This is a genomic window from Streptomyces sp. NPDC085866 (assembly GCF_044541035.1).
GTDB lineage: Bacteria > Actinomycetota > Actinomycetes > Streptomycetales > Streptomycetaceae > Streptomyces.
The window spans coordinates 284,158-341,677 of record NZ_JBITSQ010000003.1; the positions used below are offsets into that span (position 1 = coordinate 284,158).

A 57,520-nucleotide genomic window follows, 5' to 3' on the forward strand; every position below is an offset into this window, starting at 1 on the left:
GTGCGGTGCGGGCCACACGCATCACGTGGCACTCGAACGCCGTCAGGCGAGCCTCGACGGCGGAGGCGATGGAGCCGTAGCCGAGCAGCAGAACCGTCCGGTCGGCCAGGGCGGGCCGGAAGCCGGTTGTCCAGCGCTGCGCGTCCTGGGAGCGGACGAAGTCGGGGATGCCCCGCAGTGCGGCGAGCGTCAGCGCCACCGCGTGTTCGGCCGTGCTGGTCGAGTGGACGTCTCTGGCGTTGCAGAGCGTGACTCCCGCGGGCAGGTGGGGCAGCACGTCGTCGACGCCCGCACTCAGGGACTGCAGCACGCGCAGGGCCGGCAGTGCCGGCAGCAGGGGCAGCGCCGCGCTGGTGAAGGTGTAAGGGACGACGAAGAACTCGACGGCGCCCAGGGCCTGGCCGTCGGGGGCCCGACCGGTGCCGTCCCAGACGAGCGCATGCCATCCCGGAGGAAGACCGCCGAGGTCGGCCGGCGTGAACGGCAGCAGAAGTCGCTCCTTGTCCGAGGTCTTGGCGGAGGTCATCGGGCGGGCTCCTGGCGCGACAGCCGGCTGCGGTCGGGGGACAGCGGGTGGCTCGTGCAGCACGTCATGGAATGACGGGTGATAGTGGATGTGCACCAGTGTTCCACCGTCACCTCAGGGAGGCTCGTTGACCAGCCCGGTCGGCGGTTCACGCGTGGTGATCGTGATGGGCGTGTCGTCCTCCGGCAAGTCCACTGTGGGATCACGGCTCGCGCAACGGCTAGGTGTGCCCTTCCTTGAGGGGGACAACCTGCACTCTGCGGCCAACCGCGCCAAGATGGCGTCCGGACACCCCCTCGACGACGCCGATCGCGAGCCTTGGCTGGCAGCTCTCACGGAGTGGATTCGCACGACCGCGGCAGGCGGACACGGGGGTGTCGCCACGTGTTCCGCGCTCAAACGCGCGTACCGGGACCAGTTCCGGCGCACCGGAGCGGACCTGTGGTTCGTTCATCTCGCTCTGGCCCGTGACGTGGCCGCGGAGCGGATCGCCCGTCGCAAGGGGCACTTCATGCCCCCGGAGCTGCTCGATTCCCAGTACGAGATTCTGGATCCGCTGGAGGCCGACGAGCCGGGCGTCACCATCGACGCGTCCGGCGACCGGGAGCAGGTGCTGGCGGACGCACTGCGCGCCGTTGCCGAGCCGCACCGGTAGTTCGCGCCCCACAGGAGGCTCGGATGGACTTGATCCACTTCCGCATGATCATGCCGCCCGCGCTCACCCAACGGGCCGTCGACCTGCTGGCCTCGCACGACCGCGTCCTCAACCTGGTGGTCGTGAAGTCGGCCCACGTTCCGGACGGTGACGTGCTGGAGTGCGACGTGGTGAAGGGTGCCGCGAACGGCGTGCTGGACGCCCTGCGCAAGCTGGGGATCGACCGTGCGGGGGCCATCGTCGTCGACGACGTCGACCTGATGTTCTCGCACCGTGCACAGCAGATCGAGGACGACCAGCCGAGCGCGCTCGTCCACGCGCCGCTGTGGGCCGCGGTCGAGGCCCACATCCGGGCCGGGGGGACGTACCCGCCGTCCTTCTACCTGTTCCTGGTCATCGCCGGGCTCATCGGCTCGGTGGGCATCATGACCAACTCGCAGATCCTCATCGTGGCGGCCATGGTGGTCGGCCCCGAGTACAACGCGATCACCAGCATCGCGCTCGGGCTCGACCGTCGTAACCGTCGCAGGGTCTGGGAGGGGAGCCGCGCGCTGACGACCGGTTTCCTGCTGGCCATCGCGATCACGCTGCTCTTCGCCCTGCTGGCGCGGGCTGCCCACCTGCAGTCCACGGCCTTCGAGCTGGGCCTGCGCCCCGTCTCCCATCTCATCGACACACCGGACGTCTTCTCGGTCGTCGTCGCCGTCCTCGCCGGTGTGGTCGGTGTCGTCTCGCTCACCGAGGCACGCACCAGTGCACTGCTCGGTGTCTTCATCTCCGTGACCACGATCCCCGCCGCCTCGGACATCGCCGTCTCGCTCGCCTTCTCCGAGTGGCACGAGGCGCGGGGCTCACTGTTCCAGCTCCTGCTCAACGTGGTCGTTCTGGTGGCCATGGGCGTCATCACCCTGCGCGTGCAGCGGCATCTGTGGCGCCGCGCGGCTCGTCGTGCCGCCAAGCGGCCGCAGCAGTAGCGATCCGGGCCTGTGTCGGCCCGATCGCCAGGGCCCCCACACACGCACACGAGGTCACCCCTCGTCGCCCGCTCCGCCGCGCTGCAGCTCGGCGTCCGTGAGACCCTCCAGCTCGCCATGGGTGTCCAGCCAGTACAGCAGGGCGACCGCGGGAAAGACCAGCACGAAAGCGACGAGGGTGACGAGCCCCAGCCAGCGCAGTGTGGTGTGCGCACCCGCCCCCTCGGCCACGGTGAGTGAGGTCGGGATCAGGTAGGGGCGCTGGGCCATGCCCCAGGCGATGACGGCCGAGGCCACCACCCCGACCGCCGTGACCCGGGACCAGTCCGCGGAGGGGCGGGTGAGCAGCCATGCGGTCGCGAGGGTGGCCAGTACTGCCACGATCACGAAGACCAGTCCCACGCCGTGCGTGAGCCCGTGCCACACATAAGGGGCGTCCCCGTGCGTGACGACCAGGGTGATCACGGCGAGTACGGCGACGACCGCCAGAGCCGCCAGTGCCCGCCGCCGGAAGTAGCCGTCGAGGTCCGGCGCGGAGAAGCGCCGGGCGTCGGCGGCCAGGAACACGGCCCCGAGCAGCGCCGTGACCGCGATGGCGAGCAGGCCGAACAGCAGCGAGGTGGGGTTGGCCCAGGCGTCCGTCGACGCCGTCGCGGCCGCGGTCACCCGGCCCGAGGCCACTCCCCCGACCGCGGCGCCCAGAAAGAACGGCGTCAGCAGCGAGGCGATGGCGAACATCGCACCGTACAGGCGTCGGCCGGCCAGCCTCGTCAGGGGCTTGCGCAGGGCGAAGCCGGCCCCGCGGAGCACGGTGCCGACGGCGGCCAGCGCCAGCGGCAGCCACATCGCCGTGAACACCCGTTGGAAGAACACGGGAAAGCCCGTCCACATGATGACCAGGACGAAGATCAGCCAGACGTTGTTGACCTCCCACACCGGAGCCATCGCGTGGTCGATCAGCCATCGGGGGCGCTTGCCGCGTTCCGCTCCGCCGGCGGTCAGATCCCAGAAGCCGGCTCCGTAGTCGGTGCCGCCACCGCAGGCGTACGCGGCGACCGCGAGCAGCAGGACGACGGCGATGACTCCGGCGATCACGTCCGGCCCCCCTTGGACGAGGTGGTCGCGTCGCCTCCGGGTCCGGGCGTGCCCGCGGACCCGACCGCCGAGCGCGGCCCGTACGGCGTGTCCGTCTCCGGCGCCTCCGGCGGAGTCTGCGGTCCGCCTCGTTCGTCGGCGAGCCGCCAGCGTGCACGCATCTTCAGCAGCACCACCAGGAACGACCCGAAGACGAGGACATACACCAGGACGACCAGCCCGAACATGATCCACAAGCTGGTGGAACGGGTCGACGTCACCGCTTCCGCGACGCGCATGTTCTGGTACACGATCCACGGCTGGCGTCCCACCTCGGTGGTGATCCAGCCGCATTCGACGGCGACGACGGAGGCCACGCCCGCGCACGCGGCACTGCGGTAGAACCACTTGGAGGCCGGCAGCCGACGGTGGCGCAGCCACACGAGGGCGTACCAGAGCGCGAGCAGGAGCAGCAGCGAGCCGAGGCCGACCATGGTGTCGAACGCGAAGTGGGTGATGGTGGCTTCGGCGGCCGTCGGCCGGTCGCCGGCCGGTACCGATGTCAGACCGGTGACCTTGGTGTCCGGGCGGAAACCGGCGAGGATCGAGTCGAGTTGGGGGATCTTGATGCCGCCCGAGATGGTCCCGTTCGGATGCAGCCGGCCGTACAGGTACTCGGGGACATGGGTGTCGGTGTTCCAGACGATCTCCATGGCCGCGAACTTCACCGGCTGCTTGTGGAAGACCTGCCGGGCGATGGAGTCACCGAGCATGAACTGCACCGGTGTGCACACCGCGGCCAGTGTGAAGGGGATCGCGAAACCGAGCCGGTGGTACCGGTCCCGACGCCCGCGCAACCAGCCGACGGCGTAGACGCCGGCCACGACGTAGCCCGCCGTCACGAACATCGCCATGACGAAGTGCCAGTACTCCGGACCGAACATGGGCGTGAAGATCGCCTTCCAGATCTTCACGTCGACGGGGTTGCCGGCGGCGTCCAGGGTGAAGCCCCGCGGGGTGTTCATCCACGAGTTGGCGGCCAGGATGCCGAAGGCGCCGAGCAGGGCCGCGAAGGGCAGGGGCAGTCCGAGCAGGAAGTGGGTGCGGGCGGGAAGCCTTCGCCAGCCGTACAGGTAGATGGCGATGAGGACGGCCTCCAGGAAGAAGGCCCACGCCTCGACCCCGAAGCCGATGCCGAAGACATCGCCCCACCTGCCCATCATGCCCGGCCACAGCAGCCCGAACTCGAAGGACAGCACGGTGCCGGTGACCACGCCGATGGCGAACTGGACCGCCATCACCGCCGACCAGCGGCGCGCCAGCAGCAGGGCGGTCTCGTCGTCGCGGCGCAGACCGTAGCCGTGCATGATCAGTGTGATCAGCGGCAGGGCCACGCCCAGCGGCACCAGGATGATGTGGGAGGCGAGGGTGAAGGCCATCTGGGATCTGGCCGGGAGCATCTGCGCCGGCGTGTCCGCCAGCAGGGTGACCGTGAAGTGCATGGGCGTCTCTCGGTGGGCCGACGGGAACGGGGCTGGTCAGCCGCCGGTGGCGAAGCCGGGGAAGAGGGTCATCCCGCCGTCCACGAAGAGGGTGGCGCCCACGACGTAGTCCATGAGGTCGGAGGCGATGCCGACGACCGCGTGGGCGATGTCCTCGGGATCGCCGATACGGTCGTAGGGGATCAGCCGCAGGAGGTCCTTCTGGGCCTCCGGGGTCTCCCAGGCACTGCGGTTGATGGGGGTCTTGATGGCGCCGGGGGCGACCGCGTTCACCCGGATCTTCTTCGGGGCGAGTTCCTGGGCGAGGGTCTCCATCATCATCTGGACACCGCCCTTGGAGGAGGCGTAGTTCACGTGCCCCGCCCACGGGATGATCTGGTGCACCGAACTCATGCAGATGATCTTCCCGGCGGCACGCGAGACCTCGGGCACGACGCCGCGCCGGAGGAACTCCTTCGTCGCCTCGCGCGCGCACAGGAACTGCCCGGTGAGGTTGACGTCCAGCACCTTCTGCCACTGGGCGACGGTCATCTCGGTGAACGGGGCGTCGCGTTGCAGTCCGGCGTTGGCGACCAGGATGTCGATCGTGCCGAACTCCTGGACCATCCGGTCCATCATCGCCACGACCTGGCCCTCGTCGGACACGTCCGCCTCGTAGGCCGCCGCCCGCACGCCGAGGGCTGTGATCTCCTCGACCACCTGCTCGGCGTCCTCGCGCCCGGCCACGTAGTTCACGGCCACGTCGGCGCCGGCCCGGCCCAGGGCGACGGCCGTGGCCCGGCCGATCCCGGAGTTGGCGCCGGTGACCAGCGCTTTCTGCCCTTTGAGCAGATGGGCGGGGATCACGTTCTGCGGTGCGCCCTCGGTGGCACTCACGATGGCTGTCTCCTCCACTGCTTGGCCCGGATCAGCCGGGCCGTGGCCCGGAGGTTCAGGCGCCACACAAACACCGTGGACGGGGAGCCGCAGCGGGAGTGAGCCCGCGTTGGGCTGACCGACTGAGGATCTTCGCCCGATCGGAGGCGGGCTCGTCGGCCGCGGGTACCCGACCGCGCCATGGGGTGCTGGACCACGCGAAGGGTGTGCGCGGGTCGGGGTTCAGTCGGGGATCCGCCAGAGCCGGTCGAGCGCCTCGTTGAGCGTAGTGGCGGCCATGATGAGGGACAGATGGGTGAAAGCCTGCGGGAAATTGCCGAGTTGTTCTCCGCTCGGGCCTATCTCCTCGGCGAACAGGCCGACGTGGTTCGCGTAGGTCTGCATCTTCTCGAAGGCATAGCGGGCCTCGGCGAGGCGCCCCGCGCGGACGAGGGCGTCGACGTACAGGAACGTGCAGAGACTGAACGTTCCCTCGCTGCCGCGCAGTCCGTCGGGAGACGCCTGGGGGTCGTAGCGGTAGACCAGGCTGTCGGAGACGAGCACCCGGTCCATGGCGTCCAGGGTGGTGAGCCAGCCGGGGCTTCGGGGGGAGATGAATCCGACCCGGGGGGCGAGCAGGAGGGACGCGTCCAGGACGTCGCCTCCGTAGTACTGGACGAGAGCCTGCTCCTTCTCGTTCCAGCCGCGTTCCATGACCTGTTCCAGGATCTCGTCCCGGGCGCGGGTCCAGCGCGCGGTGTCGGCCGGCCTGCTGAACTCGGCCGCCAGCTTCAGACCACGGTCGAAGGCGGTCCAGCACATCACCCGGCTGTAGGTGAAGTCCTTGCGTCCGCCCCGGGTCTCCCAGATCCCTTCGTCGGGCCGGTCCCAGGAGTCGGCGAGCCAGTCCAGGGTGGCCGCCAGGCCCTTCCACCCGTGATAGCCCGCGTGCTCGCCGACCTCACGGCCCTCGGCCAGGCCGTACAGGGCCTCGCCGTAGATGTCGAGCTGCAGCTGGTCGGAGGCGGCGTTGCCGGCCCGGACCGGGTAGGAGCCGCGGTACCCCTCGAAGTGCTCCAGGATCTCCTCCGTCAGATGAGGGTCACCGTCTACCCGGTACATGATCTGCAGAGGTTCGTCGTCCGGTCCCTCATGGGCGTGGAGGCGGTCGCCGAGCCAGCGGATGAAGTGGGTCGCCTCCTCCACGAAGCCGAGATCGAGCAGGGCCCGGATCGACAGGGACCCGTCGCGCACCCACGTGTACCGGTAGTCCCAGTTGCGCTCACCCCCGACCTGCTCGGGCAGCCCCATGGTGGCGGCGGCGACCGGAGCGCCCGTGGGGGCGTAGGTCAGGAGCTTGAGTGTGATGGCGGAGCGGTACACCGTGTCCGTCCAGCGGCCGCGATAGCGCGAGGTGCGCACCCACAGCTGCCAGAAGTCGATGTTCTCGAAGATGGCCTCGGTGACCCCTTCGATGGTGGTTGGTGGTGGCGCCTCTCCGCCCGGCGGGCACATGGTGAACACCATGGCGGCCGCCTCTCCGGCGTTGAGCGTGCGGGCGCCCCGGACGTCGTTCCCGTCCTGTTCGAGCGGGATGTCGCTCTGCAGGTGGGCGGTCGCGCCCGGGGCGTGGAACGTCGCCCGTTCGGGCGTGAGGTCGAGCCGGTGGTCGGCCCGCGCGTAGTCGAACCGCGGCCGGCACGCGAGCTCGAATCGCACGGTGCCGCGCACCGTGCGGGCGACCCTTACCAGTTGGTGCCGGTCGGTCGCTTGCGTTCCCGGCTGGACCGGCATGTAGTCGATGATCTCGCCGACTCCGTCGGGAGACATGAAGCGGGTCACCAGGACGGCGGTGTCCGGGTAGTAGAGCTGTTTCCAGGTCCCCTCGGGGTGGTCCGGCGCGAGCAGGAAGTAGCCGCCGCCGTCGTGGTCGAGCAGCGCGGCGAAGACGCTGGGCGAGTCGAAACGCGGCGCCGCGAACCAGTCGATCACGCCGTGCGACGACACCAGAGCCGCGGTCTGCAGGTCCCCGATGAGTCCGTGGTCGGCGATGGGCGGGTAGCGATCCATGGCGGTCTCCTTGCTGGTCCCCTGCTCAGGCCGCTGCCGCCGTGACCCGTCCCGTACGGACGGCGTCGACGAGTGCCTGGTGGTCCCTCTCGTTCTGGTCGGCGTAGAGCTCGGCGAACGTCACGAGCGCCCGGTCGAAGACGTCGCCGCTGCCCAGATACGAGGCGATGGCGATCCGGTCACCCGACCTCGCGTGCGAGCGAGCCAGCGAGGCACCGCACATCTCACCGAAGGCCTGCAGTCCGGGAGGCAGCATGCTCTCGGGCTCGGCGATGCCCTTCCAGTCGCGCAGCTGCCTGACGTAGAAGTCCCGTCGGCGGCCGTCGATGCCGTCGGCTCGCTCCCAGCCCAGGAAGATGTCGCTCGTGGCCTGCATGAGCCGCTGGCCGGAGACCACGCGCTCGCCCTGCGACCGGAAGCGGCCGGCGCCGACGAAGGGTGCCAGCACCGATTCGTCGGCCTCCTTGGCCTGCAGGAACAGCGGGTCCTCGCCGTCCCTGCCGAGCAGCAGCGCGATCCAGCAACGGGTGCCCACGCTGCCGACGCCGACCACCTTGCGGGCCATGTCGACGATCCGGTACTGCTCCAGCAGAAACCGCCGGTCCGCCTGCAGGGTCTTCGAGTACCGTTCGAGCAGCCGGCGGATCTGCTTCTCCAGCGCGCCGCGCTCGGCGTCCGGAAGCAGGTCCTGGAACGGGGTGATCAGCGGCGGATCCGGCGCGATGCGGACCTCACCGTCGACGACGTGGGTGAGCTTGCGGTAAGCCTGGAGGCTGTCCCGGGTGCGTGCCTTCACCACCGCATCCGACCAGACGCCGCGGGCCCGCGCGCTCATGTCCTGGACGAACCGGGACTGCACCCCCTGCTCCTCGAACTGGGCGTACCACACGGGAAGATTGCCCATCGTGGCGAACTCTCGCATCCACTCGCGGTAGGACCGCACCGTCGCCCGTACGACGCCGGCGCGCTCCTTCGCGCTGAAGCCGTTGCCCCTGCCCGCGATGACGAGACTGGCGGACAGCCGCTTGACGTCCCACTCCCACGGACCGGGCAGGGTCTCGTCGAAGTCGTTGATGTCGAACATCAGGCGGCGCTCGGGCGAGGCCAGCAGCCGGAAGTTCAGCAGGTGCGCGTCACCGCACAGCTGCGCCGTGATCCCGGACCGCGGGGTCCCGGCCAGGTCCCCGGCCATGATGGCGGCGGCCCCCCGGTAGAAACGGAAGGGTGACTCGGTCATCCTCCCGTAGCGGATCGGTACCAGCTCGGGCACCCGCCTCGCCGACTGCGCCTCGATGACGTCCACCGGATCGGGCCGCTTCTCCGTGGGGGCGAACTCGGCCTGGCTGGAGCGGGGTACGGAACTCCGGGCCGCCTTGCCGAGTGCGGCTCTCTCCTGCGGCGTACGGTGCCAAATGCTGCCGTCGGCCGGGGGGCGGGAGGTCATTGCAGCCGCTCCGCGATGTGGTCGCCGACCCGCAGGGCGTTGGCTATGGCGGTCAGCGAGGGATTGACCGCTCCGATGCTCGGGAAGAAGCTCGTGTCGACGACGTAGAGGTTGTCGAGGTCGTGGGCCTTGCAGTTGACGTCCAGGGCAGAAGTCGCGGGGTCCCTGCCGAAGCGGACCGTGCCCGCCTGGTGCGCCGTGGCGCCGATGGGCATCCCCTTGTGCAGGTAGATGCTGCGCGACAGGAGATGGTGTTCGTGCATGCCCAAGTGGCTGAGCAGACCCTGCAGTTTGTGCCGCAGGCGCTCCAGCCCGGCGATGTTGTTCTTCTCGTCGAGGGCGAGATGGATCCCGTCGTCCCGGTCCAGGGTGACGCGGTTCTCGGCGGCCGGCAGGTCCTCCCCGCACAGCCAGAAGTCGACCGCGTGGTGGGCCAGCACCTCGAACGGCATGTCCGGGGCTACCGCCCCGGCCCAGCGGGGCGCTTCGCCGTGGATCTGCTCGGCGTCGGACTTGCCGAGCATCTGGATCCCGCCCAGGGGGTAGTCCCAGTCGTCGGATCCCAGGTACCAGTCGTGCAGCGCCAGAGTCTTCTGGAACTTGGTGTCGTTCGGTTCCCGGGACACGGCCATGAGGGCCATGTTGTTGTGCCGCATGTAGTGCCGGCCCACCACGTCCGAGCTGTTGGCCAGACCCTGCGGATGCCGGTCGTCGGCCGAACGCAGGAGCAGGACGGCGGAGTTGACGGCGCCGCAGGCCACCACCACGATGTCGGCGCTGAACTCCACGGTGGCGGGGTCTCCGTCCCCCACGGTGGCGACGACCTTGGTGACGCTCCGGCCCGTCGCGTCCGTCTCGAGGCGCCGTACGTCCGCCTGGGTGACCATCTCGACGTTGGCCTGCTCCAGAGCGGGGTCGACACAGATGACCTGGGCGTCGGACTTCGCCCCGACCAGACAGGGGAAGCCGTCGACCCGGTCGCAGCGGATGCAGGCGCTGGTGTGGACGGCCCGGCCCCGGTCGTCCTGGGTGAGATTCACGCCGATCGGGAGGTGGAAGGGGTGCAACCCCTGCTTCTCCAGGTCGTGGCTGAGCTGCTCGATACGCGGCTCGTGCTGGACCGGCGGGTAGGCGTACTGAGCGCTGGTGGGACCCGCGGTGGGGTCCTCGCCGTGCCGGCCGTGCACGAGGTAGAGGTGTTCGGCCTGCGTGTAGTAGGGCTCGAAGTCCTCGTAGCGCAGCGGCCAGGCGGGCGAGATGCCGTCGTGGTGGCGGATCTCGCCGAAATCCTCCGGGCGCATCCGGAAGAGCGCGGCGCCGTAGAACTTGGTGTTGCCGCCCACGTAGTAGTTGACCTCGGGCGGGAATTTGTCGCCGTTCTTGTCGAACCAGAACTCCGGAGCGCGGTACTTGCCCTTGACGAAGACCGCGGTCGAGTCCCAGTTGTCGCGTTCGCGGGGCAGATAGCCGCCGCGCTCGAGAAGGAGGATCCGTTTCCCCGTGCCCGCCAGCCGGTGGGCGATGGTGCCACCGCCCGCACCGGTGCCGATGACAATGACGTCGTAGTGCCGCGCTTCGGTCATGCAGGCCACCGCCCTCGGAGCCTCGTCCGGTCCTGCCCGGGGTGAAGGAGACGTCACCCCGGCCGCCATCCCACCCCGCTCACCAACGTAGCTCCGGGTGATCTACCCGGCGAGTTGGGCTGTACGGGTGAGTCGGGGCGCGGTGGGCTTCTCCGTCCGGGTCGGGCCGCCCGTCACAGGATCGCGAGCGGATTGACCGGGGAGCCGGTGGCCGAGGGCAGCCGGAGCGGGGCGATCACGCAGAGGAAGGACCAGCGGCCCTCCTGGGCGCAGACCGGCGCGAGGTCCTCGAACCGCAGATAGTCGAGCAGATGCAGTCCCATCGCGTGGACGGCGAGCACATGCACCGGGTACGCGACCCCCTGCACGGCGCTGGGGCCCGTGTCGTTGTTGCCGTCGCTCCCGAGTACGGACACCTCCCGCTCCGCCAGGAACTCCATGGCGGCCGGATGGAGCCCGGCGCGAGCGCCGGACACGTCCCAGGGGCCGAGTTCCTCGCGCCGCAGCCGGTGCCCGACCCGCACGAGAAGAATGTCGCCCCTGCCCACTCGGAGCCCCTGCTCGGCCTCGGCGGCAGCGAGGTCGTCGGCGGTCACGTCCGTCCCGGGTTCGAGCCAGGGCACGCCGTGCAGCCGGGGGATGTCCAGGAGAACCCCACGGCCGACGATGCCGTCGCGGGCCAGATCGACGGACAGGGCGCCGGCGCCGTCCGGCGAGAGCACGTCCGCCGCCGGCAGACCGCCGTGCAGCGTGCCGTCGTAGATGACGTGGCACAGTGCGTCGAGGTGGCAGTTCACGTCACCGTGAACGTTCATGGCAAAGCGGTCGCGCGCGAAATCCAGGCCGCTCGCACGAGGGCGGCCGCCTTCCGGAGCGGTGAGCCGGTGCTCCGCCGGTTCGGCGTCGTCCGGTGCGACACGCGTGTTCACGGGGGCCGCGAGCGACACCGCGCGTCCGGACCGCACCTCGCGGACGGCCGCCAGCACCTGTGCCTCGGTGATCGTCTCCAGGGCGCCCCGGCCCGCGCCGGCGCCGGGTGCCGCGTCCCTCAGCCGTCGGTACAGCGACCCGAAGTCGGCCTCGCTCATCACCTGGGACGTCCGCATCCCCCCACCATCCGGCAGCAGCCGGATTCCCGCACACCGAGTCGCCCGCACCCGGCCCAGGGGTGTCGATCTTCATCGCGGCGGCCGCGCTGGTGGTGGCCGGGGGCTTCCGGGACACCTCGGCTCCGCGTTTCCGTGGCCTGGGCCGACCACCTCTGTTTCGCTCTGTCGGTCATGCCGATGTTCCCCCCGCGGCGCGAAGGGGCACGTATTCGGGTCCTTCGGTACGTCGGGGGTCCAGCCGCTTCACGACCCGTACCCGGTCGCGTTGTAGGCCGCGAGCCGGCCGGCGGCCAGGTGGTCGCCGCGGGTGAAGACCGCCGCGCCGCGGCGGCCCGCCGAGGGGTCGTCGGGAGCGGCGGGCGGGTGGTTCAGCCGGGCCGGGGTGCCGTCCGACGCGTAGCGGAGCGTCGTCGCGCCGTCCCAGAGGCGGATCACCCTCCCTCGGCGCGGGGAGCAGGGGGATCCGCCAGGTCAGCCGGGTGGGCCGCCAGGCGGTACGGATCAGCCGGGCGCCCCAGCCAGTCGGCGACCTCGTCGCCGTTGGCCACGGTCGCCGACAGTCCGACGATGCGCGTCCGGGCGCTGTCCTCGCGCACCCGGGTGAGCACGGCCTCCAGCACGGCGCCGCGCGCCGGATCGGCGAGCAGGTGGATCTCGTCGACGACCGGACAACCGACCTCGGCGTGGGCGCCGCCCCAGCGAGCCGTTCCGGCAGATCGCCTCGAACTTCTCGGTGGGGGCAACCCAGACGTCGGCTTCGCGGATGAGGTCGATGTCGACGGCGTACTCCCCCGTGAGCCGGACGACCGTGAGTCCGTGCCGCCGCCAGATCTCCAGTTCGCGGTCGAGTTCGTCGGTCAGCGACCGCTGGGGCACCAGCCAGGCCGCCTTGCGGCCATCGGCGTGGGCGCGCAGCGCGGCGACCATGCCGATGGGCGTCTTGCCCGCGCCGGTCGGGGCGACGACGATCAGATGGTCGTCGCCCTCCATGACCGCGGGGACGGCGTCGGCCTGGGCCGGGTTGAAGGTGGGGTGCGGCAGCAGGCGGGTCCAGTCCTCGGGGACGAGGTCGCTCACCGGCACGTACGGGACGCAGTCGGCGTCCGGTACGTCCTCCAGGGCGTCCCACCCTGGCCGCCGGGACCGTGCAGCCGGCGGGCCGCGGCGCGCGGGCCGTCGCCGTCGCCGTCGCGCCACGCGGCCAGCTCCGCCCGCTCCCGGTCGCGGCCGGTGAAGTCGAGTGCCTGGAAGCGGGCGTTGAGCAGACGGCTGGGCTGGGCGGTGAGCCAGGCGGTGTCCTGGTCCCCGGGGGCACCGGCCGGACTGTGCTCGCAGAGCAGGTAGACCGGGCCCCGGTCGGGGAAGACGTGCAGATCGGCACCGATGACGCCGTACCCGAACCCGCCCTCGACACGGACCACCTGCGTGGGCTCCGGGACCGCATGGGTCACTTGGCTTCTCCGCCGCCGCCTCCCTGCCCCGGAGGAGCCTGGTGCACGATGACGTTGCCGCCCTGGACCGCGAAGACCTGACCGCCGTCCTTCGCGACGTTGTTCTGCACCCATGCGCGCTGGGTCTCGGGCAGAAGTTGCCGGATCTCGCCGATCAGTTCCCGCAGTTCGTCGGCGGCGTCCGGGTGTTCGCCGAGCAGTGATTCCAACTCCAGCTGCCACACGGGGAGCAGGCTCTGCCGTACCCGCTCGGCGTCGTCCGCCCGCAGGTCCAGGGCCGCATTGTTGTCCAACTGCGCCTCGATGGCCGCCTGCTGCCCTTCCCCGCGGCGGCCGAACAGCTTGGCGATCCCGCCTCGCGCGACCGTCCAGGAGTCGGTGGCCATGGCCCCGACCACCGTGGTGCCTCCGGCCAGAATCAGTTCCTCCAGCATCATTCCACCGTCATGTGCTCTCAAGAGCACTGCTCCGTACGCCTATTGTCCATCCTGGTGATCAAGTCCGGCACCGGGGCAGGGCTGTCAGTGGTGGCGGGCATGCTGGTGGGTGAGTCGAGGCACAGGGGGGCGGCACATGGGCGGAGTCGACACGGCACGGGGCATGGGGTTCCAGACGGCGTGCGCCATTCTGCAGCTGATCCGGACCCCGGAGGAGCACCCGGAGGCCGGCACCTTCCGGGTGGAGGGCGCCGACGAGGCAATCGACTTCGAGGTGCGTGACGCGGAGGGCCGGCCGCTGCTGCTCGCCCAGGCGAAGACCCGCGTCGAGCCGGGATCGTGGTCCGGTCCGGAGCTGGTGCGGCTGGCCCGCCGCTGGGGAGCCGCGGATCCCGGCGGTACGGCGGTGCTGCGGTTCCTCTCGGACGCCCCCGTGCACCCGTCGGGGCAGACCCTGCGGGACGCGGTGGCGCGGGCCCGGGCCGTGCCGGACCCCGGCCGGTGGCTGGCGGAGTGTGAGGGCCTGGTTCCGGCCTCACTCGGTCTCACCACCGAGGACCACGCGCTGCTGCGCCGGCTGGAGATCGAGACCCGGATCGGCCCCTGGGAGCAGATCCTCGACCAGGCCCGGCTGGAGCTGCTGCGGCTCTCCCCCGTCGCGATGGCGGCGGCCGAGGTCGACAGCACCGTGGACGCCCTGTTCGTGAAGATGTTCCAGTGGTCCGGGGACCGCCGCCTGGCCCGGCGCACGGTCCGGCTGGACGAGCTTCCCGGTCTCCTGCGCGGACGCCGGCCCGCGTCCGGGGCCGTGGCCGTGGCCGGCGAGGCGCCCGGGCCCGTCCGGGCCCCGTTCCGCGACGTCCCCTCGGCCGCGGGCGTGCGCGGCCGCGGCCTGGAACTGACGGCGCTCAGGGAGCGGTTCCTGCGGGAACCCGATGCGGGCACCGTCCGCGTGGTGGTGTCCGGACTCGGCGGGATCGGCAAGTCGAGCATCGCCCGGCTGTACGCCCACCGGCACCGGGACGCGTACGAGTTCGTCTGGTGGATCCCCTCCGACACCCGGGAGGACGTCCTCGCCGCCTACCGGCGGATGCTCGCCGAGGAGCGGCAGGAGACGGAGGCGGCCACCGAGGAGGAGATCCTCGCCCAGGTCGGCCGCCGCCTGGCCCACCTCGGCCCCCGGCTGCTGCTGGTCTACGACAACGTGGCCGGCCGCGAGCAGCTGGCCGGGCTGCTGCCCTCCTGCGACGGAGCGCACCTGCTGGTCACCACCCGCGACTCGGCGTGGGCCGCGGCGGACGGCGGGCTGGTCGTGGAGCGGATGGCGGCCGACGAGGCCACCGAGTGGGCCGGGGAGCGGCTGCCGGGTGCCTCGAGCGCCGAGGTGTCCGCGCTGGTCGACGCCGTGGAGGGCATCCCGCTCGCCATCGCCCAGGCCACCGGTTACATCGCGGCGACCCAGTGCCCGGTCGACATGTATCTGGCCGAACTGGCCGACTGCCGGGCCCGGTTGCTCGACGACCCCGGCTTCGTGCCGCTCGACTACCGGCAGGGCGCGACACTGACCGCCGCGGTGACTCTGAGCGTACGGAAGGTGCTGGAGCAGGCGTTCTGCTCGCCCGAGGCCTCGGGGCACCGGCTCGCGGCCGAACTGCTCGCCCGATGCGCCTTGTTGGCGCCTGACTTCATTCCGCTGCATCTCGCCACGCTCGACCTGCCGACCGGATCGGCCGTCTACGGCGCCGTGGCCCAGCTGCGCAGGTTCTCTCTGGTCGATCCCCGGGACGGCGTGCTCGCGATCCACCGCATCGTGCAGGAGATCACGCGGGGGATGCTGGACGGCGCCGCGGTGGACGGGATGCAGGGCCGCTTCGAGTACGAGCTGGCCATGCGCCTGGTGGAGAGCCAGAAGCAGCACACGTGGGCCGAGGCGGCCGCCCTGATCGAGCACGCGGTCCACGTGGCACGCAACGTCCGCGGCAGCGGCCGGGCGAGCGGCAGCACCGTCGCCCTCCTGGCCAACGTCGCCGGCGCGATCTCGACCGTGAACGGGGATCCGGCGCGCAGCGAGGGGCTGTTGCGCGAGGCGCTGGAGATCGTGGACGAGGCCGACGGGGCGGCCGTGGACGACCCGGTCTACCGGCGGGCCGCGACGACGACCACCTTGGCCCAGATCCTGATGAACCTCTCGCGGTTCGAGGAGACTGCGGAGGCGGCGCGGACCGCCTGGAAGCTGCTGGAGGACATGAACACCCTCGACGCGGAGGGAGTGGAGCACCTCCTGCTGGCCCACGTCTACGACATGCGCGCGGCAGTGGCGCTGGACCGGCTCTCCGACGGCGCCCGCGCCCAGGCTCGGCTCAACAGGGTCCTGCAGCGCGAGGATGTGCCTCCCGCGCTCGCCTTCCGGACCCGGCTGGAGCAGGCGCAGATGCTCATGTGGATCCAGGACTGGGACGGGGCAGCACTGGTCATCGAGCAGGCCGCGGCCCAAGCCCCGGACGAGGCGGAGACGAGCACGGAGCTGCGCTTCCTGGACGCGGTGGTCAAGGCTTCCACAGGCCGGCTGGAGGAGGCGCTCACCGTCACCGCCGGAATCTCGGAGCCCGCCGAACGGACAGCCGTGATCGTCATCCGCCACCACGTGGACCTCCTCGTGGAGGCGGCACATGCGCTGATGGTCGGCACCCTCGGCAGGCACGCAGAGGGCCTCAGCACGGAAGCCTGGATCCTGCAGGCCGCCGAGTCGATGATCGACAGGGGCGAGGCCCTGCTGAGAGCGCACACCGGAGCCGGTCCGGATGCACTCGCTCCGGTCGTGCAGCGTCGCGCGGTTCTGGCCTGGACCCGGCACCAGCTGGGACATCCGGACGGGGACGTGGAGCTGGCCCGCACCCTCATGCGCGATAGCCTCCGGCTGTTCGAGGAGGCGGGGCAGAGCCACGTACCGCTCGCGGCCAATGCTCGGAGCATCCTGAAAGCCTACGAGCTGGGCGCCCAGGCCGAACCCTCCGAAACGACGGACGGACACGCCCCCGATGCGTTTCCACTCCCGCCGTCGGGCGGCAGCGGTGCGCACCTGATGCCCGAATACCCCTGGCGCCACGCCGTGGCGCTTGCCCAGGCGGCTCCGCCGGACGCGCGCCCGCTGTACAGCCTGATCGGCGCCACCTCCTACCACTTGGGCGGGCAGGAGGCGCCCTCCCCCGTCTTCCTGTCCCTGGCGTTCGCCGTGGCACTGCGCGCCATTGGGCTGGACAGCCGACTGGTCCCTGCTGCGGTGCAGGTGATCCGAGCGGACGGAGAGCACCTTGACCTGCCCGAGTTGCGGCTCCCGCCGATGATCACGGAGAAGGGAGAGGTCTTGGGGCACGTGGCTGTCTGGTGCGAAGGCGCCGAGCGACTCGTGGACCCCGCTCTGCTGCTCGGCCAGAGCAAGTTCGGGCCCGGCACCGCAGAGCGTGAGATCTTCCGGGCTCCCACAGTCTTCCCGGCGCCCGGGCTGGATGCTCTGCTCGGCCAGCGAATGGGCACCCACCGGGAGGGTCATCTACTCGGGTACGAGTTGTATCCCCAATGGGAGGAGCACCTCAGCGGGGTGATCGCGCGCCTGGACAAGACCGCGGTCGCCGCCTTCGCGCACGCACTGGCGACATCCGCGGCCCTGGCCGCAGACGCCGGAGGGCATACCTGACGAACGGCCCGGCTCAGGGCGACCGCGGCGGTCTCACCCACCCCAGAGACCGCTCCACGGCCCGCTGCCAGTTCTCGTACTCCCACTGCCGCACCTCGGGGTCCATGGCGGGCAGCCACTGGCCGGCCCGGTGCCAGTTGCGGCGCAGCACTGCCAGGTCCGACCAGTAGCCGGCGGCGAGGCCGGCCGCGTAGGCGGCACCGAGGGAGACGGTCTCGGCGACCATGGGCCGCACCACGGGGACGTCGAGCACGTCGGCCACGAACTGCATGAGCAGGTTGTCGGCCGTCATACCGCCGTCCACCTTGAGCTGCTTGAGGGCGAGCGAGGAGTCGGCGTTCATGGCGTCGACGACCTCCCGTGTCTGCCATCCGGTGGCCTCGAGGACGGCTCGGGCCAGGTGTCCCTTGGTGATGTACGAGGTGAGGCCGACGATGACCCCGCGCGCGTCGCTGCGCCAGTGGGGCGCGAACAGGCCCGAGAAGGCGGGGACGATGTAGCAGCCGCCGTTGTCCTCGACCGACCGCGCGAGGGTCTCGATCTCCGGGGCGCTGCTGATCAGGCCCAGGCGGTCGCGGAACCACTGGACCAGTGCGCCGGTGACGGCGATCGAACCTTCCAGGGCGTAGGCGGGCGGCGCGTCCCCGATCTTGTAGGCGACGGTGGTGAGGAGCCCGTTCCGGGACCGCACGAGGTCGTTGCCGGTGTTGAGCAGCAGAAAGCTGCCCGTCCCGTAGGTGCACTTCGCCTCGCCCGGGGAGAAGCAGGTCTGGCCGAACAGGGCGGCCTGCTGGTCGCCGAGGGCGGCCGTGATGGACACGCCCGGGAGCAGCGCGCGGGCGTCGTCGTACGTCTCGGCGGAGGACCTGATCTCCGGCAGCATCGAGCGGGGCACGCCGAAGAAGGCCAGGAGTTCCTCGTCCCAGGTGAGGCTGCGGATGTTCATCAGCATCGTGCGGCTGGCGTTGGTGGGGTCGGTGATGTGCAGGCCGCCGTCGGTGCCGCCGGTGAGGTTCCAGATCAGCCAGCTCTCGATGGTTCCGAACAGCACCTCGCCGTCCTTCGCGCGCTGCTCCAGGCCCTTGACGTGGTCGAACAGCCAGCGGATCCGCAGCGCCGAGAAGTAGGTGGAGGGCGGCAGACCGCACCGCTCCAGGAAGAACTCCTCGCCGGGTTGTCGTCCGAGGGACTCGACGAGCGGCGCCGTGCGGGTGTCCTGCCAGACGATCGCCCGGCCCAGTGGGGCGCCGGTGCGCCGGTCCCAGAGCACGGTGGTCTCCCGCTGGTTGGCCAGGCCGATGGCGGCGACCTGTCCCGAGTCGAGGCCGGCGCCGGACAGGGCCTCGGGCACGACGCGCCGCAGGTTGTGCCAGATCTCGACGGCGTCGTGCTCGACCCAGCCGGGCCGGGGGAAGTGCTGCTGGTGCTCCCTCTGCGCGACCGACACCAGCCGTCCACGGTGGTCGAACAGAATGCATCGGGTGGAGTTGGTCCCCTGATCGATGGACATTACGTACCGTTCAGCCATGATCGGGTCTGCCTTCCGACGGGTCGGGGAGCGGCGGGTCCGGGTCTACCAGCGAGCGGCCCCCAGGTCTCTGGAGATCGCCCGCGCGGCCTCGCGGATCAGCGTGATCTGGCTCGGGCGGGGGTGGCCCTGGCTGTCGCAGATCCGCTCGACGGGCCCGGACAGCCCGATGGCGCCGACGACCAGGCCGCCCTGGCCCCGGATCGGCGCGGCGAGCCCGGCCTCGCCCATGCTCATCTCCTGGATCTCGGCGGCCCAGCCGAGTTCCCGGACCTCGGCGAGCCCTCGGGTCAGCTGCTCGGGAGTGACCAGGGTGTGCCGCGTGTACGACTCCAGCTGCAGTTCCTGGCCCGGCTCCAGGGACGCCGCCCCGTAGGCCAGCAGTACCTTGCCGAGCGAGGAGGCGTGCAGGGGCAGCAGCGAGCCCACCTCCAGGGTCTGGAAGGTGTCGTCCGGCCGGAACACGTGGTGGACCACGAGAACCCGGCCCTCCAGCGGGGTCCCGAGGCGCACCGCTTCCCCGCTGCGGGCGGCGAGGGCGTCGGCCCAGTTGAGGGAGCGCGACCGCAGCTCGTTGACGTCCAGGTAGCTGGTGCCGAGGTGCAGCAGGGCGGCCCCGAGCTGGTACTTTCCGGTCGCCGCGTCCTGTTCCACGAAGTCCACGTGCTGGAGTGTGCGCAGGATGCCGTGGGCGGTGCCCTTGGCCAGGCCGAGCGAGGCCGCCACCTCGCCTAGCCCGAGTCGGCGGGGCCCGGCGGCCAGGAGCCGCAGGATCGCCGCCGCCCGTTCGATCGACTGGACTGGGCCGGCCATGAAGCGAGCGTATTACCGCCACGGGCGCTTCGCTTCACGGGCGGGTGGGGCGCCCCGGCTTCGGGCCGGACGCGGGGCGTTCGGTAATGCCGACCGCCGTTCATTGACCCGCCCGGTTTGTCTCCATAACGTGCTTCAAGGCCCGGAAAAGCGACCGCGGAACGGCGCACGACCGGCAGGGACACCCGAGGAGTGAACATGGCGGCCCAGCTCAACACGCTGCTGCGTGAGGCGTGCGAACACGTGTGTCCGCTGCCTCCGGTCACCGGCGCCGTCCCGGCCGTACGCCGCCGTGTGCGCGCCGTCCTCGCCGACTGGGACGTTTCCCCGGAGATCGTCGACGACGCTCTGCTGATGGTGTCCGAGCTGGTCACCAACGCGATCGTGCACGCCCTGCCCCCGGCCAGGCTCCGGCTGTCGTGGGTTCAGTCCGACGATCGCCGCACTCTGCGCGTCGAGGTCACCGACACCGGTCCCGCGCTTCTGGGCGGACGGTCCCGGGTCGGGATCGACCCGGACGAGCACGGCCGGGGCGAGGCGATCGTGCACGCCCTCGCGACGCGTCACGGCATACGCGTCGACGCCGGCGGGGTCACCCGCTGGGCCGACCTCGCCGCTGCCTGAGGCCCGTCCTCCGACCGGGACTGCGCGGGGACGGGTTCGGTCATGGTCCGCTTGCGCAGCAGCAGCAGCGCGGCGTCGTCGTGCAGCCGCCCACCCACGTGGGCCAGCAGTTCGTCATGGAGCGCGGTGAGCGTCCGCGCCGGCTCGTCGCACGCATGCCGGGCCACCCCTTCGGCCAGCGGGTAGAACTCGCGAGCGTGATCCCGGGCCTCGGTCACCCCGTCGGTGTAGAGCAGCAGCTGGTCTCCGTCGGCGAAGGGCAGGACCTGGAGGCGCGGGGCCTGACCCGACAGGGCGCGCAGCCCGAGCGGCGGAGCGGGATCGCCGGCCTCCACCGCCTCGACCTCTCCGGACGCGGAGATCATCAGCGGGGGCGCGTGTCCGCAGTTGACGACCTCCAGCCACCCCGTCCCCGGGTATCCGACGACCACGGCGGTCACGAAGTCGTCGGGGCCGAGATTGCGCGCCAGGCTCCGCTCGATCCGGCCGACGACTGCGAGCAGGTCGGGCTCGTCGTAGGCGGCCTCACGGAAGACACCGAGCACCAGTGCTGCGGTGCCCACCGCCGGCAGCCCCTTGCCGCGCACGTCGCCGACGATCAGCCTGATCCCGTGCGGGGTGGCCACCAGGGCGTAGAGATCCCCGCCTATCCGGGCCTCCGCCGCGGCTGCGCTGTAGCGGACGGCCACCTGGAACGGGCCGACGCTCTCCGGGACGGGCTGGAGGACAGCGTGCTGGGCGGCCTCCGCGACCGTGCGGACGGCCGCGAGGACTCGTTCCCGGCGGCCGCGCAGCGCGCTGGCCAGGGCACTCGCCGCGGTGACGGCCAGCAGGGCGGACAGGGCGGCCGCCAGTTCATGCTCGGGAACCCCGCCCCTGGTGCCCAGCACCGCGCCCAGCACCACGGCCAGGAGGCCGACGCAGAGCACCCCACACGGCCCGTTGGTGGTGGCGGCCAGCGCGGGTCCGGCCACCAGCAGCGGCAGACAGATCATCCCCGCGCCACCGGCCAGGTCGGCGACCACGATGACGGCGACGATCAGCACCGGCAGCACGTGCAGAACGGCGGCGAGCGGTCCGGTGGCACGCCGGTTGGCGTCCGCCCAGGGCAGGCCGGCTCGCTCGCTCGACAGCCGCATCGGCCAGTGGTGTCGCGCCTGGCTCATGTCAGTCCGAAGTCCTCGCCTTTACGGGGTACACATCCTGGAATATCCGGTCAATCCAGGAAACGGGCTGAACGTGGGCAGCCACAAGGCGTGGATTTTCAGATAGTGAGCGAGAGGCTCCTGGTCACACGGCTCGCGATCTGGAGCAGCCGGGACCGGATCTCCTGGAGCTGCGCATGCCGCTCCACCGGCATGGAGACGCCGAGCGAGCCGAGCGTGTCCCCGCAGTAGACGGGCACGGCGACGCACACCGTACCGAGTGCGTACTCCTCGAGGTCCGTGACGGCCGGTGCGAGGGGGGAGGTGTCGAGCCTGCGCAGCAGTTCCGGACGGCTGGTGACGGTCCGCGGCGTGAGATCGGGGAGGCGGTGCCGGGACAGGTATTCCCGGCGGCCGTCCTCGTCCAGTTCCCGCAGCACGGACTTGCCCAGCGCGGTGGCGTGTGCGGCGTCCTCGAACCCCACCCAGAGCTCCGCCCTGGGCGCGCGGGGGCCGTCGACGATCTCGGCGACCCTGATCTCTCCGTCCTCGTAGAAGGTGAGGTAGGCGGCGGTGACCAGCTCGTCCCGCAGCGCGGTGAGCGTCGGGCGGACGCGGGTGAGCAGCGCCTGCGTGTTGCCCGCCGAGTGCAGCGACGTCAGCTTCTCGCCCAGGACGAAGACACCGTCGTCGAGTTTGCGCAGGTATCCGTCGTGGACCAGGGTGCGCAGCAGGTGGTAGGTCGTGGCCAGGGGCAGCCCGGTCTCACGTGCCAGCTGTTTCGCCGGCGCGCCGTTCTCGTGCGCGCTCACCGCCTCCAGCAGCCGGAAGGCTCGCTGTACGGACGTGATGAGCGTCGGGCCGTCCTGAGCGCCCATACGAACAGACTGCGTCGGGCGCCCGGCACAGGCAAGCAGGGATCAGACTCCGGGCACGGCCAGGACCGTGCGGCAGTCGAGCCAGGCGTCGGCGCTGAGCAGGTCCTGGAGCCGGGTGAAGAGGGCGAGGAGGTCGGGGCCCCACCGGTCGCGGAAGGCGGGGTCGATGCGGGCGAGGTCGAGTTCGTTCGCGGCCGACAGTTCGGCGAAGTCCCGGCGCAGCTGCGGCTCCGGAACCCGGGAGAGGCCGGTGAAGCGGTCGTGGAAGGGGGCGTCGGGCCGGGCGAGGTCCGGGTAGGTGGCCTTCCGGTCGCAGGAGGCGTACGCGTAGACGATCTCCTCGGCCTCGGCGCCGATCACCGCCGCGAGGTCCGTACGGCGGTCCACGGGCAGCAGCCCGGTGGGAAAGCCGTCGGTGCCGTAGAACGCGTGGCAGAGCCCGGCGATCTGGAGGGCGGGGCGGGCCTGCCAGAGGGCGAGCCGGTCCTGGACGCGCCCCAGGTGCGCGAGGAGGGTGCCGCCGGGGTGCGGCATGCCTTCCGCCCCCAGCTCGCGCAGCAGGGCCACGGCCCGGTCGGCGGCAGGGAAGGAGGGCTCGGTGTTCGTGTCCATGCGTTCTTTCTCCGTCGGGCCGTCGAGGTCATGTCGTCGAGGTCATGTCGTCGCATGCATGTCGTCGCGTTCATGTCGTCGGGGTCAGCTCGTCGCGTTCATGTCGTCGGGTGTGCCGGACGGACGCCGGAGCGGAACTTCGGGACGCGTACGGTGATCTTCGTACCGGCCCCGACGCCGGTCTCGATCACCAGGCCGTGCGCGTCGCCGTACACCTGGCGCAGTCGCATGTCCACGTTGCTCAGGCCGATGCCGGCGGACGGGCCGCCCCTGCCGCGCAGGATCTCGCGCAGGCGCTGCGGGTCCATGCCGACGCCGTTGTCCTCGATGACGACCCGGGCCTCGGTGCCCTCGTCCTCCGCGATGATCGTGATGCGGCTGCGGTCGACGGACTCCTCCAGACCGTGTTTGAGCGCGTTCTCGACGAGGGGTTGCAGGCAGAGGAAGGGCAGGGTGACCGGCAGCACCTCGGGGGCGATCCGCAGGGTCACCTCCAGGCGCCTGCCGAAGCGGGCGCGGGCGAGTTCGAGGTACTGCTCGATGGAGCGCAGCTCCTCCGCGAGGGTGGTGAAGTCGCCGCCCCGGCGGAAGGAGTAGCGGGTGAAGTCGGCGAACTCCAGGAGGAGTTCGCGGGCCCGCTCGGGGTCGGTACGGACGAACGAGGCGATGCTCGCCAGGGAGTTGTAGATGAAGTGCGGGGAGATCTGGGCGCGCAGGGCCCGGATCTCCGCCTCGATCACGCCCGAGCGGGCCCGGTCCAGGTCGACGAGTTCGAGCTGGACGGATACCCAGCGGGCCACTTCCTCGGCGGCCCGGGCGATCACGGCGGACTGCTGGTCGCCGAACGCGGCGAGCGCGCCGGAGGTCCGGCCGTCGACGGTGAGCGGTGCCACGACCCCCCGCCGGACAGGGCAGGAGTCGTCGTCGCAGGACAGTGCGAAGGTCTGGGTACGGCCGGTGCGCAGGGCGTGGGCGAGGTGCGCCTCGGCCTCGTCGCGGTGGTGGTCGCCGACGCCGTCCCAGGCCAGCACGGACTCCTCGTCGGTGAGGGCGAGGGCGACCGTGCCGAGCAGGGGGCGCAGCCGCCGGGCCGCCTTGCGGGCGGTGTCCGGGGTGAGGCCCGCGCGCAGGGGCGGTGCGGCGAGCGATGCGGTGTGCAGGGTGTGGAAGGTGGCCCGTTCGACGGGGGTGCCGGGACCGGCCGGGTTCTCCTGCTGCCGACGGGCGCCGGCATGACCGAGGGCGGCGCCGAGCGCGAACAGGGCGAGCGCGGCGAGGGCCAGGGCGACGGTGCCGAGTGCGCTCACGGGCGCCCCTGGGTGTCGAGCAGGGCGGGCCTCCCGGTGAGTGTCTCGGGCAGATGGAGCCGGGCCATCGTGGCGGCGGCGCTCGCCGGGACACGGTCACGGGTGGCCAGGGAGATCAGCACCATCGCGGCGAACCCCACCGGCACCGACCAGACGGCGGGCCAGGCCAGCAGGGTGTGCAGCCGGCCGGATCGGGCGCCGCCCGCGATGGTCACCGTCACCGCGGTGAGCGCCGAGCCGCCGCCGAGGAGCAGTCCGGCGACGGCTCCGGGCGGGGTGAGGCCGCGCCACCAGATGCCGAGGAGCAGCAGCGGGCAGAACGCGGAAGCGGACACGGCGAAGGCCAGGCCGACCGCGTCGGCCACGGGCAGGTCGCTGACGACGGTGTTGGCGGCGGTGGGTACGGCGATCGCCGGCAGTGTCGCCAGCCGGAAGTGCCGGATGCCGAGGGTCGGCAGCACGTCCTGGGCGAGGACGCCGGCGACGGACATGGTGAGGCCGGAGACGGTGGACAGGAACGCCGCGCAGGCGCCGCCCGCGACGAGGGCGCCGAGCAGGTCGCCGCCGACCCCGCCGATCAGCCGTTGCGGCAGCACGAGGACGGCCGCGTCGGTGTCGCCGGTGAGCAGCAGGTCGGGCGCGTAGAGGCGGCCGAGCACCCCGTAGAGCGGGATCAGCAGGTAGAAGGCGCCGAGCAGGCCGAGTACGACGACGGTGGTGCGGCGGGCGGCGCGGCCGTCGGGGTTGGTGTAGAAGCGCACGACGACGTGCGGCAGGCCCATGGTGCCGAGGAACGTGGCGAGGATCAGCCCGTAGGTGGCGTACAGGCCCCGCTGTTCACGGCCGGCCGAGGGCGGGTTCGCCCAGCTCGACGGGGCCGCCGGGGCAACGTCTGCGTCGGGCAGGGGCACACGGGCGCCGGGCGGGAAGCGCAGGGTGGTGTCGGCGCCGATCCGGTGGGGGCCCGCGTCGAGGGTGAGCCGGTCGCCGTCCAGGGGCCGTCCGTCGACGGTTCCGGTCACGGTGATCCGTACCGGCTCGTGGACGGTGAGGGTCAGCGCACTGTCGAAGCGCACCGGGGTGGAGCGCTGGAAGACGGGCCGTTCGTCCCAGGACGGGGCCGGGGTGTGGTCCGCGCGCCAGGCGAGCAGCAGGAACACGGCGGGCACCAGCAGGGCGGTGAGTTTCAGCCAGTACTGGAACGCCTGGACGAAGGTGATGCTGCGCATGCCTCCGGCGGCCACCGCCACGGTGACCACGGCGGCGACGACCAGGCCCCCGAACCAGCTGGGCGCGCCGGTGAGCAGCCGCAGGGTCAGTCCGGCGCCGCGCAGCTGGGGCAGCAGATAGAGCCAGCCGACGCCGACGACGAGCACGCTCGCGATCCGCCGGACGGCCCGGGACTCCAGCCGTGCCTCGGCGAAGTCGGGCAGGGTGTAGGCACCGGAGCGACGCAGCGGGGCGGCGACGAAGGCCAGCAGGACCAGGAATCCGGCCGTGTAGCCGATCGGGAACCACAGCATGTCGACGCCCTGGGCGAGGACCAGTCCGGCGACCCCGAGGAAGGAGGCGGCGGACAGGTACTCGCCGCTGACGGCGAACGCGTTGAGCCGGGGCGGCACGCTGCGCGAGGCGACGTAGAAGTCCGAGGTGGTCCGGGAGATCCGCAGACCCAGCGCGCCGACGAGCACCGTGGCCAGGACCACGGCCGTCACGCCGGCGATGGAGTACGTCTGGTTCAACGCGCGGTCACGTCATCTTCGTTGCGCTCGGCACGGCGGACGTACCAGGCGCCCGTGCACAGCAGGGCGGGATACGGCGCCACGCCCAGGACGAGCCAGACGCCCGGCCAGGTGTCGGCGGGCGGAAGCAGCCGCAGCAGTACGGGGAGCAGGCCCAGCGAGGCCGCGAGCAGAAGGGTGGCGGTGAGCGCCGCCCTGATCTGACGGCGTATCAATGACCTTACTTCCGAGTCGTCGTCGGCCCGGGCCGCTGCGGGGCGGGGCCGGGGCAGGCCGGCGTGGTCGGAGCTGGGCCGTCCGGTGACCACTTCCCTGCGCGGGACGGATTCCGCACCCATGACGCACTCCCCGACGCCGCGGTGATCACCTTGTTGCGGCGAGTGTACGCAGCGCGCCATCGGTGAGGTAGACGCCGGACGAGGTTCGCACACGCTCGCCACGGCCGGCCGCGGTCACCGCGGTCTGCCCACCGCGCCCTGGGCCTGCCGCGCCAGCAGGTCCCGCAGTTCCCGGGCGTTGCGGCGGCTCACGGCGAGGATCCGGTCGCCGACGCGGACGGTCAGGTTGCCGCCGTCCAGGCGCAGTTCCTCGATGCGGCCCAGGGCGACCAGGCGGCTGCGGTGGATGCGGACGAATCCGCGGGAGCGCCACTGCTCCTCCAGCGTGGTCAGCGGGATCCGCACCAGGTGACTGCCGTGCGGGGTGTGCAGGCGTGCGTAGTCGCCCTGCGCCTCGACGTAGGTGATGTCGGCGATGGAGACGAAGCGTGTCACCCCGCCCAGTTCCACGGGCACCTGGTCGCCGAGCGCGCCCGCCGGGCCCTGCACCGCCCGGGTCAGCTCGGCGACGCGCCGTACGGCCTCCGCGAAGCGCTCCTTGCGCAGGGGCTTGAGGAGATAGTCCACGGCCTTGAGGTCGAACGCCCTGAGCGCGAAGTCCTCGTGGGCGGTGACGAAGACGATCAGCGGCGGCGCGGCGAAGCCGCCGAGCAGGTCCGCCAGGTCGAGGCCGCTGAGGCCGGGCATGTTGATGTCGAGGAAGACGACGTCGACGGCCTCGGCGCCGTCCGGCCCGGCCTCCCTGGCCCGTTCGAGCAGGCGCAGGGCCTCGGTGGCGTCCAGCGCGGGCAGGACGGTGCCGATCCGTGGGTCACCGCCCAGCAGGTACAGCAGCTCCTCCAGGGCGGGTTCCTCGTCGTCCACCGCAAGTGCCCGAAGCATCTCCCGCATCTCCTCGTCTCCGCTTCCCTGCGAACACCCGGAGTGTCACTCCGGCAGCCGCATGCGTACCCTCTCCCCCGGACCGACGCGCACCACACGGTCCGGGAGCCGGATGTCGATGGGTGTGGGCCCCGAGGCCTTCGGCATGGCGGCCTCCAGCTGGCCGGAGCGCAGCCGCAGCCGTACGCCCCAGTGGCCCTGGTAGCGCAACGAGAAGCCGTAGGAGGAGAGTTCCGGGAGCGGGACCGGGTCGAGCCAGAGTTCGCTGTCGCGGGTCTCCAGGCCGGTGAGGCAGCGCTGGACGAGGTCGAGGGTGCCGGCCATGGCACCGAGGTGGATGCCCTCGCCGGTGGTGCCGCCCTGGACGTCGGCGATGTCGCCGCGCAGCGCCTCCTGGACGAAGGACCAGGCGTCCGCGCGGCGGGCGCGGGCCAGGATCCAGCCGTGGACCAGGCCGCTGAGGGTGGAGCCGTGCGTGGTGCGGTGCAGGTAGTGATCGACCGTCGCGGCCCAGGTGTCCTCGTCGAGGCGGTGGCCCAACCGGGCGAAGAGGGAGCGGAGTTCGGCCGGTGAGAACAGGTAGCCGAGCATCAGGACGTCGGCCTGTTTGGACGCCTTGTAGCGGTTGACGGTGTCGCCCTCCGCCTCCAGGATCCGGTCCAGGCGCCGGATGTCGCCGTACCGCTCGCGGTAGCCGTGCCAGTCCAGTTCGGCGAGGTCGCCGTATCCCTCGAACTGGCTGATCACGCCGTCGTGGAAGGGCACGTGGAGGGTGCGGGAGACCTCCTCCCAGCGGGCGAGTTCGCCCTCCTCCAGGCCGGTGCGCTCGACGAGTTCGCGGCGGCGCGGCTCGGGCAGGGTGCGCAGCAGGTCCAGGGTGCGGGTGAGGACCCAGGCGGCGGTGACGTTGGTGTACGCGTTGTCGTCCAGGCCGGGTTCGGGTGCGCCGGGGTAGGCGTCGTGGTACTCGTCGGGGCCGACCACGCCCCGGATGCGGTGCCGGCCGAGGTGTTCGTCGTAGGTGGCCGAGTCGGCCCAGAAGCGGGCGATCTCCAGGAGCGTCTCGGCGCCCTCGGTGTGCAGGAAGTCCAGGTCGCCGCTGGCCTCGCAGTACTGCCACACGTTGTACGCCACGGCCGAGCCGACGTGCCGCTGCAGCCGGGAGTGGTCGGGCAGCCAGCGCCCGGAGCGGGGGTTGAGGTGCAGCTCCTGGGTCTCCTCGCGGCCGTCGCTGCCGCTCTGCCACGGGTACAGCGCACCGCGCAGGCCGGCCTCGCGTGCCAAGTGCCGGGCCGCGTCCAGACGGCGGTGGCGGTAGTGGAGCAGGGCGCGGGAGACCTCGGGCAGATGCAGGTTGAGGTAGGGCAGGACGAACAGCTCGTCCCAGAAGACGTGCCCCCGGTACGCCTCGCCGTGCAGTCCGCGTGCGGGCACGCCGACGTCGAGGTCGGCCGTGTGCGGCGAGAGGGTCTGCAGCACGTGGAAGAGGTGCAGGCGCAGGATGCGGCCGGGATCTCCCGGTACGTCGAGTTCGGCCCGCCGCCACAGCTGCTCCCAGGCCGTGAGGTGCGAGGTGAGCAGCTCGTCGAAGCCGGGCGCGTCCGCGACCCGGTCGAGGGCCGCGCACAGCGGGTCGCTGATGGCGGGGTCGTGTGAGGTGTGCAGGGCGACGGTCTTGTCCACGGTGACCGTACGTCCGGGCTCCAGGGACAGCCGCAGGCGCTGTACGGCCCGCTCCGTCTCGTGGGCGTCCGACACCGGCACGTCGGCGACCAGCCGGGAGGCGAGCCCGATGGCGGTGTCCGAGGTACGGGTGTGGCAGCGCAGCCACATCGTGCCGGGCGCGGCCGCGCTGCCCGTCTCGACGCGGGTGAGGTGGCGCCCGTCCAGGTCCCGGTAGCGGGCCACCCCGCAGTTGGTGACGCTCCCGTCGAGCGCAACCTCGACGTCCAGCTCGGCGGTGCGGCCCTCGGCGGTGAGGTCGGTGCGCAGGGCGGCGAGGTGCGGGTCGGCCATGTGGACGAGGCGGAGCTGCCGGACGAGGAGCGTGCCGTCGGCGCCGAGCCGGTAGCGGGTACGGCGCTCCAGTACGCCCGGGTCCAGATGCAGGACCTGCTGGTGTGCGGCGACCGGGGCGGTGTCGGGGGTGAGCCAGTCGCCCCCGGCGGGGCGGAAGCGGAGCGGCAGCCAGTTGGGCAGGTTGACCATGTCCTCGTTCTGGACCCGGCGCCCGGCGATCTCGGAGGTGAGCCGGTTGTAGCAGCCGGCCGCGTAGGTGCCCGGGTAGTGCACGGCGTCCGCGGCGCACTCGGGCAGCGCACCGCGGGTGGCGAAGTAGCCGTTGCCCAGGGTGCACAGGGACTCCCGCAGGCGTTCCTCCGCGGGGTCGTAGCCGTCGTACTCCCACAGCAGACCCGTCACCGAAGCGGTCCTTCCGTCCTCCTCGGTCCAGTCTGCCTCGGTGTCGGGAGATCGGCCTGCGGAGGGGGTGCGACGGGCGAGGTCCCCCGGTCCTCGCCCGTCGCACCGGTCAGGGGTAGCTGACGAGGTCGGCCACGTTGGTGGTGGAGTTGGAGGGTCCTCCCGTGTTGTTGACGACGTGGCTGATGGTGCCGGTGCCGCCGAGGGAGACGGTCACCATGCTGGTGAAGCGGACGCCGGAGGTGTTCGGTGCCTCGATGGCGTGCGCGGCGGTGACGGAGGGGTTGACGTTGAAGTAGCAGTAGCTGCCGAGGCCGTAGGCCTGGTGGCTGGTGACGGAGTCGGCGACCTTGTAGGCGGCGTAGCCCTGGGTGGAGCCGTTCATCCAGGCCGCCTGGTTCGGCGGGTCGTACGGCATCTCGTTCTGGAAGAAGTAGGTGCGGCCGCCGTTGCCGTTCCAGAGCACCTGGTACTTCTGGAAGTGCTCGACGAACAGCCCGTACATGGTCACGTCGTCGCCGTTGACCACGAGCCCGGTGTCGGCGGTGTTGCTGGTCCAGCCGACGCCGCTGCCGTGGTCGGCGCGCCAGATCCACATGTGGTCGCCGATGACGTTGTCGCTGTTGACGACGATGCTGGTGGCAGCCTTGCCGACGCCCGCGCCGCCGACGCGGACGTAGACGTCGTGCAGGGAGGTCGGGTCGGCCGCGTGGGAGGCGGTGGAGCCGGTCGGCCCGACCTCGAGCAGGGTCTTCGAGCTGGTGGTGCCGGCGTCGAAGAGCAGGCCCGCGATCTTCACGCCGTCGACGTCGGCGACGGTCATCGCGGTGATGCCGTTGTCCGGGACGAAGGTGGCGAGACCCAGGCCGAGGACCACGGTGTCGGGGCGGGTCACCTTCAGGGTCTGGTCCAGGTGGTAGACGCCCGGGGTGACCAGGAGGTTCTTGCCCGCGGCGAGCGCGGAGTTGATCTGGGAGGCGGTCGCGCCCGGCTTGACCACGTAGAAGGTGTCCAGGGACAGCGAGCTGCCCGAGGGGTTGCCGCCGGCCCAGCTGGTGGCCGTCGAGTTGGACCGCACCGACGGTACGAACACCTGGTAGGTGCCGTTGCCGTCGACGTACAGGAACGGCTTCTCCCGGGTGACCGGGCTCTGCGCGACCGTCGTGTACGGAGGACGGGGGAAGCTGGTGGACGGTACGCCCTGGCTGCCGACGAAGACCATGTTCCAGTTGGCGCCGGTCCAGCTGCCCAGCTGGGAGTTTCGGGTCAGCCACTGCTGCTGGGTGCCGGAGTTGACCTGTCCGTCGACCTTGCTGTCGGCGAGGTAGCCGCCGCTGGACCAGCCGCCGTCGTCCAGGGCCAGGTTGCCCCGCAGGTGCATCCGCCGGTACGGCGCCGCCTGCGAGACCGCCCAACGGTCGCTGCCGCCGCCGGGGTTGACCGACAGGTTCTCGGCGCCGCGCCAGAAGTTCTGTGTGGCGTTGCCCTGGAACCAGTCCGCCTCCGCGTGCACCGCGCCGTTGATGGAGACGGCGTCGGGGGTGAGGCCGAGGCCCAGCACCTGGGTGTAGAAGCCGACGTTGACGTCCGCGCTGTAGGCGCCGGGCTTGAACAGCACGGCGTAGCGCTGGGAGCCGAACTGGTTGGTCTCCTGCTGCTTGAAGATGGTGTCCAGCTTGCTCTGGATGGCCGAGGACGACATCGACGGGTCGAAGACGACGACGTTCGGGCCGAGGTCCGGGTTGCTGGTGGACTGGGTCACCGGGACCACCTGGAAGCGCTGGGCGGCGGTGCCGTTGCACGTGTACTGCACGAACTGCACGCTGTCCGCGAGTGAGGCGCCCGGGTCGTCCAGGCACTTGCCGCTGCCCCGGTTGACGAAGTGGAAGGCACCGCCGCCGTCGTCCACCGGCAGCCACTGCTGGTTGGCGCCGCCGCCGTAACTCCACAGGTGCACCTGGGCGTTGTCGGCGGTGGAGAGATCGGCGACGTCCACGACCTGGCCCGTGTTGTTGCCGTTGCCGATACGGACGTAGCCGTCGCTGGTCGCGGTGAAGCTCCACTGCTGTGCGGTGGTGCTGTTGCAGGTGTACTGCTGCACGACGGTGCCGTTGGCGGTGCCGGCCGCCTTGGCGTCCAGGCACTTGCCGCTCGCGGCATTGACGACGGTGGCGAGACCGGCGGGCAGGGCGGCGGCGGAGGTCACGGCGCGCGCCGGTGCGACGGTGAGCAGGGACGCGGCGGCCACGGCGACCAGCGCGCCGGCCGTCGATCTGCGACGGCGGGTGAGGGGAAGCACGGGTTCTCCTAGCGGACGGGGATCAGCCGGTGTAGCCGGCGAAGACGCGGGTGTAGTCCCAGGCGGACTGGGAGACGCCGGAGCAGCTGTCGGCGGGGCCGCCGGTGCACGGACGGTCGCGGTTGGCGGACCATAAGGTGAGCCGGGCCAGGTGGTGCTGCTGGGCGTAGGCCAGGATGGTCCGGAAGTCGCTCACCGTGACGGTCTCGTTGTTGTCGGTGATACCGTTCATGGACGAGATGCCCATGTCCCGGTAGGCCTGGTCGTCGCTGTAGTGGTAGGCGTTCTTCAACGCGCTCTTCAGGCCCTCGGCGGCCTGCGTGGTGAGGTTGCCCATGCTCTGTCCCGCACCGCCGAAGTCGAACGGCATGATCGCCCAGGCGTCCACGGTCAGCCCCGAGGAGGCGGCCCGGTTGATGAGGCTGGTGTCGGGCCCGCTCTGCCCGGTGCCGATGGTGATGTACACCTTCAGGCCCGGGTTGTTGGCCTTCACGGTCTTGAGCGCGTCGACGGTGCGCTGCTGCACGGCGGGGTTGCTGTAGGCGTCGGCCTCGATGTCGATGTCGATCGCCTTCAGGCCGTAGGCGTTGATCACCTTCTGGTAGGCGGCGGCGAGTTCGCCCGCGCTGGAGCAGGAGCTCTCCAGCTTGTTGCCGCTGTAGCCGCCGAACGACGGGATCACGTCACCGCCGTTCGCCCGCACGGTGGTGACGGTCTGCTGGTCGACTCCGCCGGTCAGCGGGCGGCTGCCGTCCCACTGGGGGGTGCAGTAGCCGTTGCTGAGGACGAAGGCGAGCGTGAACCACTTCACGCCGGTGGCCTGGGTGATCGTGCTCGGGTTCGGTGGGCTGCCCCAGCCGTTGTAGAGGTACGGCGCCACGGCCATCGGCGCGGACGGGACGGTGCCGCCGTCCGCCGCGGGCGCGTTCCACTTCTGGTTGGCGCCGCCGCTGCAGCTCCATATCTGGGCGCGGGTGCCGTTGGCCGAGGAGTTGCCGGTGGCGTCCAGGCACTTGTCGGCCTGCGGGTTGACGATGTCGTGGGCGGCGCTGACGGTCCACTTCTGGTTGGCGCCGCCGGTACAGGACCACAGCTGGACCTTGGCGCCGTCGGCGGTGGAGTTCCCGGTGACGTCGAGGCACTTGCCGAGGGCGCGGACGGTGCCGTCGCTGCCGACCGTCCACTGCTGGGCGGCGGTGCCGTTGCAGTCGTAGAGCTGGACGGCCGTGCCGTCGGCGGGACTTGCGCCGGCGACGTCGAGGCACTTGCCGCCGAGGCCGGTGATGGTGCCGGTGGCGGCCTGGGCCGGGGCCGCGGTGAAGAGGCCGGTGGCGAGGGACAGGGCGGCGAGCGAGACGGCTGCGGGGAGTGGTCTGGCCATGTGCGGGGGCGGCCTTTCGCGTGGGGGGGGTGCCCGGGCGCACGCCCAACACAGGTGTGGCATCTGGGTGTTGAGTGCATCCGGAGTCTTTGTTTAAGGCGTGAAGTTAAAGGTCCGGACCACTGGAGTCAAGGGGGTGGACAGCAAGGGGTGGGCGGCGGCCGGGCAGCGGCCCGGGCAGCAGCCCACCCCCCGCCTCCGGCTCAGACCGCGGTCACCTCGTCGTCCTTCTGGGCGAACTGCGTGCGGTGCAGCTCCGCGTACCGGCCGCCCGCCGCGAGGAGTTCGTCGTGCGTGCCCCGCTCCACGATCCGGCCGGCCTCGACGACCAGGATCTGGTCGGCGGCCCGGACGGTGGACAGGCGGTGGGCGATCACCACGGCGGTGCGGCCCTCCAGGGCCTCGGTGAGCGCCTCCTGGACGGCCGCCTCGGAGGTGTTGTCCAGGTGGGCGGTGGCCTCGTCGAGGATGACCACGCGCTGGCGGGCCAGCAGCAGCCGGGCGATGGTCATGCGCTGGCGCTCACCGCCGGAGAGCCGGTAGCCGCGTTCGCCGACGACCGTGTCCAGACCGTCGGGCAGGGACCGTACGACGTCGGCCAGACGGGCGCGGCCGAGGGCGTCCCACAGCTCCTCGTCCGTGGCGGCGGGGCCGGCGAGCAGCAGGTTGGCGCGGACGGTGTCGTGGAAGAGGTGGCCGTCCTGGGTGACCATGCCGAGGGTGGCCCGCAGGGAGGCCGCGGTCAGGTCCCGGACGTCGGTCCCGCCGATGCGGACGGCGCCGGCGTCGACGTCGTACAGGCGCGGCAGCAGCTGGGCGATGGTGGACTTGCCGGCACCGGAGGAGCCGACGAGGGCGACGGTCTGGCCGGGTTCGGCGCGGAACGAGACGCCGTGCAGGACCTCGGCGCCGCCGCGGGTGTCGAGCGCGGCGACCTCCTCCAGGGAGGCGAGGGAGACCTGGTCGGCGGACGGGTAGGAGAAGGTGACGTCCTCGAACTCGACCGCGACCGGGCCCTCGGGCACCTCGACGGCGTCCGGCTTCTCCTCGATGAGCGGCTTCAGGTCGAGCACCTCGAAGACCCGCTCGAAGCTGACCAACGCGCTCATCACCTCCACGCGGGCTCCGGCGAGCGCGGTGAGCGGGGCGTAGAGCCGGGTCAGCAGCAGGGCGAGCGAGACGACCGCGCCCGCCTCCAGGGTGCCGCGCAGCGCGAACCAGCCGCCGAGGCCGTAGACGAGGGCCAGGGCGAGGGCGGAGACGAGGGTGAGGGCGGTGATGAACACCGACTGGGCGGTCGCCGTGCGCACCCCGATGTCGCGCACCTGGCGGGCGCGGTCCGCGAACTCGGCCGACTCCTCCTCCGGGCGGCCGAACAGCTTGACCAGGGTGGCGCCGGGCGCGGAGAAGCGCTCGGTCATCCGGGTGCCCATGGCCGCGTTCAGCGCCGCCGCCTCCCGCTGCATCCGGGCCATCCGGCTGCCCATGCGGCGGGCCGGCAGTACGAACACCGGCAGCAGCACCAGCGCGAGCAGGGTGATCTGCCAGGACAGGGTGAGCATGACGGCGAGGGTGAGCACCAGGGTCACCAGATTGGTCACCACGCCCGACAGGGTGTTGGCGAACGCCCGCTGGGCGCCGATCACGTCGTTGTTGAGACGGCTGACCAGCGCGCCCGTACGGGTACGTGTGAAGAACGCGACGGGCATGCGCTGCACATGATCGAACACGGCCGTGCGCAGGTCGAGGATGAGTCCCTCCCCGAGCGTCGCCGACAGGCGCCGGCCGAGGATGCCGAGCCCCGCCTCCGCGAGGGCGACGAGCGCGATGAGCAGCGAGAGCCGGACCACCTTCCCGGAGTCGTGACCCGCCACGATCGTGTCGACGACGCTGCCGGCGAGCACGGGCGTGGCGACGGCGAGCAGTGCGGTCACCACCCCGAGCACCACGAAGCGGACGATGCCCGCGCGGTGCGGGCGGGCGAAGGCGGCGATACGGCGCAGCGTGGCGCGGGCGAAGGGACGGCGTTCCTGCTGCGCGGTCATCACGCTGTGCAGCTGCGTCCAGGCTGTGGTCTCCATGCTCATGGGAGAGAACGTAGGACCTCAAGCTTCGTTGAGGTCAATGTCCGCGCCATTTCATCCCCATCCACGTCCTCGCACCCGAAGGCCCCCATGCCCCTCCCCTCTCATCCGCTGCCCGTCCGTAAGCCGCCGTCCCCGCTTCGGCCACCCGCCGTTGGCACGGCACGGAAAACCTCTCCCGATGTGACAGCGGTACGACTCCCCGACCTCCGTGAGGGACGCCTCCCCCGGCTCGCCCGGCGCGTCCCCGTGCGGCAGATCCTGTGTCTGCTTCCGCTCCTGCTCGTCGCCGTCGTCGCGGTGCGGCACCGGTCGGTGCTCGCCGAGGGCTTCGGACAGCTGCGGACCGCCTCGTGGCCCTGGCTGCTGGCGGCGGCCGGCGCCACCTGTCTGACCTGGGTGGCCGCGGCCGTCACCCGGCAGGGCGCCGTGGTCCAGCAGCTGCCCCGATGGCGGCTGCTGGCGACGCAGTTCGCGGCGGGCTCGGCCAACCACCTGCTGCCGACGGGTCTGGGCGCGGGCGCGGTCAACCTGCGGTTCATGAGCGTGTGCGGGGTGCCGCTGGCCCGCTCCTCCGCGGCTCTCGCGCTGTACCTGCTCGCCGAGTCGGTCGGCCGGCTGAGCCTGCTGGCCGCCCTGCTGCTCGCCTTCCCCGACGCGCTGCGACTCGGCACCCTGCTGCCCGACGGGGCCGTCGGACCGGTGCTGGCCATCGCGGGCGCGGTGCTCCTCGTGGCGGTGGCCGCGCTGACCCTCGTACGACGCCTGCGCACGCCCGTGCTCGGCTTCGTCCGCACCGCCCTGGGCGAGGCCCGCTCGGTGCACACGCGTCCGGCCCGGGCGCTCGCGCTGTGGGGCGGCTCGCTCGCCTTCCCCGCGCTCCAGGCGGCCGGCCTGGTGGCGGTGGGGCAGGCGCTGGGGCTGCCGGTGCCGCCCGCGCACATGGCGCTCGCGTACCTGGCCGCGACGGTCGCGGTGGCGCTGGTGCCCACGCCGGGCGGGCTCGGCTCGGTCGAGGCGGCGCTGATCGTGGCGCTGGTGGCGGCGGGCGGCCCGGTGGCGGTGGCCACGGCGGTGGTGCTCGCCTACCGCATCATCACCGTCTGGGTCCCGCTGCTGCCGGGCGCGTTGACGCTGGGGGCACTGGTGCGGCTGAAGGTCATCTGAGGCAGAGTGGCCCTCCGAGCCGCCCCCTCAGAAGGAGCATCCGCCGTGCCGGTCCGCGTGGAGCACAAGGAACACGTCACCACGATCGTCCTGTCCCGCCCCGAGGTCCGCAACGCGGTGGACGGCCCCACGGCCGCCGAACTCGCCTCGGCCTTCAGGGAGTTCGAGGCCGACGAGAACGCGCGGGTGGCGGTGCTGTGGGGCGAGGGCGGCACGTTCTGCGCGGGCGCCGATCTGAAGGCGATGGGCGGCGAGCGCGGCAACCGGGTCGCCGAGGAGGGCGACGGCCCGATGGGGCCGACCCGGATGCGGCTGTCCAAGCCGGTGATCGCCGCCGTCGCCGGGCACGCCGTGGCGGGCGGCCTCGAACTGGCCCTGTGGTGCGACCTCCGGGTCGCCGAGGAGGACGCCGTATTCGGGGTGTTCTGCCGCCGCTGGGGCGTACCGCTGATCGACGGCGGCACGGTACGGCTGCCCCGGCTGATCGGCGCCGGCCGGGCCATGGACATGATCCTCACCGGCCGTCCGGTCCCGGCCCGCGAGGCCTACGACATCGGCCTCGCCAACCGTCTCGTCCCGACCGGCCACGCCCGCGCGCAGGCCGAGGAGCTGGCGGCCCAGATCGCCCGCTTCCCGCAGGCCTGCCTGCGCGGCGACCGGGCCTCGGCGCTGGACCAGGAGGGCATGGACGAGCAGAGCGCCCTGCGCGGCGAGCTGCGGTACGGCATGAGCGTGCTGGCGGAGGGCCTGGAGGGAGCGGCACGCTTCGCCGGGGGTGCGGGGCGGCACGGGTCCTACACGGAGCTGTGAGCAGGGGTCCTGCGCGGAGCTGCTCGCACGGGTCCTGCGCGGAGCTGTGGGCACCGGCCCTACACGGACCTGCGAGCCGGCCACTCCTCTCCCGCCAGCCACTCCAGCACCGCACCGCCCGCCTCCGCTCCGGCCCAGGTCGCCGCCCTGGCTCGTTGTCCGGGGTGCAGCACGGCGCCGACGGCGAAGACGCCCGGTCGCGAGGTGTGCGGGCTCCCGTCCAGCGTGATGCCGGCCCGGCGGGCGAGTTCGTTCTCGGGGACGAAGTCACCGGTGAAGACGACCGTGTCGCAGGGCAGGGTGGCCGTGCGGCCGTCGCGGTGCCGGACGCGGACGCCGGACAGGCGGCCGTGGCCGAGGAGCTCGGTGACCGTGGTGTCCGTGAGGAGCGGGACGCGCCGGCCGAGGCGGGCCGACTGGGCGCGCAGCAGCGGGGCTTGGGCCCGCGGGTGTTGGGTCAGCAGGGCGACGACCGCCGCACCGGCCGTGCGCAGGGTGTCGGCCGCCGAGTAGGAGACCCTCTCCGCGCCGACCACCACCGCGCGGGTGCCGATCGACTGCCCGAACAGGTGTACCGCCTGCTGGAGTTCGCCGGTGGTGTAGACACCGGCGGGCCGGGTGCCGGGCACCAGCCGGGCCGTGCGGGGACGTTCACGGGAGCCGGTGGCGAGGACGACGGCTTCGGCCTCGATCGTCTCCGGGCCCTGCGGGCCGACCGTCGTGAGCGTGCGCGGGCCCGCCCAGTCCAGGACCGTCACACCGGTCCGCAGCACGGCACCCATGTGTGCGGCGCCCTCGGTGAGCAGTCCGGCGTACTGCGGTCCGGTCAGCCGCCGCGTCCACGTGCCGAAGCCGCCGTGGGCGCAGTGCCGGGGCACTCCCCCGGCCTGTGCCTCCCGCTCCAGCACCTCGACCCGGCCGGCACCGGCGGCGGCCAGCCGGGCCGCGGCCGCGAGTCCGGCGGGACCGGCGCCGACGACCAGGACGTCGACCCTGCGCTCGGCGGTCATGTGCGGGCCTCCTCGAACAGCTGCCGTACCGCCGCCCCGCAGTAGAAGCCCTGGCAGCGGCCGGCCCGGGCCCGGGTGCGGCGGCGCAGGCCGTCCAGGGTGCGCGGCGGGATCGTACTGGCGAGGGCGTCGCGGATCTCGCCGCGGGAGACGCGCTCGCAGTGGCAGACGAGGGTGCCGTACTCCGGGTCGGCTGCGATGAGTTCGGGCCGCTGGTGGGGGCGCGGGAAAGCCTCGCCGAGGTTGGGCATGCGGACCGGTTCGAGGTCGCGCGCCGGTCCGGGGTCGAGCCCGGTCTCGGTCAGCAGGCCGACGACGTGGGCGGCGACGGCCAGGGACGCGGTCAGACCGGTGGAGCGGACGCCGCCGACGGTGACGTACGCCTGCTCGGGGTGGGCGGTGATGCGGTAGTCCTCGTGCTCGGTGGCCGCGCGCAGCCCGGCGTAGACGGCGGTGACCTCCTCCCGCAGCAGTGCGGGCAGGATGCGGCCGCCCTTCTCCCGCAGCATTGCGAGGCCTTCGGCGGTGGAGCCGGTGGCCCGCTTGTCGTGCAGGTCCTCGGCGGTGGGGCCGAGCAGGACGTTGCCGTAGACGGTGGGGGCGACCAGGACGCCCTTGCCCAGGGCGGTCGGCACGGGAAGGAGGATGTGCCGGACCAGGGGGCGGGCGAGCTTGTCGTGGACGATGAGCTGACCGCGGCGCGGGGTGACGGTGAAGTCGTCGTGGCCGAGCGCCCGGTCGAGGGTGTCGGCGTGCAGTCCGGCCGCGTTGACCAGGTGGCGGGTGTGCAGGGCGCCTCTGGAGGTGGTCAGGAGGTGCCCTCGGGCGTCCCGGCTCACCTGCTCCACCCGGGTGTTCAGGTGCAGGTCGACGCCGGCGCGGACCGCCTGGGTGGCGTACGCCAGGGTCGTCGTCCACGGGCAGATGATGCTCTCGCCGGGCACGTGCAGGGCGCCGAGCGCGCCGGGGCCGAGGTCCGGTTCGCGTGCGTACAGCTCGTCGGCGCCGAGGATTCGGGTGTGCGGGTAGTCGTTGCGCTCGGCCTTCTCGGCGAGGCGGGGCAGCGCGGCGAGCTGCTCCTCGTCCCAGGCGACGAGCAGGGCGCCGACCTCCTCGACGGGGATGCCGGACTCGGCGGCGTACGCGGCGAGCCGCTGGTGGCCCTCGCGGACCAGCCGGGCCTCCAGGGTGCCCGGGGTCGCGTCGAAACCGGTGTGCAGGATCGCGGTGTTTGCCTTTGAGGTGCCCTGGCCGACGTCGTCCTGGGCCTCGACCAGCGCGATGCGCAGCCTGGGGTGGCGGGCGAGTTCACGGGCGACGGCGCAGCCGACGACTCCGGCGCCCAGGACCGCGACGTCGTACGTCTGCCCGGGCAGCGGCCCCTCCGCGGTGACGGTCATGAGTCGAGCAGGGTTGCGACCGCGCCGCGGAAGCCGGCCAGGCGTTCGGCGGCCTGGTCGGCCGGGATGCGGGGCTCGTACACGGTGGCGGGCTTCCAGTCGGGCAGGGCGTCCTCCACGCTCAGCGCAGGGTCCGCGCCGAGCCGGGCGAGGGTGGCGGCGCCGAGTGCGGTGGCGTCGTGCAGCGCGGAGACCTCGACGGGGCGTTGCAGCAGGTCGGCCTGGGTCTGCATGAGGAGGGCGGAGCGGGTCAGGCCGCCGTCGACGCGCAGCGCGTCGAGCGGGGTGCCGAGGTCGGCCGCGGCGGCCTCCGCCAGCTCGACGACCTGGGCCGCCAGGCCCTCGCACAGGGCGCGCACCAGGTGTCCGGGTCCGGTGTCGAGGCCGAGCCCGGTCAGGGAGCCGCGCAGGTCGCCGCGCCACCAGGGGGCGGCGAGCCCGGCGAGGGCGGGTACGAAGGTGACGCCGCCGCTGTCGGGGACGGTGCCGCCGACCGGGTCGAGGTCGGCGGCCGAGGAGATGACGCCGAGGTCGATGAGCCAGCGCACGGCGGAGGCGGCCGTGTAGACCTGTCCGTCGAGGCAGTAGCCGGTGTCTCCGGCGAGCCGCCAGGCCACGCAGCTGACCAGGCCGGAGGTGCCGCGCCGGGGGGTCCCGCCGGTGTGCGCGAGCAGGAACGCACCGGTGCCGTAGGTGCACTTGGCGGCTCCGGGTCCGGTGATGCGCTGGGCGAGCAGGGCGGCCTGCTGGTCGACGGCGAGTCCGGTGAGCGGGATCTCCGGGCCGAACGCGCTGGTGGTGCCGACGGGTTGGGCGTTGTCGACCACCTGCGGGAGCCGTTCGTCCGAGAGCCCGTAGGTCTCCAGCGCCCGGGGCGACCACCGGGCACGGTCGAGGTCGAGGAGCTGGGTGCGGCCGGCGGTGGCCGCGTCGGTGACGAAGGCGCCGGTGAGGCGGTGGACCAGCCAGGCGTCGGAGGTGGTGACGACGCCCTCGCGGGTGAGATGGCGGCGGATCCAGGCCATCTTGGGTGCGGCGAAGTACGGATCGAGGGGCAGGCCGGTCAGTTGCCGCAACTCCTCGGCGTGAGCGGCGAGTTCGGCGCAGACGGTCTCGGCGCGCCGGTCCTGCCAGACGAGGGCGTCGGTCAGCGGGCGTCCGGTCGCCGGGTCCCAGGCGAGGACGGTCTCGCCCTGGTTGGCCAGGCCCATCGCCACGACGTGCTCGCCCGCCTCGGCGAGTGCGCGGTGACCGGCGTCGACGACCGAGGCGTACAGCTCGGCCGGATCCACCTCGACCAGACCGCCGGGCAGGTGACGGGGCGTCACATCGGCGAACCCGGCGCCGATGACGCCGCGTTCGGGGCAGACCACCAGGGCCTTGGTGCCGGACGTGCCCTGGTCGACAGCGAGCACCGGCCCCGTCATCGCATCCTCCCGCACACCCCTTCGAAGATCGGCTCGAACAGCCTGCCGTCGGGCCGCGTCCGGCGTCAAGCTCGGCCTGTTCTCGGCCAACTACCACTACAGATAGTTGAGTTGACAACAATGGCAAGGCGGAAGTGACACCCCTATAGTGACCGCCGACCCGCAGGAGGCGCTCGACCACCGCCCAGAGGAGGGCTGTTGCTACCGCACCCCGCCACCCCGCCCGTCCGCTCGCGGACCGGGGCGGGTGGCTGATGGCCAGAGAAGGAGCACGCCCCTCCTACGACCCCGCCGGCCACGACGGGGCCTTACGCACCGCCCTCCAGGATCTGCGCACGGGGCGCTGGATGGCGATGCGCGCGTTGCTCGCGGAGACCACGAGCTGGTGGCAGTGGACCCAGCGCACCCAGGTCCTCGCGACCGCCGCGGCCGGTACCGACGTGGTGCGGGCCTGGCTCGCGGAGGAGCCGCACAGCGTGCCGGCCACGGTGATGCACGCCCGGGTCGGCGTGGAGCGGGCCCTGCGGGCGCAGCGCGAGGGGCACCGCCGTACGCACGAGTTGTGGATCGAGGCGTGGGACGCCGCGCAGTCCGCGACCCAGACCGCCCCACGCGACCCCGTTCCCTGGGTCTGTCTGCTGGCGCTGGCCCAGCTGGACCCGGAGCAGCGCTGGGACGAGCACCGGGCGCCGCCGCCGGAGGCGATGCTGCCGTCGGGTCCGTGGGGGCTGCTGGCCGAGGCCGGCCGACGTGACCCGCACAACCGCGAGGCCCACCACCGGATGCTCCAGTTCCTCTACACGATCGGTTCCTCGGGCCGGCTAGCCGAGGCCGCGGGCTACGCCCAGTGGGCGGCCGGTTCGGCGCCGCCCGGGTCCGCGCTGCACCTGCTGCCGCTGTACGTCCGGGTCGAGCGCTACCGGCGCTCCAGCGGGCACGACGCGGCGCTCGACCTGCACTGGGTGGCGGAGGACGCGACCCGCGAGGCGCGGCGCGCGCTGCACTCCTGGTTCGAGCAGACGCCCCGGGCCGAACGCTCGCTGCTGGACCTCAACCATCTGGCACACGCCCTGTGGGGTGCCCATCAGTTCCCGGACGCGGCCCGGGTGTTCGACGCGATCGGCCCGTACGTCACACCACCGCCGTGGATGTACCGCACCCCGGACCGGGGCCGTGCCGTGGAGGTCTTCCTGCAGGCCAGGGACCGCTGCCGCGCGACCGCCGAGGGCGCCTGACGCCCGTTCTCCTTCCTCACCCCGGAGGTTTCCGCATGTCCCCCGATCCATCGCCCACGCCCGCCCGGCCGCAGCACGACGAGGAGCGGCGGCTGCGCGAGCTGGGCTACCGCCCGGTGCTGGCCCGCCGCATGGGCGGCTTCGGCAACTTCGCCATCAGCTTCTCGGTGATCTCGATCCTGTCCGGCTGCATGACCCTGTACGGCTTCGGTCTGGGCACCGGCGGGCCCGCCGTGATGCTGTGGGGCTGGGCGGGTGTCGGCCTGTTCGTGCTGTGCGTGGGCCTCGCGCTCGCCGAGGTCACGAGCGCCTATCCGACCTCGGGCGCCCTCTACTACATGGCCGACCGGCTCGGCGGCCGGCGCTGGGGTTGGTACACGGGCTGGCTGAATCTGCTCGGACTGCTCGGCGCGATCGCCGGCATCGACTACGGCGCCGCCCTGTTCACCGGGGCCTTCGCCAACCTCCAGTGGGGCTTCGAGCCGACCCCGGGCAAGACCATGCTGATCTTCTGCGCGATCCTGCTGCTGCACGCCGTGCTGAACCTGTTCGGCGTCCGCCTGGTCAGCCTGCTCAACTCGGTCAGCGTCTGGTGGCACCTGGCCGGTGTCGCGCTCATCGTCGGGGCGCTGGCGATCGTCCCGGACCACCACCAGTCGCCGTCCTTCGTCTTCACCAAGTTCGTCAACGACACCGGCTGGTCGAGCCCGCTCTACGTGGCCGCGATCGGCCTGCTGCTCGCCCAGTACACGTTCTCCGGGTACGACGCCTCGGCCCACCTCTCCGAGGAGACCTCCAACGCCTCGGTGTCCGCGGCGAAGGGCATCGTCCGGTCCATCTGGGTGTCGTGGATCGCGGGCTTCGTGCTGCTCGCCGGCCTGACCTTCGCCATCCAGGACTACGACGCCACGCGCACCACCGACACCGGGGTGCCGCCCGCGCAGATCCTGCTCGACGGCCTCGGCACCGACGGCGCGAGCGCGCTGCTGCTCGTCGTGATCGTCGCCCAGCTGTTCTGCGGGAACGCCGAGGTGGCCGCGGCCAGCCGCATGGTGTTCGCGTTCAGCCGGGACGGCGCCCTGCCGGGCTCGCACCTGTGGCGCAAGGTGAGCAGCCGCACCCAGACCCCGGTGGCGGCCGTGTGGCTGTCGGTGATCGTCGCGGGCGTGCTGGCCCTGCCGTCCCTGTACTCGGCGACGGCGTACGGCGCGGTCACCGCCATCAACGTCATCGGCATCACCCCGGCCTACGCCATCCCCGTCCTGCTCCGGCTGCGCGCGGGCGACCGTTTCCAGCCGGGGCCGTGGCACCTGGGCCGATGGAGCAGACCGGTCGGCTGGACAGCGGTGGCCTGGGTGGCCTGTGTGACGGTCCTGTTCTGCCTGCCGCAGTCCTCGCCGGTCACCGTCGACACCATGAACTACGCGGCCGTGGCCCTCGTCGTCGTCCTGGTCCTGGCCAGCATCTGGTGGTACGTCGCCCGCCGTTCGTACGGCACGCCCACCACCGCCGCCTACGGCAACGACCGCGACCAGGCCGAACTCGCGGAGGGCATCGTCTGAGACGTGGGCCCGCCGCACCGGTCCGGGTACGAACCGGTGCGCCGGATACGGCAGGATGAACGATCGCGCCGACCGCCGTTGTCCCGGCGGCGGCGCGATCGCACATTCCGGACATCGAGCAGGTGGCAACGTGACGACACTTCACATCAGGCTCTCCGCAGTAGCTTTGCGCCCCGGAGGTGAGCGGTGAACCGCGCGCTGACCCTGGACGACCTCGTCCTCGCCGGCATCGCCCTGGCCGCCGGCCTGGTGCTGGCGTTTCTGTCCCGCACGGTGCTGCGCTGGCTGGCCAAGCACGCCAAGCGGACCAAGTGGAGCGGTGACGACGTCATCGTGGACACGCTGCGCTCCGTCGTCCCCTGGGCGGCGATCGTGGGCGGCCTCGCGGCGGCCGCGGCGGTGCTGCCGCTGACCCACACCGTCCAGCACCACACCAACCAGATCCTCCAGGTGTGGCTGATCTTCGTGGTGACCCTGTCCGCGGCCCGGGTCGTGGCGGGTCTGGTCCGCTCGGTCACCCAGTCCCGCTCGGGCGTGGCGGGTTCGGCCACCATCTTCGTCAACATCACCCGGGTCCTGGTCCTGGCGATCGGCTTCCTGGTGGTGCTGCAGACGCTGGGCATCTCCATAGCGCCCCTGCTCACCGCCCTCGGTGTCGGCGGTCTGGCCGTCGCCCTCGCCCTCCAGGACACCCTCGCCAACCTGTTCGCGGGCATCCACATCCTCGCCTCCAAGACCGTCCAGCCGGGCGACTACATCCGGCTGACCAGCGGCGAGGAGGGGTACGTCGTGGACATCAACTGGCGCCAGACGACGGTCCGCCAGCTGTCCAACAACCTGGTGGTCATCCCCAACGGCCAGCTGGCGAAGACCAACATGACCAACTTCACGCGTCCCGAGCAGCAGTTGACGATCCTGGTACAGGTGGGCGTGAGCTACGACAGCGATCTGGACCACGTCGAGCGCGTCACGACCGAGGTCGTCGCCGAGACCATGAAGGAGATCACCGGCGCCCTCCCGGACCACGAGCCCGCGATCCGCTTCCACACCTTCGGGGACTCCCGCATCGGCTTTACGGTGATCCTCGGCGTCGGCGAGTTCAGCGACCAGTACCGCATCAAGCACGAGTTCATCAAGCGCCTGCACCGCCGCTACCGCGAGGAGGGCATCCGCATCCCGGCCCCGACCCGGACGGTGGCGCTGCAGCAGGGCGCGGTGGTGATCCCGCAGCAGCGCAGCGGGGAGGACGCGGTGTCGGGTTCGGCCCTGACCGACTAGGGCGTGTCCCCGTCTCCGGCGTGGCAGCACGAGTCGCGCCGGAGAGCGCGGGCGACCTCCAGCCAGGTGCCCACCGAGCCGTCCCGGCAGGCGGTGACCGATCCGCCGGTCGTCTCGAGGTAGGTGAGGATCTGCTCCCCGGCATCGACGGCCGGCCGGCCCGCCGCCGGAGCCGTCGCCGGTGACACGGCGGCGGCCACTCCGGCGGCTGAGGCACCCAGGAAACCCCGACGGCTGACGAAGCCGAAGCCCATGTCCTTGCCCTCCCTCCCACGTGACCACCCGGTCCGACCGGTGCAACGAGCGGCCGGGCGGTACGTGGTGGGGACCGAGGTCGTCCGGAGGACGCAGGACACGATGCGCGTGGCGGGCGGAGCCGGGCCCGGCTCCGCCCGCCACGGGTGCGTCAGAGCGTCGCCGAGTTCTCGTGCCAGTGGCCGCCGCGTCCACTGTGCGGGGCAGCGAGGGAGGAGCTGACCGGGTTGACCGTCCAGTCGGGGTGGCCGGGCATGCGCGGGGTCTTCGTGCCGTAGAGCCAGTCGCGCAGGAAGCCGGACTGGTCCTGGCCGGTGACCTCCGAGGCGACGGTGATGTAGTCGTCCGTGGACGCCGAGGAGTTGCGGAAGCACTCCAGGAAGGTGCGCTCGACGGCGTGGAAGACGTCCTCGCCGACCAGCTGCCGGAAGGCGTACAGGACGAGCACGCCCCCCAGATAGCGCTGACTGTCGAAGAGGTTGACGGCGCCCGGCGCAGCCACCGGTCCCGAGTCGTGGCGCCACTGGTCGCCGCGGGCGTAGGTGTCCTTCATCCGGGCCTCCATCGTGGTGAGGCCCAGGGAGTCGGCCCAGCCGCGCTCGTAGCGGTAGAGGAGCCCGTAGAAGTCGGCGTGGCCCTCGTTCAGCCACAGGTCGGCCCAGGTGGCGGGGCTGACCAGGTTGCCGAAGTAGGAGTGGACCAGCTCGTGCATCATGTGCGAGCCGATCTTCTTCTCCTCCTGGAGCAGGAAGTTCGGCTTGTACAGGGTGAGGGTCTGGGTCTCCAGCCCGGTGAAGTCGAAGGCCTTCGGGTCGTCGGAGTTGCACGGCAGCAGGCCGTACGTCTCGAACGGGAAGGCGCCCAGGCGGTCCTCCAGCCAGGTCACCAGGCCCGGGGTGAGGGCGAGGGCCGGCTCCAGGGCGGTGGCACGGGCGGTGGGGACGACGTCGCGCAGGGGCAGGCCGTGCGGGCCCTCGCGGTCCTTGATCACGTAGTCGCCGACCGTGATCTGGACGAGTTCGGTGGCGATCGGAGCGGCCGAGCAGTACGAGTACGCCGTACGGCCGCCGTCCAGCTCCTCGGTCTCGGTGAGCGTGCCGTTCGCGACGCCGCGCAGCCCGTTCGGGACGGTGATGCGGAAGCTGAAGTCCGCCTTGTCCGAGGGGTGGTCGTTGCACGGGAAGACGGTGTGCGCGGAGTTCGGCTGCGGGCAGATCGCGAAGCCGTCCTCGGTGGGGACCCAGGCGGTGTGCGCGAGGGTGCGGCGCGGGTCGGCGGAGTACTCCACGCGGACGGTCGCGACCGCCTTCTCCGGGAGCGGGCGGTCGGGCGTGACGCGCAGCTTCTCGTCCGCCTGCTCCCAGACGGCCTCGCGGCCGCCCACGCACACGGAACGTATGTCGAGACCGAGGGCGTCGAGGGAGAAGCGGCTCAGCGCCCGGTCCATGCGGATCCGCAGGGTGGCGGTGGCGTCGACCAGCCTGGTCGTGGGGTCGTAGGCCAGGTCGAGGTGGTACGCCGACACGCGGTAGCCGTCGTTGCCGAGGGCCGGGAAGGCCGGGTCGCCGAGGGTCTCCGGGCCCGGGTCCCCCGTGCGCCTGCCCGGGGTGGCCTGGGCCGGGGAGCCCAGGGCCAGCGCAGCCGTCGTACCGATCAGGACGGCCGCCGGGGCTGTCACTCGGGTGCGATATCTCATCGTCCGCCTTTGCTCGGGCGGCCGGAGGGTCAGGGCCGGTCGCCGGTCAGTGGGCGATCGCACGTGGTCAGTGAGCGATCTTTTGTCATGACCACAGAGACGGAGTAGCGGTTGCACCCGTACGGCATGTTTTCCGGCCAGGACCCCTGTCGAGCCCAGCCCGATCACGAGATATCTTGATGTCGAGCAATGTTGCAGACGTGGAGCGGAGCACCCGGTGACTGACTCGACCATCTTCTACACCTACACAGACGAGGCCCCGGCCCTGGCGACGCATTCGTTCCTGCCGGTGGTCCAGGCGTACGCCTCGCAGGCCGGTGTCGCCGTCGACACCCGGGACATCTCGCTGGCCGGGCGCATCATCGCCGTCTTCCCGGAGTACCTGAACGAGGACCAGCGCATCCCCGACGCGCTGTCCGAGCTGGGCGAGCTGGCCAAGACCCCCGAGGCCAACATCATCAAGCTGCCGAACATCTCGGCGTCGATCCCGCAGCTCAAGGCCGCTGTCGCCGAGCTGCAGGGCAAGGGCTACGCGCTGCCGGACTACCCGGACGACCCGAAGACCGACGAGGAGCGCGAGGTCCGCGCCCGCTACGACAAGATCAAGGGTTCCGCCGTGAACCCGGTCCTGCGTGAGGGCAACTCCGACCGCCGCGCCCCCGCCTCGGTCAAGAACTACGCCAAGACCCACCCGCACCGCATGGGTGCCTGGACCTCCGAGTCCAAGACCAACGTGGCGACCATGGGCGAGAACGACTTCCGCTCCACCGAGAAGTCCGTGGTGATCTCCGAGGCCGGCGCCCTGAAGATCGAGCTGGTCGGCGAGGACGGCACCACCACCGTGCTGCGCGAGTCCGTACCGGTCAAGAAGGACGAGGTCGTCGACGCCTCCGTCCTGCACGTCGCCGAGCTGAACAAGTTCCTCGCCGCGCAGGTCGCCCGCGCCAAGGAGGAGGGTGTCCTCTTCTCCGTGCACCTCAAGGCCACGATGATGAAGGTCTCCGACCCGATCATCTTCGGTCACGTCGTGCGCGCCTTCTTCCCGAAGACGTTCGCGAAGTACGGCGAGACGCTCGCCGCGGCCGGCCTGTCCCCGAACGACGGTCTGGGCGGCATCCTCAAGGGCCTGGAGAACCTGCCCGAGGGCGCCGAGATCAAGGCCTCCTTCGACGCCGAGCTGACCGAGGGCCCGGCCCTCGCCATGGTCGACTCCGACAAGGGCATCACCAACCTGCACGTGCCCTCCGACGTCATCGTCGACGCCTCCATGCCGGCGATGATCCGCACCTCCGGCCACATGTGGGGCGCGGACGGCCAGGAGCACGACACCCTCGCGGTGATCCCGGACTCCTCCTACGCCGGTGTCTACCAGGCCGTCATCGACGACTGCCGCGCCCACGGCGCCTACGACCCGTCGACCATGGGCTCGGTCCCGAACGTCGGCCTGATGGCGCAGAAGGCCGAGGAGTACGGCTCCCACGACAAGACCTTCGAGATCGCGGCCGCGGGCACGGTCCGCGTCCTCGACCAGGCCGGCAACGTCCTGATCGAGCAGCCGGTCGGCAAGGGCGACATCTTCCGCGCCTGCCAGACCAAGGACGACCCGATCCGCGACTGGGTCAAGCTGGCCGTCACCCGCGCCCGCGCCACCGGCGACCCGGCCGTGTTCTGGCTGGACGAAGGCCGCGCCCACGACGCCAACCTGATCGCCAAGGTGAAGCAGTACCTGCCGGAGCACGACACCGAGGGCCTGGACATCAGGATCCTGTCCCCGGTCGAGGCCACCAAGCTGTCGGTGGAGCGCATCCGCCGCGGTGAGAACACCATCTCGGTGACCGGCAACGTGCTGCGCGACTACCTGACCGACCTGTTCCCGATCCTGGAGCTGGGCACCAGCGCCAAGATGCTGTCGGTCGTCCCGCTGATGGCGGGCGGCGGCCTGTTCGAGACGGGCGCCGGTGGCTCCGCGCCGAAGCACGTCCAGCAGCTGGTGAAGGAGAACTACCTGCGCTGGGACTCGCTCGGTGAGTTCTTCGCCCTGGTGCCCGCCTTCGAGCAGTACGCGACGGCCACCGGCAACAACCGCGCCAAGGTCCTCGCCGACACCCTCGACCGCGCCACGGCGACCTTCCTCAACGAGGACAAGTCCCCGACCCGTCGCGTCGGCGGCATCGACAACCGCGGCAGCCACTTCTACCTGTCCCTGTACTGGGCGCAGGAGCTGGCCGCGCAGACCGACGACGCCGACCTCGCGAAGGCCTTCGCCGCGTTCGCCGAGACCCTCGCGGCGAACGAGCAGACGATCGTCGACGAGCTGCTCGCGGTCCAGGGCTCCCCGGTCGACATCGGCGGCTACTACCAGCCGGAGAAGGCCAAGGCGGACGCGGTCATGCGCCCGTCGGCCACCTGGAACGAGGCCCTCGCCGCGCTGAGCTGACGCCTGCGGCGCCCGAGCCGCAGCTGTGAGTGAGTACCCGCCCCGGCCGGTACCCCCGGCCGGGGCGGAGCCATGTCCGGGGTGTGTGAACCGCGCGTGACAGGACCCGCGAGAACCTGTCGGGCAGAGCGCATCCCGGTGAGGATCCTCTCGTCGGCACACGCTCCCGCGTACGAGAGGCACCCATGTCCGAACCGGCCCACTGGGGCGTCAACCTCCCCCTGCCCGCGCACGCCCTGCCCGCCCACCGGCGTGCCGTCGAGGCGTTGCCCGATCTCGGTTACACGGACGTGTGGACCGGTGAGGGCGGTGGCGTCGACGCGTTCACTCCGCTCGCCGCGGCGGCCGCGTGGCAGCCTCGGCTGCGGCTGGGGACGGGTGTGGTCCCGGTGTTCACCCGAGGCCCCGGCATCCTCGCCCAGACGGCCGCCGGCCTCGCCGCGCTCGCCGAGGGCCGGGTGCTGCTCGGTGTCGGCGCCTCCGTGCCCGCCCACACCACCGCCCTCAACGGCGTACCGCACGAGCGTCCCCTCGCCCGGGTGCGCGACACGGTCCGCTTCCTGAAGCAGGCGCTGCACGGACAGGACGTCGGTGTCCTCGTGGGTGCCCTGCGGCCGAGGATGCGGCAGGCGGCGTACGAGGACGGAGACGGAGCCGTGCTCAATCTGCTGACCGAGGAGGACCTGCCGAAGGTCCTCGGCGCGCCGCGCCCCGGCAAGGAGACGGTGCTCAAGCTGTTCCTGTGCCCGACACCGGACGCGGCCCACGCCCGCCGGGCGGGCAGGAACTTCCTCGGCTGGATCCTCAACCAGAAGCCGTACCACGCCTTCCACGAGTGGCTCGGGCGTGGAGAGGTGCTCAAGGAGTCGTACGACCGTTTCCACGCCGGCGACCGCGCGGGCGCCGAAGCCACGCTGCCGCAGGAGCTGGTGGACGCCCTGTGGCTGCACGGCGAGCCGGCGGCCGTGCGCGAACGGATCCGCGCCCATCTGCACCCGGCCGTGACCACCGTGGTGCTGTACGTCGCCCCGACGCCGGAACTGGTCCGGCAGCCCGAGCTGTTGCCGGATCTCCTCGCCCGACTGCGCTGATGCGGTGCAGGATTGCGGCAACATGTCATATGTGAGGTCCTCATGTCACGTTTCGTACAAGCCTGTTCGGTCCTGTTCCCCCGTGCTTACCTCGTCGCAAGTCCGCGCCCTCCCCCGCACGAGGAGCACCATGAGCACACAAGCCGACACCTCGGCCTGGTCCTTCGAGACCAAGCAGATCCACGCCGGTGCCGCACCCGACCCGACGACCGGCGCCCGGGCCACGCCGATCTACCAGACCACGTCGTTCGCGTTCCGGGACACCCGGCACGCGGCCGACCTGTTCTCGCTCGCCGAGCCCGGCAACATCTACACCCGCCTCCACAACCCCACCCAGGACGTCTTCGAGCAGCGTGTCGCCGCGCTGGAGGGCGGGGTCGCGGCGGTGGCGCTGTCCTCCGGGCAGGCGGCCGAGACCCTGGCCGTCCTGACCCTGGCGAGCGCCGGCGACCACATCGTCTCCAGCACGTCGCTCTACGGCGGCACCTACAACCTGTTCCGGCACACACTGCCGAAGCTGGGCATCGAGGTGTCCTTCGTGGACGACCCGGACGACGTGGAGGCCTGGCGGGCGGCGATCCGGCCCACCACCAAGGCGTTGTTCGCGGAGACGCTGGGCAACCCGCGGGGCAACGTGCTCGACGTGCGGGCGGTGGCGGACGTGGCGCACACGGCCGGTGTCCCGCTGATCGTGGACAACACGGTCCCGACCCCCTACCTGCTGCGGCCCATCGAGCACGGCGCGGACATCGTCGTGCACTCGGCGACCAAGTTCCTCGGCGGGCACGGGACCACCATCGCCGGTGTCGTGGTGGACGGCGGCACCTTCGACTTCGGCGCGCACGCCGACCGCTTCCCGGACTTCACCGAGCCCGACCCGAGCTATCACGGCCTGCGGTACTGGCCGGCACTCGGCCCGGGTGCGTTCGCGATCAAGCTGCGGGTGCAGTTGCTGCGCGACCTCGGCCCGGCGCTCTCCCCGCACTCCGCGTTCCTGCTCCTGCAGGGCGTGGAGACGCTGAGCCTGCGCATCGAGCGGCACTCCGCGAACGCGCAGGCTCTCGCCGAGTGGCTGGAGCGGCGGGACGAGGTCGCCGCCGTGCACTATCCGGGGCTGGAGTCCAGCCGGTGGTACGAGGCCGGCCGGAAGTACCTGCCGCACGGTGCCGGTGCCGTCGTCTCCTTCGAGCTGCGGGACGGGGTCGAGGCGGGCAAGCGGTTCGTGGACGCGGTGGAGCTGTTCAGCCACCTCGCCAACATCGGTGACGTGCGCAGCCTGATCATCCACCCGGCGTCCACCACCCACAGCCAGTTGGACGAGGAGCAGCTGGCGGCCACCGGCACCGCGCCGGGGCTGGTACGGCTCTCGGTGGGCATCGAGAACCTGGCCGACCTCAAGGCGGACCTGGAGGCCGGGTTCCGTGCGGCCAAGGGCGCGTCCTGAGCGCCGTACCGGCCGCTCCCGAGAACCCGGTCCCCCTTCCGCCGGCCACCGGAGCCTGGCGGGAGGGGGACCCGCCCGGGCGGCGTCGCTGGTACGTCGCACAGCAGCCGCTGCCGTTGGAGGCGGGCGGTGAACTTCCCGGCTTGCGGCTGGCGTTCGAGACCTGGGGGCGGCTCGCACCCGACCGTTCCAACGCCGTGCTGGTGCTGCACGCGCTCACCGGGGACAGCCATGTCGCCGGTCCCGCCGGGCCCGGCCATCCGACACCCGGCTGGTGGGACGCCCTGGTCGGCCCCGGCCGGGCCCTGGACACCGACCGCTGGTTCGTCGTCGCGCCGAACGTCCTCGGCGGCTGCCAGGGCAGCACGGGACCGTCCTCCCCGCGCCCGGACGCCGGTGGGGCCTGGGGCGGTGCCTTCCCGCTGCTGACCCAGCGCGACCAGGTGGCGGCGGAGGCCGGGCTGGCGGACGCCCTGGGGATCGACCGGTGGGCGCTGGTCGTCGGTGGTTCCATGGGCGGGATGCGGGCCGTGGAGTGGGCGGTGTCGCACCCCGGGCGGACGGGCGCACTACTCCTGCTCGCCACCGCGGCCGCGGCGAGCGCGGAGCAGATCGCCTGGGCCGGCATCCAGCTGCGCGCCGTCCGCGGCGATCCCCACTGGCAGGGCGGCGACTACCACGACACCGGCCGCGGGCCGCTCGCCGGCCTGGGCCTGGCCCGCCGTCTGGCCCACGTCACCTACCGCAGCGAGCCGGAACTCCAGGTCCGTTTCGGCCGTCTCCCGCAGACCTCGCAGGACCCGTGGCGCGGCGGCCGGTACCGGGTGGAGTCGTACCTCGACCACCATGCCACGAAGCTGGTCCGCCGCTTCGACGCGGCCAGTTACGTCGTCCTGACCGAGGCGATGAACGCCCACGACGTCGGCCGGGAGCGGGGCGGGATCCGGTCCGCGCTCGCCCGGGTGACCGCCCCCACCCTGGTGGCCGGTGTCGACTCCGATCGTCTCTATCCGCTCGCCCAGCAGGCGGAACTGGCCGCGCGGATCCCGTCGGCGGACCACCTCAGGGTGGTGGAGTCGCCTTACGGGCATGACGGGTTCCTGATCGAGACCGGCCAGGTGGGCGCGCTCGTACGAGAGCTGCTCGACTGACCGCTCACCACACCCGGTGGCGAGCAGATCCCCAACGTCCCCGTCCTCGAAGCCGTAGGTCCGCACGACGAACCGTGAGTGGCCGCCCCTCTCCTCGCGATCCACGGCCTCGCTCCCGCCCGCCCTCGCTCGGTGCCGGTGTGACACCTTGATCCTGCACCACGCCACCGACAACGCCCCTGGAGCAGCCCGTGACCGAGTCCGCCCCCTCGTTCGAACTCCTGCCCGGCGCCGCCGAGTCGCCCGTGCTGCTGCACGTGCCGCATTCCGCGCGGACGATCCCGGAGGACGTGCGCAAGGGGATCCTGCTCGACGACACGGCCCTCGGGCTGGAGCTGGACCACATCACCGACGCGCACACCGCCCGGATCGCCGAGCGGGCGGCGGGGCTGGCCGGGCTCACCCCCTGGCGGTTCGTCAACCGGCTGTCGCGGCTGGTCGTGGACCCGGAGCGGTTCCCGGACGAGCGGGAGGAGATGCTCGCCGTCGGGATGGGAGCCGTGTACACGCGGACCACGCACCGGGGCGAGCTGCGGGCCGCGGACACCGACCCCGAGCCCTTGATCGAGCGGTACTTCCGGCCCTACGCGCGGGCGATGACCGAGGCGGTGGCCGGGCGGCTCGCCGCGGCCGGCCGGGCGGTCGTGATCGACGTCCACTCCTACCCGAGCCGGGCGCTGCCGTACGAGCTGCACGGGACGGGTCCGCGGCCGCCCGTGTGCCTCGGCACGGACGCCTTCCACACACCGTCCGAGCTGCGGGAGGCGGCGCGGGAGGCCTTCTCCGCGTGCGGGGAGACGGGACTGGACAGCCCGTTCAGCGGAACCTACGTACCGCTGGAGTACTACGGGCGTGACCGGCGGGTGAGCGCGCTGATGGTGGAGATCCGGCGGGACACGTACATGACCGAGCCGGGCGGGCCGGCCGGACCGGGTCTGGAGCGGCTCGCCACCGCGCTGGCCACGCTCGTCAACGCCCTGTAGGCCTCCGGCTGGAGCACTCCCGCAGGACAGCGCCGCTGCAGACCGGCGGCGAGGCCGTCACCCACAACTGCGAGCCGTTGCTGTTCCTGATGCTGCCCCGGCCGGAGCTGATGGAACGCATGCGCACCCGTCCCGAGGCGCGCGGTCCGGCCCTGGACGGCCTGTTGGGCCACACCCCGCACCGCCGCACGGTCGGGCTCGCCCGGATCGCGCTGGAGGACGTGGGGCCGGCCGACCACCGGATCGCGGCGGGCGAGCCCGTGTACGTCTCCTACCTCGCCGCCAACCGCGCCCCGGAGGTCTTCCCGGACCCGGACCGTATCGACCCCGACCGCGCGCCCAAACCGCATCTGGCCTTCGACAACGGCCCGCACCACCGCACCGGCGCCGTCCTAGCCAGGCTGCAGACCGAGCTGCTGGTCGACACGCTGGTGGACCGGCTGCCCGGGCTGCGCCTCACGGTGGAGCCCGGGCAGGTGCCCCGGCGGCACAAGACCATGATCCGCGGGCCGCAGACGCTGCCCGTCACCTGGTGATCCGGTTCGGGACCCGGTGACGCGGTCCGGAACCCGGTGACGCGGTCCGGGACCTCGTGATCCGGCTCAGGCCCGCAGCCACTCCGTGACGATCACCTCGCCGCCGGTCCGCAGCCGCAGGGCGAACGGGCCGGCGGGCGGGTGCTCGCTGGTGAAGCGGCCGAGGGTGTCGACCGTGACCGGCCGGGTCGTCTGCGGGCCGCCCAGCACCTCTATGCGAGCCGACTGCGGCGGCAGCACCTGGCCGATCAGCCCCTCCCCGGTGACCTCGACGTCGACGGTCAGCTCGCCCGCGCGGAAGGTCAGCATCCGCGGGGCGTCCGGCACTCCCCTGACCGGCAGCGCGTCCACGAGCGAGTCGAAGGTCAGCTCGGCGATCCGGGCGTCCAGGTCGTGCAACGCGTAGGCGTCCAGCGCCAGTTGGCGCAGCTCGACGGGGACGGGGTCCAGGACGGCGGCCGCCTGGCGCAGCTCCTCCTCCAGCAGATCGCCGTCGAACCCGGCGTCGTCGAAGTCCTCTTCGGGAAATCCGTTCCCGCTCACGCCGCTCACGCCGCCCCCCGTGCGTCCAACCGGGACCGCAACCGGCGCAGACAGCGCTGGCGCAGGGGCCCGATGCTGCCGACCGCGATACCGAGCGCGGACGACACCTCCAGATAGCTCGGCGGCGGCGAGGCCATCAGCACCCGCAGCAGCTGCCTGCACCGCTCGCCGAGCGCCTCGAACTCCTGCCACAGCCGGCGGATCCGCTCGGCCTGGTCCGCCTCTTCTTCGGCGTCGATCAGCGTCTGCTCCGGCGTCCGCTCCTCGCTCGCCCGGTCCAGCACCTGCGGATCGTCCGTCAGCGTCAGCCGCGCCAGTCCTTTGAGCACCTTCAGGCACTCGTGTCGGGCCGTGCTGGCCAGCCAGGAGCCCGCCTTGTCGGGCTCCCGGAGCCGGCCGAGGTGCTGGGCGAAACGGAACCACGTGGTCTGGTAGACCTCGTGCCCGTCCGCGTCCGAGAGCCGGTGCGCGCGCACCACCGACCACACCAGCGGACTCATCCCTTCCACCAGCGCCTTCCAGGCCGCGGCGTCGCCGTCGACGGCAGACCGGACCAGCGCCCCGACCTCTGTACGGTCCACGGCTCCACCCCTCGTGTACGGCACGTCATCGTACGCCGTGGAGCGGAGGGTTCCGGCCTTCATGCGGGTCGGGCCGGGATCGCGACCGGAACCGGGCGCCAGGTGGGCGGCCGGAGCGCCGGAACGTGCGCCCCGCGCACCTCGGCGGATTCCGTGAGGGAAGCGAGCAGTTGTGCGCGGGCTGCGCGCGGATCGCGCTCCTTGTGCGCCGTCATGTGGGCGGCGACGAGCGCGGCGACGGCCGGGGTGGCGAACGAGGTGCCGCTCCACTGCGCGAGACCGTCGAACATCACCTGGTCGGGCTTGGCCGCGCCGTTCTCGCCCGTCTCGCTCAACACGCCGGTGTGGCGCGGGTACTGGCAGGTGCAGGCGTAGGTGCAGCCGAACCGGCAGGCGTCGTAGGTGGAGTGCTGGTACACGTACGGCACCGGGACGTCGAAGCCGGTGAGGGCACTGGTCAGGCGCTCGCCCGGGGCGTAGACGTGCACCCAGGGGCCGTGGTTGCTGAAGCAGGCACCCGACTCGCCGTCCCCGCGCAGCGCGCCGACCGACAGCACGGTGTCCGCGTACTCCGGCAGGGCTCCATAGGCGGCGGGCCAGAACGGGGCGTCGCTGCCGTTGTTGCCCGCGGCGGCCACCAGCAGCGTGCGCTGCTCGCGGAGTTCACGCATGAACGCCTCGAGACCGATGAGGCTCTCACCCGACCCGGTGGTGGTGCCCGCGGAGAGGCTGATGATGTCGGGCCAGCCGCCCTCGTCGACGGCCTCGAACAGCTTCGCGCCGAACTCCGACTCCAGCATGGCGCCCACGTCGCTGAGGGTGCCCCGCACGGTGACGTCGGTGTTGGGTGCGACCGCCGCGACGATCCCGGCGATGAACGTGCCGTGGCCGACGTACTGCCGGAGCACTCCGTCGGGGCCGGTCTCGGTCACCTGCGGATCGCCGGTGGTGTGGGCGAGGAGCGGGTAGGACCGGTAGTCGTGCACCAGACCGGTGTCGATGACGAGGACGCCGACGGCGGTGTCCGGGTCGTGGAGGCCCTCCTGGGACGCCGGGTTGGGCGGCTCGCTGTGCGGCGCGGGCACGGGCTCGTCACCGGGGCAGGCGTTGACCGGGGCGATGTGGATCACGTGGTTGCGGCGGACCAGTCGGCGTCCCTGGCGCCCCTCGGCCTCCCTGAGGGCGCGCAGGGCGTGCGGGACGACGTCGTCGCCCTGGGCGGGGTCGCCGACCCGGATGCGGGTGACGCCGGTGCGGTTGGTGTCCGGGCCGGTCCGGCGCACATGGTCGGGGACCAGGCCCTGGGTGTCGGTGAAGTGGGTGCGCACGGTGTCCTCGACCAGGCGGGCCTCCTCGCCGTCGCGGGCGAGGACGACACCCTTCTCGTAGAGGAAGTGGGCGTCGTCGTCCGGGCCCATGGCCAGCGGAACGTCGGGCATCGAGCGCTGGATGTGGTGGAACTGCTCGTGGAATCGCTGTGGTGCCA

46 protein-coding genes and 3 pseudogenes (2 of these 49 running past the window's edge) are annotated in these 57,520 nt (G+C 72.0%); 15 read left to right on the forward strand and 34 right to left on the reverse strand.

The features are described 5' to 3' along the window. Positions 1 to 526, reverse strand: the 5' portion of a protein-coding gene (locus ACIF83_RS08045) for a 2-hydroxyacid dehydrogenase (protein WP_393470661.1). Its footprint begins 449 nt before the window's first position; the window shows 526 of its 975 coding nt (coding positions 1–526); its start codon is at positions 524 to 526; its stop codon lies beyond the left edge, outside the window. Between the two features lie 127 nt (positions 527 to 653). Here ACIF83_RS08045 and ACIF83_RS08050 point away from each other — a divergent pair, with 127 nt between their 5' ends. Both ACIF83_RS08050 and ACIF83_RS08055 read left to right on the forward strand, forming a co-directional pair. Beyond that, entirely contained in the window at positions 654 to 1,181 is a 528-nt protein-coding gene (locus tag ACIF83_RS08050; protein ID WP_393470658.1) for a gluconokinase, read from the forward strand. Positions 1,182 to 1,204: 23 nt separating this feature from the next. Then, positions 1,205 to 2,155 carry a DUF389 domain-containing protein gene (locus ACIF83_RS08055; RefSeq protein ID WP_393470655.1) on the forward strand — a complete coding sequence of 317 codons (951 nt, stop codon included), beginning with the start codon at positions 1,205 to 1,207 and terminating at the stop codon, positions 2,153 to 2,155. A gap of 54 nt (positions 2,156 to 2,209) precedes the next feature. Here the strand turns inward: ACIF83_RS08055 and ACIF83_RS08060 are convergent, their stop codons facing one another. The 12 genes and pseudogenes from ACIF83_RS08060 to ACIF83_RS08115 form a co-directional block, all read right to left on the reverse strand. Beyond that, positions 2,210 to 3,250 (reverse strand): cytochrome d ubiquinol oxidase subunit II, encoded by a 1,041-nt coding sequence (locus ACIF83_RS08060; RefSeq protein ID WP_399724502.1) that lies wholly within the window; start codon positions 3,248 to 3,250, stop codon positions 2,210 to 2,212. After that, positions 3,247 to 4,731, reverse strand: a complete 1,485-nt coding sequence (locus ACIF83_RS08065; RefSeq protein ID WP_393470650.1) for a cytochrome ubiquinol oxidase subunit I — start codon at positions 4,729 to 4,731, stop codon at positions 3,247 to 3,249. Before ACIF83_RS08065 ends, ACIF83_RS08060 begins: the two co-directional genes overlap by 4 nt. Before the next feature lie 36 nt (positions 4,732 to 4,767). Beyond that, a complete protein-coding gene (locus tag ACIF83_RS08070; protein ID WP_398137841.1) occupies positions 4,768 to 5,607 on the reverse strand; it encodes an SDR family oxidoreductase in 840 nt (279 codons plus the stop codon). 222 nt (positions 5,608 to 5,829) lie between these two features. Then, positions 5,830 to 7,656 (reverse strand): glycoside hydrolase family 15 protein, encoded by a 1,827-nt coding sequence (locus ACIF83_RS08075; RefSeq protein WP_399724505.1) that lies wholly within the window; start codon positions 7,654 to 7,656, stop codon positions 5,830 to 5,832. Between the two features lie 25 nt (positions 7,657 to 7,681). Further along, complete coding sequence (locus ACIF83_RS08080) at positions 7,682 to 9,100, reverse strand: DUF2252 domain-containing protein (RefSeq protein ID WP_398137839.1); 1,419 nt, start codon at positions 9,098 to 9,100, stop codon at positions 7,682 to 7,684. Then, a complete protein-coding gene (locus ACIF83_RS08085; protein WP_399724508.1) occupies positions 9,097 to 10,683 on the reverse strand; it encodes a GMC oxidoreductase in 1,587 nt (528 codons plus the stop codon). Before ACIF83_RS08085 ends, ACIF83_RS08080 begins: the two co-directional genes overlap by 4 nt. 173 nt (positions 10,684 to 10,856) lie before the next feature. Beyond that, complete coding sequence (locus ACIF83_RS08090; protein WP_393470638.1) at positions 10,857 to 11,789, reverse strand: cyclase family protein; 933 nt, start codon at positions 11,787 to 11,789, stop codon at positions 10,857 to 10,859. Positions 11,790 to 12,035: 246 nt separating this feature from the next. Beyond that, positions 12,036 to 12,227: a hypothetical protein gene (locus ACIF83_RS08095; protein ID WP_399724511.1), complete on the reverse strand. Its 192-nt coding sequence runs from the start codon at positions 12,225 to 12,227 to the stop codon at positions 12,036 to 12,038. Beyond that, a complete protein-coding gene (locus tag ACIF83_RS08100; RefSeq protein WP_399724514.1) occupies positions 12,224 to 12,535 on the reverse strand; it encodes a DEAD/DEAH box helicase in 312 nt (103 codons plus the stop codon). Before ACIF83_RS08100 ends, ACIF83_RS08095 begins: the two co-directional genes overlap by 4 nt. A gap of 28 nt (positions 12,536 to 12,563) precedes the next feature. Further along, positions 12,564 to 12,782: pseudogene (locus ACIF83_RS08105) on the reverse strand (DEAD/DEAH box helicase); the annotation flags it as partial. Positions 12,783 to 12,865: 83 nt separating this feature from the next. Next, a complete protein-coding gene (locus tag ACIF83_RS08110; RefSeq protein ID WP_399724517.1) occupies positions 12,866 to 13,243 on the reverse strand; it encodes a hypothetical protein in 378 nt (125 codons plus the stop codon). Next, positions 13,240 to 13,701: a hypothetical protein gene (locus ACIF83_RS08115; protein ID WP_399724520.1), complete on the reverse strand. Its 462-nt coding sequence runs from the start codon at positions 13,699 to 13,701 to the stop codon at positions 13,240 to 13,242. Before ACIF83_RS08115 ends, ACIF83_RS08110 begins: the two co-directional genes overlap by 4 nt. 115 nt (positions 13,702 to 13,816) lie before the next feature. Here ACIF83_RS08115 and ACIF83_RS08120 point away from each other — a divergent pair, with 115 nt between their 5' ends. Continuing rightward, positions 13,817 to 17,374, forward strand: coding sequence for an NB-ARC domain-containing protein (locus ACIF83_RS08120; RefSeq protein WP_399724523.1), 3,558 nt, complete (start codon positions 13,817 to 13,819; stop codon positions 17,372 to 17,374). 13 nt (positions 17,375 to 17,387) lie between these two features. Here the strand turns inward: ACIF83_RS08120 and glpK are convergent, their stop codons facing one another. Next, a complete protein-coding gene (gene glpK / locus ACIF83_RS08125; RefSeq protein ID WP_399724526.1) occupies positions 17,388 to 18,902 on the reverse strand; it encodes a glycerol kinase GlpK in 1,515 nt (504 codons plus the stop codon). Between the two features lie 45 nt (positions 18,903 to 18,947). Continuing rightward, positions 18,948 to 19,715: an IclR family transcriptional regulator gene (locus ACIF83_RS08130; protein ID WP_393470618.1), complete on the reverse strand. Its 768-nt coding sequence runs from the start codon at positions 19,713 to 19,715 to the stop codon at positions 18,948 to 18,950. 198 nt (positions 19,716 to 19,913) lie between these two features. On the opposite strand from ACIF83_RS08130, the gene ACIF83_RS08135 reads away from it, so the two are divergent. Continuing rightward, a complete protein-coding gene (locus ACIF83_RS08135) occupies positions 19,914 to 20,339 on the forward strand; it encodes an ATP-binding protein (protein ID WP_393470616.1) in 426 nt (141 codons plus the stop codon). Here ACIF83_RS08135 and ACIF83_RS08140 read toward each other — a convergent pair. The 11 genes from ACIF83_RS08140 to ACIF83_RS08190 all read right to left on the reverse strand — a co-directional run bounded on the left by ACIF83_RS08140 (position 20,279) and on the right by ACIF83_RS08190 (position 35,425). Beyond that, a complete protein-coding gene (locus ACIF83_RS08140; protein ID WP_399724530.1) occupies positions 20,279 to 21,505 on the reverse strand; it encodes a PP2C family protein-serine/threonine phosphatase in 1,227 nt (408 codons plus the stop codon). The genes ACIF83_RS08135 and ACIF83_RS08140 overlap by 61 nt on opposite strands. Positions 21,506 to 21,603: 98 nt before the next feature. Next, complete coding sequence (locus ACIF83_RS08145) at positions 21,604 to 22,362, reverse strand: IclR family transcriptional regulator (protein ID WP_393470610.1); 759 nt, start codon at positions 22,360 to 22,362, stop codon at positions 21,604 to 21,606. Positions 22,363 to 22,404: 42 nt separating this feature from the next. Next, complete coding sequence (locus tag ACIF83_RS08150; protein ID WP_399724533.1) at positions 22,405 to 22,974, reverse strand: DUF6817 domain-containing protein; 570 nt, start codon at positions 22,972 to 22,974, stop codon at positions 22,405 to 22,407. Positions 22,975 to 23,072: 98 nt separating this feature from the next. Continuing rightward, positions 23,073 to 24,281 (reverse strand): sensor histidine kinase, encoded by a 1,209-nt coding sequence (locus ACIF83_RS08155; RefSeq protein ID WP_398137828.1) that lies wholly within the window; start codon positions 24,279 to 24,281, stop codon positions 23,073 to 23,075. Next, positions 24,278 to 26,023: a cation acetate symporter gene (locus ACIF83_RS08160; RefSeq protein WP_399724536.1), complete on the reverse strand. Its 1,746-nt coding sequence runs from the start codon at positions 26,021 to 26,023 to the stop codon at positions 24,278 to 24,280. Before ACIF83_RS08160 ends, ACIF83_RS08155 begins: the two co-directional genes overlap by 4 nt. Beyond that, the gene (locus tag ACIF83_RS08165) at positions 26,020 to 26,361 is read right to left on the reverse strand and encodes a hypothetical protein (protein WP_393470600.1); all 342 of its coding nucleotides are present in this window, start codon (positions 26,359 to 26,361) and stop codon (positions 26,020 to 26,022) included. The genes ACIF83_RS08160 and ACIF83_RS08165 overlap by 4 nt, the downstream gene beginning before the upstream one ends. Before the next feature lie 114 nt (positions 26,362 to 26,475). Then, complete coding sequence (locus ACIF83_RS08170; protein ID WP_393470597.1) at positions 26,476 to 27,243, reverse strand: LytR/AlgR family response regulator transcription factor; 768 nt, start codon at positions 27,241 to 27,243, stop codon at positions 26,476 to 26,478. A 45-nt stretch (positions 27,244 to 27,288) separates the two neighbouring features. After that, complete coding sequence (locus ACIF83_RS08175) at positions 27,289 to 29,664, reverse strand: glycoside hydrolase family 65 protein (RefSeq protein ID WP_393470595.1); 2,376 nt, start codon at positions 29,662 to 29,664, stop codon at positions 27,289 to 27,291. A gap of 109 nt (positions 29,665 to 29,773) precedes the next feature. Then, complete coding sequence (locus ACIF83_RS08180; protein WP_398137824.1) at positions 29,774 to 31,963, reverse strand: RICIN domain-containing protein; 2,190 nt, start codon at positions 31,961 to 31,963, stop codon at positions 29,774 to 29,776. A 22-nt stretch (positions 31,964 to 31,985) separates the two neighbouring features. Beyond that, positions 31,986 to 33,344, reverse strand: a complete 1,359-nt coding sequence (locus ACIF83_RS08185; protein ID WP_399724541.1) for a lectin — start codon at positions 33,342 to 33,344, stop codon at positions 31,986 to 31,988. 203 nt (positions 33,345 to 33,547) lie between these two features. Then, positions 33,548 to 35,425 carry an ABC transporter ATP-binding protein gene (locus ACIF83_RS08190; RefSeq protein ID WP_398137996.1) on the reverse strand — a complete coding sequence of 626 codons (1,878 nt, stop codon included), beginning with the start codon at positions 35,423 to 35,425 and terminating at the stop codon, positions 33,548 to 33,550. 186 nt (positions 35,426 to 35,611) lie between these two features. On the opposite strand from ACIF83_RS08190, the gene ACIF83_RS08195 reads away from it, so the two are divergent. Together ACIF83_RS08195 and ACIF83_RS08200 are read left to right on the forward strand one after the other, a co-directional pair. Next, positions 35,612 to 36,595: a YbhN family protein gene (locus ACIF83_RS08195; RefSeq protein WP_399724544.1), complete on the forward strand. Its 984-nt coding sequence runs from the start codon at positions 35,612 to 35,614 to the stop codon at positions 36,593 to 36,595. Between the two features lie 45 nt (positions 36,596 to 36,640). Further along, positions 36,641 to 37,405 (forward strand): crotonase/enoyl-CoA hydratase family protein, encoded by a 765-nt coding sequence (locus ACIF83_RS08200; RefSeq protein ID WP_398137822.1) that lies wholly within the window; start codon positions 36,641 to 36,643, stop codon positions 37,403 to 37,405. Positions 37,406 to 37,482: 77 nt separating this feature from the next. On the opposite strand, the pseudogene ACIF83_RS08205 reads toward ACIF83_RS08200, so the two are convergent. The 3 genes and pseudogenes from ACIF83_RS08205 to ACIF83_RS08215 all read right to left on the reverse strand — a co-directional run. Next, a pseudogene (locus ACIF83_RS08205) lies at positions 37,483 to 38,415 on the reverse strand (FAD-dependent oxidoreductase); the annotation flags it as partial. Further along, positions 38,412 to 39,815 carry an FAD-dependent oxidoreductase gene (locus ACIF83_RS08210; protein ID WP_393470580.1) on the reverse strand — a complete coding sequence of 468 codons (1,404 nt, stop codon included), beginning with the start codon at positions 39,813 to 39,815 and terminating at the stop codon, positions 38,412 to 38,414. The gene ACIF83_RS08210 and the pseudogene ACIF83_RS08205, both read right to left, overlap by 4 nt. After that, complete coding sequence (locus ACIF83_RS08215; RefSeq protein WP_399724547.1) at positions 39,812 to 41,242, reverse strand: FGGY family carbohydrate kinase; 1,431 nt, start codon at positions 41,240 to 41,242, stop codon at positions 39,812 to 39,814. The genes ACIF83_RS08210 and ACIF83_RS08215 overlap by 4 nt, the downstream gene beginning before the upstream one ends. Before the next feature lie 254 nt (positions 41,243 to 41,496). Here ACIF83_RS08215 and ACIF83_RS08220 point away from each other — a divergent pair, with 254 nt between their 5' ends. From ACIF83_RS08220 to ACIF83_RS08230, 3 genes are all read left to right on the forward strand, one after another. Beyond that, positions 41,497 to 42,477, forward strand: a complete 981-nt coding sequence (locus ACIF83_RS08220; RefSeq protein WP_399724550.1) for a hypothetical protein — start codon at positions 41,497 to 41,499, stop codon at positions 42,475 to 42,477. Between the two features lie 35 nt (positions 42,478 to 42,512). Next, positions 42,513 to 44,039, forward strand: a complete 1,527-nt coding sequence (locus ACIF83_RS08225; RefSeq protein ID WP_393470572.1) for an amino acid permease — start codon at positions 42,513 to 42,515, stop codon at positions 44,037 to 44,039. Between the two features lie 186 nt (positions 44,040 to 44,225). Beyond that, the gene (locus ACIF83_RS08230) at positions 44,226 to 45,317 is read left to right on the forward strand and encodes a mechanosensitive ion channel family protein (protein ID WP_393470570.1); all 1,092 of its coding nucleotides are present in this window, start codon (positions 44,226 to 44,228) and stop codon (positions 45,315 to 45,317) included. Here ACIF83_RS08230 and ACIF83_RS08235 read toward each other — a convergent pair. Beyond that, positions 45,314 to 45,571 carry a twin-arginine translocation signal domain-containing protein gene (locus ACIF83_RS08235; RefSeq protein ID WP_399724555.1) on the reverse strand — a complete coding sequence of 86 codons (258 nt, stop codon included), beginning with the start codon at positions 45,569 to 45,571 and terminating at the stop codon, positions 45,314 to 45,316. The two genes, ACIF83_RS08230 and ACIF83_RS08235, sit on opposite strands and share 4 nt — an antisense overlap. A 152-nt stretch (positions 45,572 to 45,723) precedes the next feature. After that, positions 45,724 to 47,268 carry a M1 family metallopeptidase gene (locus ACIF83_RS08240; RefSeq protein ID WP_398137819.1) on the reverse strand — a complete coding sequence of 515 codons (1,545 nt, stop codon included), beginning with the start codon at positions 47,266 to 47,268 and terminating at the stop codon, positions 45,724 to 45,726. Between the two features lie 217 nt (positions 47,269 to 47,485). On the opposite strand from ACIF83_RS08240, the gene ACIF83_RS08245 reads away from it, so the two are divergent. The 6 genes and pseudogenes from ACIF83_RS08245 to ACIF83_RS08270 form a co-directional block, all read left to right on the forward strand. After that, positions 47,486 to 49,705, forward strand: coding sequence for an NADP-dependent isocitrate dehydrogenase (locus tag ACIF83_RS08245; protein WP_399724559.1), 2,220 nt, complete (start codon positions 47,486 to 47,488; stop codon positions 49,703 to 49,705). 185 nt (positions 49,706 to 49,890) lie between these two features. Further along, positions 49,891 to 50,796 carry an LLM class flavin-dependent oxidoreductase gene (locus ACIF83_RS08250; protein WP_398137818.1) on the forward strand — a complete coding sequence of 302 codons (906 nt, stop codon included), beginning with the start codon at positions 49,891 to 49,893 and terminating at the stop codon, positions 50,794 to 50,796. 130 nt (positions 50,797 to 50,926) lie between these two features. Continuing rightward, positions 50,927 to 52,240 carry a bifunctional o-acetylhomoserine/o-acetylserine sulfhydrylase gene (locus ACIF83_RS08255; protein ID WP_398137817.1) on the forward strand — a complete coding sequence of 438 codons (1,314 nt, stop codon included), beginning with the start codon at positions 50,927 to 50,929 and terminating at the stop codon, positions 52,238 to 52,240. Further along, the gene (locus ACIF83_RS08260) at positions 52,237 to 53,391 is read left to right on the forward strand and encodes a homoserine O-acetyltransferase (protein ID WP_399725199.1); all 1,155 of its coding nucleotides are present in this window, start codon (positions 52,237 to 52,239) and stop codon (positions 53,389 to 53,391) included. Before ACIF83_RS08255 ends, ACIF83_RS08260 begins: the two co-directional genes overlap by 4 nt. Before the next feature lie 191 nt (positions 53,392 to 53,582). Next, positions 53,583 to 54,374 (forward strand): N-formylglutamate amidohydrolase, encoded by a 792-nt coding sequence (locus tag ACIF83_RS08265; RefSeq protein WP_399724564.1) that lies wholly within the window; start codon positions 53,583 to 53,585, stop codon positions 54,372 to 54,374. Then, positions 54,329 to 54,910: pseudogene (locus ACIF83_RS08270) on the forward strand (cytochrome P450); the annotation flags it as partial. The gene ACIF83_RS08265 and the pseudogene ACIF83_RS08270, both read left to right, overlap by 46 nt. 66 nt (positions 54,911 to 54,976) lie before the next feature. Here ACIF83_RS08270 and ACIF83_RS08275 read toward each other — a convergent pair. The 3 genes in view from ACIF83_RS08275 to ACIF83_RS08285 are tightly spaced (at most 5 nt apart) and all read right to left on the reverse strand, a layout consistent with a single transcriptional unit that may run on beyond the window. Then, positions 54,977 to 55,453 (reverse strand): hypothetical protein, encoded by a 477-nt coding sequence (locus ACIF83_RS08275; RefSeq protein WP_393470558.1) that lies wholly within the window; start codon positions 55,451 to 55,453, stop codon positions 54,977 to 54,979. Positions 55,454 to 55,458: 5 nt separating this feature from the next. Next, positions 55,459 to 56,097, reverse strand: a complete 639-nt coding sequence (locus ACIF83_RS08280; RefSeq protein ID WP_399724567.1) for an RNA polymerase sigma factor — start codon at positions 56,095 to 56,097, stop codon at positions 55,459 to 55,461. Further along, positions 56,094 to 57,520, reverse strand: partial view of a S8/S53 family peptidase gene (locus ACIF83_RS08285; RefSeq protein WP_393470556.1) — the 3' portion only. It continues 1 nt past the right edge of the window; 1,427 of the gene's 1,428 nt are visible here — the last part of the coding sequence; the start codon is cut by the window's right edge — 2 of its three bases fall inside, at positions 57,519 to 57,520; the stop codon is at positions 56,094 to 56,096. The genes ACIF83_RS08280 and ACIF83_RS08285 overlap by 4 nt, the downstream gene beginning before the upstream one ends.

What these genes read in the sequence shown, in the direction of transcription:
- ACIF83_RS08055 (WP_393470655.1), top strand. Translation starts at nt 1,205, where the DNA reads ATGGACTTGATCCACTTCCGCATGATCATGCCGCCCGCGCTCACCCAA.
- ACIF83_RS08225 (WP_393470572.1), top strand. Translation starts at nt 42,513, where the DNA reads ATGTCCCCCGATCCATCGCCCACGCCCGCCCGGCCGCAGCACGACGAG.
- ACIF83_RS08210 (WP_393470580.1), bottom strand. Translation starts at nt 39,815, where the DNA reads ATGACCGTCACCGCGGAGGGGCCGCTGCCCGGGCAGACGTACGACGTC.
- ACIF83_RS08085 (WP_399724508.1), bottom strand. Translation starts at nt 10,683, where the DNA reads ATGACCGAAGCGCGGCACTACGACGTCATTGTCATCGGCACCGGTGCG.
- ACIF83_RS08185 (WP_399724541.1), bottom strand. Translation starts at nt 33,344, where the DNA reads ATGGCCAGACCACTCCCCGCAGCCGTCTCGCTCGCCGCCCTGTCCCTC.
- ACIF83_RS08250 (WP_398137818.1), top strand. Translation starts at nt 49,891, where the DNA reads ATGTCCGAACCGGCCCACTGGGGCGTCAACCTCCCCCTGCCCGCGCAC.
- ACIF83_RS08280 (WP_399724567.1), bottom strand. Translation starts at nt 56,097, where the DNA reads ATGAAGGCCGGAACCCTCCGCTCCACGGCGTACGATGACGTGCCGTAC.
- ACIF83_RS08065 (WP_393470650.1), bottom strand. Translation starts at nt 4,731, where the DNA reads ATGCACTTCACGGTCACCCTGCTGGCGGACACGCCGGCGCAGATGCTC.
- ACIF83_RS08235 (WP_399724555.1), bottom strand. Translation starts at nt 45,571, where the DNA reads ATGGGCTTCGGCTTCGTCAGCCGTCGGGGTTTCCTGGGTGCCTCAGCC.
- ACIF83_RS08165 (WP_393470600.1), bottom strand. Translation starts at nt 26,361, where the DNA reads ATGGGTGCGGAATCCGTCCCGCGCAGGGAAGTGGTCACCGGACGGCCC.
- ACIF83_RS08130 (WP_393470618.1), bottom strand. Translation starts at nt 19,715, where the DNA reads ATGGCCGGCCCAGTCCAGTCGATCGAACGGGCGGCGGCGATCCTGCGG.
- glpK (WP_399724526.1), bottom strand. Translation starts at nt 18,902, where the DNA reads ATGGCTGAACGGTACGTAATGTCCATCGATCAGGGGACCAACTCCACC.
- ACIF83_RS08240 (WP_398137819.1), bottom strand. Translation starts at nt 47,268, where the DNA reads ATGAGATATCGCACCCGAGTGACAGCCCCGGCGGCCGTCCTGATCGGT.
- ACIF83_RS08220 (WP_399724550.1), top strand. Translation starts at nt 41,497, where the DNA reads ATGGCCAGAGAAGGAGCACGCCCCTCCTACGACCCCGCCGGCCACGAC.
- ACIF83_RS08255 (WP_398137817.1), top strand. Translation starts at nt 50,927, where the DNA reads ATGAGCACACAAGCCGACACCTCGGCCTGGTCCTTCGAGACCAAGCAG.
- ACIF83_RS08190 (WP_398137996.1), bottom strand. Translation starts at nt 35,425, where the DNA reads ATGGAGACCACAGCCTGGACGCAGCTGCACAGCGTGATGACCGCGCAG.
- ACIF83_RS08075 (WP_399724505.1), bottom strand. Translation starts at nt 7,656, where the DNA reads ATGGATCGCTACCCGCCCATCGCCGACCACGGACTCATCGGGGACCTG.
- ACIF83_RS08170 (WP_393470597.1), bottom strand. Translation starts at nt 27,243, where the DNA reads ATGCTTCGGGCACTTGCGGTGGACGACGAGGAACCCGCCCTGGAGGAG.
- ACIF83_RS08140 (WP_399724530.1), bottom strand. Translation starts at nt 21,505, where the DNA reads ATGAGCCAGGCGCGACACCACTGGCCGATGCGGCTGTCGAGCGAGCGA.
- ACIF83_RS08145 (WP_393470610.1), bottom strand. Translation starts at nt 22,362, where the DNA reads ATGGGCGCTCAGGACGGCCCGACGCTCATCACGTCCGTACAGCGAGCC.
- ACIF83_RS08215 (WP_399724547.1), bottom strand. Translation starts at nt 41,242, where the DNA reads ATGACGGGGCCGGTGCTCGCTGTCGACCAGGGCACGTCCGGCACCAAG.
- ACIF83_RS08150 (WP_399724533.1), bottom strand. Translation starts at nt 22,974, where the DNA reads ATGGACACGAACACCGAGCCCTCCTTCCCTGCCGCCGACCGGGCCGTG.
- ACIF83_RS08080 (WP_398137839.1), bottom strand. Translation starts at nt 9,100, where the DNA reads ATGACCTCCCGCCCCCCGGCCGACGGCAGCATTTGGCACCGTACGCCG.
- ACIF83_RS08135 (WP_393470616.1), top strand. Translation starts at nt 19,914, where the DNA reads ATGGCGGCCCAGCTCAACACGCTGCTGCGTGAGGCGTGCGAACACGTG.
- ACIF83_RS08090 (WP_393470638.1), bottom strand. Translation starts at nt 11,789, where the DNA reads ATGCGGACGTCCCAGGTGATGAGCGAGGCCGACTTCGGGTCGCTGTAC.
- ACIF83_RS08120 (WP_399724523.1), top strand. Translation starts at nt 13,817, where the DNA reads ATGGGCGGAGTCGACACGGCACGGGGCATGGGGTTCCAGACGGCGTGC.